This window comes from Paracoccus yibinensis (assembly GCF_030846195.1).
Taxonomy (GTDB): Bacteria; Pseudomonadota; Alphaproteobacteria; order Rhodobacterales; family Rhodobacteraceae; genus Paracoccus; species Paracoccus yibinensis.
The window spans coordinates 614,779-669,303 of record NZ_JAVCWH010000002.1 but is presented as its reverse complement, the minus strand read 5'-3'; the positions used below and the strand labels follow the sequence as shown (position 1 = coordinate 669,303).

Below are 54,525 nucleotides of genomic sequence, written 5' to 3'. Positions count from 1 at the left end.
TCTTCGACCGTGGCGGCTTCATCTTCCACGGCAAGGTGAAGGCCCTGGCCGACGCCGCCCGTGAAGGTGGCCTGAAGTTCTGATGATGCGGGTGGCGTTTGCGCCACCCCGATGATCCGGGGGGCGGTCCTTGCGGGACTGCCCCACCTGGATTGAACCAACCGGCGCCAAGCGCCACCTGTTTTAAGGAATGCCATATGGCAGAACGTGAAAACCGCCGGGGTCGCCGCGAAGAGCGCGAGGAAACCCCGGAATTCCAGGATCGCCTTGTCGCGATCAACCGCGTCTCGAAAACCGTCAAGGGTGGCAAGCGCTTCGGCTTCGCAGCCCTGGTGGTTGTCGGCGACCAGCGTGGCCGCGTCGGCTTCGGCAAGGGCAAGGCCAAGGAAGTGCCGGAAGCGATCCGCAAGGCGACCGAGCAGGCCAAGCGTTCGCTGGTCCGCGTGCCGCTGCGCGATGGCCGCACCCTGCACCATGACATCGAAGGCCGTCATGGCGCCGGCAAGGTGATCATGCGCACCGCCGTTCCGGGGACCGGCATCATCGCCGGTGGTCCGATGCGCGCCGTGTTCGAGATGCTGGGCGTTCAGGACGTCGTCGCGAAGTCGCAGGGGTCGCAGAACCCCTACAACATGATCCGCGCGACGCTGGACGGCCTGAAGAAGGAAGCCAGCCCCCGTTCGGTCGCGCAGCGTCGCGGCAAGAAGGTGGCCGACATCCTGCCGCAGGACAACAAGCCGGCTGCCGAGCCGGTCGAAGCGTAAGGAGACAGGCGTATGGCAACCATCGTCGTCAAGCAGATCGGCAGCCCGATCCGCCGCCCCGCCATCCAGCGCGAAACGCTGAAAGGCCTGGGCCTGAACAAGATGAACCGCACCCGCGAGTTGCAGGATACCCCCGCGATCCGCGGCATGGTCGCCAAGATCCCGCATCTGGTGACGATCATCGAAGAAAAGGCCTGATCCGCAAGGATCGCCAAAGGAACGCCCCGGAGAAGTCTGGGGCGTTTTGCTTTGTCTAGGGGCAACCCCGTTAACCATATCCTAACCTTTTCTCCCTTACGGTCGGCTTTGGTTCCAACCGGAGGGGACGACCCCCGTGACGCGCGTTATCGCCAGCTGCATCGTCTGGCTTCTTCTGGCGGTGACAGGCCATGCCGGTCCCTGGCCGCGGGAAGCCGGCCATTTCTTCATCTCGCTGTCGGGGGAACGGGACGACGGGGGAAACTCCTACATGGGGCTTTACACCGAATATGGCCTGAGCCGCCGACGGACCGTGGGGCTGGAGGTCAGCCACACCAATGTTGGCGAAACCAGTGCGATGCTCTGGTATCAAAAGTCGCTGGACAGCGGAGAAGGGCCGAACAGGCTGTCCTATGCGATGGGCGTCGGCGCGATCCGGCGCGACGGCGAACTGCTGCCGCTGAGCCAAGCCGCGCTGATGTGGGGGCGGGGCTTCTCGGGTCCCTGGGACGGCGGCTGGCTGAGCGCCGAGGCGCGGGTGAAGGTCGCCGGCAAGACCGAAGAAGTCACCGGGCGCCAAGGCTTGTCCAGCATCCAATATGCCTATCTGACGCCCGAAATCGTCAGCAAGCTGGACCTGACCATCGGCCTGCGCCCCACACCCTTCTGGGCTGTGGTAAACCAGCTTCGGCTGGAGGCGCGCAAGGACACAGACTTTTCGGCCAAGCTGGCGACCTCGGTCGTCTATGACCTGACCGGACCCGCGCGGCTGGAGATCGGCCTTGTCGCGCCCCTCGCCGGACCCAGCGAACCTGCCGTCAGGATCGGCACCTGGCTGGAGTTCTGAACTTATTCCCGGCAGGCATAGACTGCGCCGCCAACGGCCACCACCGATACGGCAGCGCCAGCCATGATCGCCGGAGACGCCGCAACTGCCGCAGCCGCGCCGCCGATCGAGGAGAGCGCCCCCGCGACATAGCCCTGCGATCCGCTGAGGATCACCGCCCCCGACCCGTCCGGCAAGGACTGCGCGCCCTTGATTGCGCCGCGCGCCGCCGCCCCGGTGATGGCAACCGCGGCGTTCTTGGTCTGGTTCACGCGCTGGCAGACGGTCTTGGCGGGCGCCTCGCAGCGGCCATAGGCGTCGCGGCGCCCAAGGTCATAGCCGATGATCGAATCGCTGGCCTTGTCGTGGCGCAGGCAGAAGGGACCGCGTTCCTGATCCGTCAGGTCCGGCGTCAGGCTGCGCAGCACGACATAGCTGGGGCAGGTGTCGCGGCCCCAGGAGGTGAACAGGATCTCGCGCCGGCTGAAATGGTCCCGCAGGCCGGGTTCCTTGGGATCATAGGCCAGCGGAACGTCGCGGGCATTGATGCGGGCGGTGCAGAAGGTCGGCTCGGCCTGAGCGGCAAGGGGGGGCAGAAGAAGGACGGCAACAAGCGGAAGAATGCGTTTCATGGCAAATGATCCTGGCGAATGACGGGCTTCCTGATACCCGCGCCGCAGGCGACGGCAATTCACATCCGCTTGTCCCGCGCAGCGCGGCCAGGACTTGCCGCCGGGGCTTGTTGGGATTATACGCCGCGGGTGCCTGCGGGCACGACTCACGAAACACGTCACGCCGTGTCCGCCCCATCATCGCTTCGGGGGTGCGTCCGGCCTAGGAGAAGCGACATGAAACTGCATGAAATCCGCGACAACGAAGGCGCGAACCGCAAGAAAAAGCGCGTGGCGCGCGGTCCCGGCTCGGGCAAGGGCAAGACCGCCGGCCGTGGTATCAAGGGGCAAAGCTCGCGTTCGGGCGTCGCGCTGAACGGATACGAAGGCGGCCAGATGCCGCTCTATCGCCGCCTGCCGAAGCGCGGCTTCACCAAGCCGAACGCCAAGTCCTTCGCCGTCGTGAACCTGGGCCAGATCCAGAGCTTCATCGACGCGGGCAAGATCGACGCCACTGCAGAACTGAACGAAGACGCTCTGGTCGCTTCGGGCCTGGTGCGCCGCAAGCTGGACGGCGTCCGTCTGCTGGCCAAGGGCGAGCTGACCTCGGCCCTGACCATCACCGTCACCGGCGCGTCCAAATCGGCGGTCGAGGCGGTCGAAAAGGCGGGCGGCAAGGTGTCGCTGCCGGTCAAGGCCGAAGCGGCGGCGGAATAAGCTGTTGATCGGGGCGTGCGTGCCCCATAGATAGCGAACAGGTTTTCCTGGCGCCGCCGGTCCCCGGAAACGGGTCGGCGGCGCTGTCATGACACGGGACGTAAAACACATGGCGTCAGCCGCAGAACAGATGGCCGCGAACCTTTCATGGAGCGCATTCGGCAAGGCCACGGAACTTCGCCAGCGTATCTGGTTCACGATCGGCCTGCTGATCATCTATCGCCTGGGCACCTATATCCCGGTGCCTGGCATCGACGGCGCGGCGCTGCGCAACTTCATGGACCAGGCCCAGTCGGGGATCGGCGGCATCCTGTCGATGTTCACCGGCGGCGCGCTTGGCCGCATGGGTGTCTTCGCCCTGGGGATCATGCCCTATATCTCGGCCTCGATCATCGTGCAGCTTCTGACCTCGATGGTGCCTTCGCTGGAACAGCTGAAGAAGGAAGGCGAGCAGGGCCGCAAGAAGATCAACCAGTACACCCGCTATGGCACCGTGGCCCTGGCGCTGTTCCAGGCTTACGGCCTGGCGAAATCGCTGGAGGCCGGCGGGCTGGCCCATGATCCGGGCCTGTTCTTCCAGGCCTCCGTGGTCATCACGCTGGTCGGGGGCACCATGTTCCTGATGTGGCTGGGCGAACAGATCACCGCGCGCGGCATCGGCAACGGCATATCGCTGATCATCTTCGTGGGCATCGTGGCTGAAATCCCCGCCGCACTGGCCAGCTTCTTCGCGCAGGGCCGCTCGGGCGCGATCTCGACCCCGGTGATCCTGGGCGTGATCGTGATGGTCGTGGCGGTCATCGCCTTCGTGGTCTTCATGGAACGCGCGCTGCGCAAGATCCGCATCCAGTATCCCCGGCGCCAGGTCGGCATGAAGATCTATGACGGCCAGTCCTCGCACCTGCCGATCAAGGTCAACCCCGCGGGCGTGATCCCGGCAATCTTCGCGTCCTCGCTGCTCTTGCTGCCGATCACGATCTCGACCTTCTCGGGCAACCAGACGGGGCCGATCATGTCCACGATCCTGGCCTATTTCGGGCCAGGCCAGCCGCTGTACCTGATCTTCTTCGCGGCGATGATCGTCTTCTTCGCCTATTTCTATACCCAGAACGTCAGCTTCAAGTCCGACGACGTGGCCGAGAACCTGAAGAACCAGGGCGGCTTCATCCCCGGCATCCGTCCCGGCAAGCGGACCGAGGAGTACCTGGACTACGTCGTCAACCGCGTGCTGGTGATCGGCGCGGCCTATCTGGCGGCGGTCTGCCTGCTGCCCGAGATCCTGCGCCACCAGTGGTCGATCCCGTTCTATTTCGGCGGAACCTCGGTGCTGATCGTGGTGTCGGTGACGATGGACACGATCAACCAGGTGCAAAGCCATCTTCTGGCGCATCAGTACGAAGGATTGATTGAGAAATCCCAGTTGCGTGGTAAACGCAAAGAGGGAAGCGCAAAGCCGCGCCGCGCGCCGTCGCGGCGCTAACGGCCCGAAGGGCTGACGAGGGGGACGGACCTTAGATGACGATCAATATCATTCTGCTGGGACCGCCCGGTGCCGGCAAGGGAACCCAGGCGCGCAAGCTGGTCGAGGAGCGCGGCCTGGTGCAACTGTCCACCGGTGACATGCTGCGCGCAGCCCGGTCCTCGGGAACCGAGATGGGCAAGCGCGTGGCCGAGGTCATGGACCGGGGCCAGCTTGTCACCGATGAGATCGTCATCGGCCTGATCCGCGAAAGACTGTCCGAAGGCGGCAACGGCTTCATCTTTGACGGCTTTCCCCGGACGCTGGCGCAAGCCGATGCGTTGGGCCAACTGCTGGACGAGACCGGCATGATCCTGGACGCCGTGATCGAGATGCAGGTGGATGACCAGGCCTTGGTCCGCCGCATCACCGGCCGCTATACCTGCGGCAATTGCGGCGAGGTGTATCATGACGAGACCAAGCCGACCGCAAAGCAGGGGGTCTGCGACGTCTGCGGATCGACTGATCTGAAGCGGCGCGCCGACGACAACGAAGACAGTCTGAAGACGCGGCTGCTGGAATACTACAAGAAGACCTCGCCCTTGATCGGCTATTACTATGCCAAGGGCAAGCTGGCGCCGGTGGATGGTTTGGCGGCGATGGACGAGGTGGCGACCCAGATCGACCGTGTGCTGCCCGTGTCAAGCGAAATCGCCACGGGCACTTGACGCCACAGTCAACCGCCTATAAGTCACGTCATCTCGCAAGAGAATCACCCTTGCACGGGTGGACCATCAGCGGCCCGGAGGCATCGCTTTCGGGCCTTCCGTTGTGAAAAAAGGTTCCGGTGTTACGGAACCGCAACCGATAAAGGATAACGCGTGGCTCGTATTGCTGGCGTCAACATTCCGACCGGGAAGCGCGTCCCGATCGCCCTGACCTATATCCACGGCATCGGCCCGATGTATGCCGAACAGATCTGCGAAGCCGTCGGCATCGACCGCGCGCGCCGCGTCAACGACCTGTCGGATGCCGAAGTTCTGCAAATCCGCGAATACATCGACGCCAACCTGACCGTCGAAGGCGACCTGCGCCGTGAAACCCAGATGAACATCAAGCGGATGATGGACCTGGGTTCGTATCGGGGCCTGCGCCACCGCCGTGGTCTCCCGGTCCGCGGTCAGCGCACCCATACCAATGCCCGGACTCGCAAAGGCCCGGCGAAACCCATCGCTGGCAAGAAGAAATAAGGGGAACGGGATATGGCACGCGACAAGACCCGCATGAAGCGCAAGGAACGCAAGAACATCGCCACCGGCGTTGCGCATGTGAACTCCAGCTTCAACAACACGAAAATCCTGATCTCGGACGTGCAGGGCAATGCGATCTCGTGGTCGTCGGCCGGCACCATGGGCTTCAAGGGTTCGCGCAAATCGACCCCCTACGCCGCGCAGATGGCCGCCGAAGACGCGGGCCGCAAGGCGCAGGAGCACGGCGTCCGCACGCTGGAAGTCGAAGTCCAAGGCCCCGGCTCGGGCCGCGAGTCGGCTTTGCGTGCGCTGGCTTCGGTCGGCTTCAACATCACCGCGATCCGGGACGTGACGCCGATCGCGCATAACGGCTGCCGCCCGCCGAAGCGCCGCCGCGTCTGATTTTCAGATGATGCTTACCCGGACCGCGCGCCCTCGCGCGGTTCGGTCTTTACGTTTTCAACCTCGGGCGTTTCCGGCCAAGGACATGGGGCGGGGACAAGAATGGAGGCAAACGCATGATCCACAAGAATTGGGCCGAGCTGATCAAGCCGACGCAGCTGGTCGTCAAGCCGGGCGCGGATGCCACCCGCACCGCCACGCTGGTCGCCGAACCGCTGGAGCGGGGCTTTGGCCTGACCCTGGGCAACGCGCTGCGCCGCGTGCTGCTGTCGTCGCTGCAAGGCGGGGCGATCACCTCGGTCCAGATCGACAATGTCCTGCATGAATTCAGCAGCGTCGCCGGTGTCCGCGAGGACGTGACCGACATCGTGCTGAACCTCAAGGGCGTGACGCTGAAGATGGACGTGGAAGGGCCGAAACGCCTGACCCTGTCCGCGAAGGGGCCTGGCGAAGTCAAGGCCGGCGACATCCAGGAAACTGCCGGGATCACGGTGCTGAACCGCGACCATGTCATCTGCCACCTGGACGACGGCGCCGACCTGAACATGGAACTGACCGTGCAGACGGGCAAGGGCTATGTCGCGGCCGACAAGAACCGCCCCGAGGACGCGCCCATCGGCCTGATCCCGATCGACGCGATCTTCTCGCCGGTCAAGCGCGTCAGCTATGAAGTCACGCCGACCCGCGAGGGGCAGGTGCTGGACTATGACAAGCTGACGATGAAGATCGAAACGGACGGTTCGCTGACCCCGGAAGACGCCGTGGCCTATGCCGCGCGCATCGTCCAGGACCAGCTGTCGGTCTTCGTGAACTTCGACGAGCCTGAATCGGCCAACCGCCAGGATGCCGAGGATGGTCTGGAATTCGATCCGCGCCTGTTGAAGAAGGTGGACGAGCTGGAACTGTCGGTCCGTTCGGCCAACTGCCTGAAGAACGACAACATCGTCTATATCGGCGACCTGATCCAGAAGACCGAGGCCGAGATGCTGCGCACTCCGAACTTCGGCCGCAAGTCCTTGAACGAGATCAAGGAAGTGCTGTCGGGCATGGGCCTGCACCTGGGCATGGATGTGGTCGACTGGCCGCCGGAGAACATCGAGGACCTGGCCAAGCGCTTCGACGACCAGTTTTAAGATAGGGTAGGGTGGGGTTATACCCCACCACACCGCCCCCGGGCATCCCGCCCCAAGGAGAGCGGCCCGCACGCATGGGCCGCCGGACAAAGCAAAAACGCTAAAGGAGAATCATCATGCGTCACGCCCGTGGCTATCGCCGCCTCAACCGCACCCATGAACACCGCAAGGCGCTGTTCGCCAACATGGCCGGCTCGCTGATCGAGCACGAGCAGATCAAGACGACCCTGCCCAAGGCCAAGGAACTGCGCCCGATCATCGAAAAGCTGATCACGCTGGCCAAGCGCGGCGACCTGCACGCCCGTCGCCAGGCTGCTTCGCAGCTGAAGCAGGACCAGTATGTCGCCAAGCTGTTCGACGTTCTGGGCGCCCGCTACAAGGACCGCCAGGGCGGCTATGTCCGCGTCCTGAAGGCCGGCTTCCGCTATGGCGATATGGCGCCGATGGCGATCATCGAATTCGTGGATCGCGACACCTCGGCCAAGGGCGCCGCCGACCGCGCCCGCGTCGAAGCCGAGGCTGCCGACGCCGAATAAGCGTTCCCCGCAGGACGAATCAAACGCCCCGCAGCCAGTCCGGTTGCGGGGCGTTTTCTATGGCGTTGCGACAAAATGCAGCGAGTTTTCCACCTGCCGCAACGTCCAGCATTGCTTGGGCGACCTCTTGCCGTTCATTCGCGGTCAAGGGCATCGCCAGCAGTTGCTGGGAAAGGTCGACAGGCAATGCCCGAATTCCGTGGGAGGGCCGCATAGGCGGGATCTCCTGTCCCATTAAGGATATGGCAACTATTGTTTGTCACAACTACTTTGTTCGTTGACGGTTCAAATCGCAATTTGTCTAAAAAGTCATGTCATCTCGCGCCGATATCAATGCTGGTCTTAGGAAGCTGGGGAAGCTTGCCCCGGCAGGCTATTTCGTGGGCCTGCATATCCGCTTTGCCGCCCCCCTGATGCAGTTCCAGACCTATCCCGAGGAGTGGTCGGAGTTTTATTCCCAGAACGGCTATGCGCTGCGCGATCCGACGATTGCCTGGGGTTTTTCCACGACCGGCGCCTGCCGCTGGTCCAGCCTGCCCATTCCCGATCCGTTCAACATCCTCAAGGACGCAGCGGACCACGGCCTCACCTTCGGATTGACGGTGTCCTATGGTCCGATCAATTCCCGCACCATCGCCAGTTTTGCGCGTGGTGACCGTGAATTCAGTGATGACGAGATCGCCGAGATCTCGACCACGGTACGTCGGCTTCACGATTCGACGGAGCCGCCGGCGAGCCTGACCAAGGCTCAGAAAGAGGCCCTTCGTTGCGTCGCGGAGGGTGATCGTCATGCGGCAGCGGCAGCCAAACTTGGCATTACCGAAAGCGCATTCAAGGCAAGGCTGATTTCGGTCCGCGAAAGACTGAAGGCACGCACGACTGCCGAGGCGCTGCAACGGGCCAAGGAATACCGCCTGCTCTAGGCCATCGCCCAGGGGATCCGGGACACGGGGAGGGGCTGTCCTTACACCCCAGGAGTAATGATCATGCAGACGACCACGCTTTCCTTTTCGAACCTTCACAACCACGGCGAATTGTTCGCCAACCTGTTCCGCGCCCGCAAGCAAAGCTTCATCGTCCAGAAGAACTGGGATCTGCCCGAATCCGAGGACATGGAATTCGACCAGTACGACACGCCGCAAAGCCGCTGGATCGCCGTCCACGACAAGGGGCAGGTGATGGCGGGCTTTCGCCTGACGCCCACCACGGCGCGCTGCGGCATCTACAGCTACATGATCCGCGATGCGCAAAAGGGTATCCTGGGCGGGTCCATCCCGCAGGATCTTCTGGACGCCGAGGCGCCCGTGGATGAGCAGGTCTGGGAATGTTCGCGCGTGTTCGTCAGCCACGACATTCCGCAGATGTACCGCCGCAAGGTCCATTTCAAGATGGTCGAGGCGATGACCGGTTCGGCGCGCGAACTGGGCGCCACCCGCCTGATCGCCCTGACCGGAGCCAGCTGGCCGCGCTGGTACGGCCGCTGCGGTCTGGACGCCGAGGCGATCGGCCGGGTCATGTGGATCGACGACGGCCATTTCCAGTGCGTCGCGATCGACCTGGCTCCGAAGATGCATTGATGGCAGGGGCTGTTCGCAGCCCTTCTGCCGACTTACACTGACGGCATCATGCCCGATCTGTTCGACGCCAACCCCTTGCCCGGTCCGCCGCCATCCCCGTCGGTGCGGCCCTTGGCCGATCGCATCCGCCCCGTGCGCATGGGCGACGTGATCGGCCAGGACAAGGTGCTTGGGCCGGACGGACCCTTGGGGTCGATGCTTTCGTCCCGCAGCCTGTCGTCCCTGATTCTGTGGGGACCACCGGGCGTCGGCAAGACGACCATTGCCCGGCTTCTGGCAGATGAGACGGATCTGGCCTTCGTGCAGATCAGCGCCATCTTTTCGGGTGTGCCGGAACTGCGCAAGGTTTTCGACTCCGCGAAGCTGCGCCGTCAGCAAGGCCGCGGTACGCTGCTGTTCGTGGACGAGATTCACCGCTTCAACAAGGCGCAGCAGGACAGCTTCCTGCCTTATATGGAGGATGGGACGATCCTTCTGGTCGGTGCGACGACCGAGAACCCGTCCTTCGAACTGAACGCCGCCTTGATGTCGCGGGCGCAGGTGATCGTGCTGGAACGCCTGTCGCTGCGCGATCTGGAACTGCTGGCGCAGCGCGCGGAACGCGAGCTGGGTCGCAAGCTGCCCCTGACGGCCAAGGCGCGCGACGCCCTGCTGGAGATGGCGGATGGCGACGGCCGCGCCGCGCTGAACCTGATCGAGCAGGTTGCGGCCTGGAAGACCGACAAGCCCCTGGACCAGCCGGCCATGGCGCAGCGGCTGATGCGTCGGGCGGCGAAATACGACAAGTCGGGGGACGAGCATTACAACCTGATTTCCGCCCTGCACAAATCGGTGCGCGGCAGCGACCCGGATGCGGCGCTTTACTGGCTGGCGCGGATGCTGGAGGGGGGCGAGGATCCCCGCTATCTCGCCCGACGCATCACCCGCATGGCGGTCGAGGATATCGGCCTGGCCGATCCTGCGGCGCAGCGGCACTGTCTGGATGCCTGGGCGCTGTATGAACGCCTGGGCAGCCCGGAAGGCGAGCTGGCTCTGGCGCAGGCGGTGATCTATCTGGCGCTCGCGCCGAAATCGAATGCGGGCTATGTCGCCTACAAGGCCGCGCGGGCCGAGGCGCGGCGCACGGGCAGCCTGATGCCGCCTGCCCACATCCTGAACGCGCCGACGAAGATGATGAAGGACCAGGGCTATGGCGCCGGCTATGCCTATGACCACGATGCCGAGGACGGCTTTTCCGGCCAGAACTATTTTCCCGAAGGCATGAAGCGTCCGGTGCTGTATGTCCCGGTCGAGCGGGGGTTCGAGCGCGAGTTGAAGAAGCGCCTGGACTGGTTCGTGTCGCAGCGGCTGAAGCGCGGCGGTTGACTTTGCGGCCCCCGCGCCACAGTTACGCGCCATGATGAACCCATATCTTCAGGTCGCCATCGGCGGCGCCATCGGCTCGGTCGCGCGTTATGGCGTGTATCGTGCCTTGCCCGGTCACGGCTTTGCGTTGGCGACCTTTTTGGTCAATGTCTCCGGCAGTCTGGTCATGGGTCTGCTGGCTGCCATGATGGCGCAGCGCGGCGGGCAAGCCTGGACGCCCTTCGTGATGACCGGGATCCTGGGCGGCTACACCACGTTTTCCGCTTTTTCGCTGGACGCCCTGGCCCTGTGGGAACGGGGGCAGGTCGCGCAGATGGGGCTGTATGTCGCCGGATCGGTCCTGCTGTCGCTGGGGGCGGTGTTTCTGGGCATAACCATCGGACGGGGGTTCTTCGCATGAGCGGCGTTCAGACCATTCGCGTCGGCGATGACGAGGGCGAGCAGCGCCTCGACCGCTGGCTGAAAAAGAAGTTCCCGCAGCTTGGCCAGATCGCCATCGAGAAGCTGTGCCGCACCGGCCAGATCCGCGTGGACGGCGGCCGGGTGAAGCCCGCAAGCCGGGTCGAGACGGGGCAGGAGGTGCGCATTCCGCCGCTGCCCGATGCTGCTCCGGTGGCCGCGCGCACCAGCCGCCCGCTGGGTCCGCGCGTGTCGGACAGCGACCAGGCGATGATCCAGGCGGCGGTCCTTTGGAAGGATGAACACATCATCGCCCTGAACAAGCCTCCGGGTTTGCCGTCGCAGGGTGGCAGCGGGCAGGGCGACCGGCATGTGGACGGGCTGACCACTGCGCTGATGTTCGGCTTCAAGGACCGGCCCAAGCTGGTGCACCGGCTGGACAAGGACACCTCGGGGGTCCTTTTGCTGGCCCGGACCGACCGCGTGGCCCGTGCCCTGTCCGAGGCGTTCCGGTCGCGCACCACGCGCAAGATCTATTGGGCAGCGGTCGCGGGTGTGCCGAATCCGCGCATGGGGACCATCCGGTTCGGATTGGTCAAGGGCGGGGCAGGGCGCGGCGACAATGAAAAGATGATCGCCGTTCATCCCCGCGACATCGACACCACCGAAGGCGCCAAGCGCGCCACAACCGATTACGCCGTGCTAGACGCGCTGGGCACGCGGGCAAGCTGGTGCGCGCTGGTGCCGATTACCGGGCGGACGCATCAGTTGCGCGCGCATATGGCCGAACTGGGCCATCCCATCGTGGGCGACGGCAAATACGGCGGGTCAGGGCAGGAAAACCTGGGCGACGGCTGGGGCGCCCAACTGGGCGGAGAGATCAGTCGCAAGCTGCACCTGCACGCTCGCAGCATCAGCTTCGACCATCCGATCACGAAAAAGCGCATCACGCTGACCGCGCCCTTGCCGGACCATATGGCGCGGACCTGGAAGACGCTGGGCTGGCACGAGAACGACGTGCCGGACGACCCCTTTGCGGATATCGAATGAAGCTGGTCGTCTTCGATGTCGATGGCACGCTGGTCGACAGCCAGCACCATATCCACGGGGCCATGACGGCCGCATTCGAGGGTGCGGGACTGGATCCCCTGCCGCGCGAGGCGGTGTTGCAGATCGTCGGCCTGTCGCTGCCCGTCGCCGTGGCGCAACTGGCGCAGGGGCATGACGGGGCGACGCAGGCGCGGATCGTGGACGGATATCGCGCGGCCTTCATGCAGGCCCGGCTGGTGCAAGCCGCCCCCCTTTATCCCGGCGCGCTGGACTGCCTGGACGGGCTGGCCGGGCGGGACGATATCCTGCTGGCGGTGGCGACGGGCAAGTCGCGGCGCGGCCTTGCGGCGATGATCCAGGCGCACGGGCTGGAGGGTCGCTTCGTCAGCCTCCAGACGGCGGACGATCACCCGTCGAAACCCCACCCGGCGATGCTGCTGGCCGCCCTTGCCGACACGGGCGTTCCCGTCACGGATGCGGTGATGATCGGCGACACCGGTTTCGACATGGACATGGCGCGGGCGGCGGGGATGACCGGCTTTGGCGTCGGCTGGGGCTATCACAGGCCGGACTTGCTGACAGCCTCGGGGGCCGCGCTTGTCGCGGCGGATTTTGCGGATTTGGGCCAGGCACTGGCAAGGTGGGCGGCATGACAGAATGGAAAGCGCGGCGGTTCTGGAAGGCATCCTCGGTCAGGCCCGCCGGTGGCGGGTTCGAGGTGGCGCTGGACGACCGCCCCCTGCGGACGCCTGGCAAGCTGCCGCTGATCCTGCCCACCCCTGCACTGGCGGCGGCGGTCGCGGCCGAGTGGGACGCGCAGGCCGACGTGATCGACCCCCATGCCATGCCGCTGACCCGCGCCGCGAATTCAGCGATCGAAAAGGTGACGCCGCAATTCGGCGATGTTGCGGCGATGCTTGCAGAATATGGCGGCACCGACCTGTTGTCCTATCGCGCCGACCAGCCTGCCGAACTGGCCCGCCGCCAGGCAGAGGCCTGGGATCCGCTGGTCGATTGGGCCGCGACCGAGTTGCGCGCGCCCCTGCGCATCACCCATGGCGTCATCCCCATTGCCCAGGACCCTCAGGCGCTTGCGCGGCTGCGTGGTCATGTCGAAGCCCTGGACCCTTTCGGCCTCACGGCGCTGCACGATCTGGTGACGCTGCCTGGGTCGCTGGTCCTTGGACTGGCCGTCCTCCGGGGCCGGATCGATGCCTTCGAGGCCTTCCGCATCTCTCGCATCGACGAGGATTTCCAGGCCGAACAATGGGGCCAGGACGACGAGGCGCGCAGCGCCGCCGAAAGCCGCAGGGCCGCGATGGGTGATGCCGAACAGTTCTGGCATCTGTCGCGCATCAGTTGAATGTGCCTGCTTCCTGGGCGTCACGCTTGACGCATCGGGAAGGATCGGCACTATGTTGCCCATGGGACGCCCGCATGGGCGTCCAACGAAAAGTCCGGCCGTCAAGGTCCGGGCGTCGCCCGGACGAACCCGGGACGGCATCCAACAAAGGGGTAGACATGAAGACTTCGATTTTCCTGGGCACTGTTGCCGCCACGACGCTGATGGCCGGGGCTGGCATGGCCGACACGCTGGCCGATGTGAAGGCGCGCGGTGAACTGAACTGCGGCGTCAACACGGGCCTTGTCGGCTTTGCCGCGCCGGATGCGAACGGCAACTGGACGGGCTTTGACGTCGATATCTGCAAGGCCGTGGCCGCTGCGGTGCTGGGCGATCCGACCAAGGTGAAATACGTGCCCACCACCGGCCAGACCCGCTTCACGGCGCTGTCCTCGGGCGAGGTGGATCTGCTGGCCCGGAACTCGACCTGGACCTTTTCGCGCGACACCGACCTGAAGCTCGATTTCGTCGGCGTCAACTATTATGACGGCCAGGGCTTCATGGTCCGCAAGGATCTGGGCGTGACCTCGGCCAAGGAACTGGACGGCGCGACCGTCTGCATCCAGACCGGCACCACGACGGAACTGAACCTGGCCGACTATTTCAAGGCCAACAACATGTCCTACCAGCCGGTCAACATCGACAGCAACGCCGAGGGCGAGCAGCAGTACATGGCCGGCGCCTGCGACGCCTATACGACCGACGCGTCGGGCCTTGCCGCCACCCGCGCAGCCTTCGCCGATCCCGAAAACCACATCATCCTGCCCGAGATCATCTCCAAGGAGCCGCTTGGGCCTGCGGTGCGGCACGGTGACAACAACTGGGGCGACATCGTCCGCTGGACGCTTTATGCGCTGATCGCGGCCGAGGAATACGGCATCACCTCGGCCAATGTCGAGGAACTGGCCACCTCGTCCCAGAACCCCGAGGTTCAGCGCCTGCTGGGCGTCACGGACGAGCTGGGGGCGATGATCGGTCTGGACAAGGACTGGGCCAAGCGCGCCATCATGGCCAGCGGCAACTATGGCGAGATCTTCGCGGCCAATATCGGGGAACAGACCCCCATCGGGCTGGCCCGGGGCCTCAACGCCCAATGGACGCAGGGCGGCCTGATGTACGCGATGCCCTTCCGGTAAGGGATCGCCTAGGACCGAAGGGGGCGCAGAGGCGCCCCTTTCCCATAATCAAAAGACCGGTCGCGACAAACGCTGCCATATAAGGCATGACCGGCCACAGGGGTGAAATTCATGACGGACATGTCAGCGCCGGGGAATCCGACATTCCGGCCAAGCATGCTGATCTATGATCGGCGCTATCGTTCGATGACCTTCCAGGTGATCGTCTTCATTCTGGTGATGGCCCTTGCCTGGTGGCTGGTCAACAACACCGTCCGCAACCTTGCCGCGCTAGGCAAGGATTTCAATTTCAGCTTCCTGTGGAGCCGCGCGGGCTATGACATCCCGCAGACTCCGATCCCCTACACCTCGGACGACACGCATTTCCGCGCGGCCGTCGTCGGCCTGCTGAACACGCTGATCGTGTCGATCCTGGGCTGCATCGCCGCGACCTTCGTGGGCATCATCGCGGGCGTGGCGCGGCTGTCGAACAACTGGCTGATCGCGCGCCTGATGACCGTCTATGTCGAGGCGTTCCGCAACGTTCCCCTGCTTTTGTGGATCCTGATCGTCTTCGCCATCTTCACCGAGGTGATGCCGCCGCCGAACGCCTTCCGGGGCGATGACCCGACGGCAAGCATGATCCTGTTCGACCATGTGGCGCTGACCAACCGCTATACCGCGATCCCCACGCTGGCGATGACCAACGATCCCGGCAGCCTCGACCTGGGGGCGCGGATCACCTTCAACTGGGCCACCATCGCCTTTGTCGCGGTGCTGATCGGCGGCTGGTTCGTGCGCCGCATGATCGGCGCCTGGGCGCAGCGGGTGCAGGACCAGACCGGCAGCCGCCCGACGACTTGGTGGATGAGCCTGGCGGTCATGACCGTCCCGTCGCTGCTGCTGATCTGGTATTTCGGCCTGCACATGGTCCCGCCGGAACTGCGCGGCTTCAACTTCACGGGCGGGCTGAACGTGCAGAACGGCCTTGTCGCCCTGTGGCTGGCGCTGACGCTGTACACCGGGGCCTTCATCGCGGAAATCGTCCGCGCAGGCATCCTGGCCGTCAGCCGCGGGCAGTCCGAGGCCGCCTTCGCCCTGGGCCTGCGCCCCGGCCGGACCATGAACCTGGTGATCCTGCCGCAGGCATTGCGGGTGATCATTCCGCCGCTGATTTCCCAATACCTGAACCTGACCAAGAACAGCTCGTTGGCGATTGCCGTGGGCTACATGGACATCAAGGGGACACTGGGCGGCACGACGCTGAACCAGACGGGCCGCGAGCTTGAGGCGATCCTGCTGATGATGGGGGTCTATCTGACGCTCAGCCTGATCATCTCGGCGGGCATGAACATCTTCAATTCTCGCGTCAAACTGAAGGAGCGGTGAGATGAGCGATACCCATGCCCAGACTGTCCCCTTCGTCCGCGACACCATGCTGCCCCCGGCAGAGCCGCCGATAAGGGAAGCCGGGGCGGTCCGCTGGCTGCGTGAAAACCTGTTCTCGGGTCCGGTGAACACGGTCCTGACCATTCTGGGCATCCTGATCGTGTGGTTCCTGGTCAGCCATTTCTGGGACTGGTTCGCCCATTCCATCTGGAACGCGGGCAGCCTGTCCGAATGCCGGCAGATCATCGCCGAAACCTGGGGCGAGGGCGCGCGCGGCGCTTGCTGGGCAGTGATCCGTGAACGCTGGAACCAATATGTCTATGGCTTCTACCCGCCCGAGCTTTACTGGCGCCCGACCATGGCCTTCGGGTTGCTGTTCGTGGCGCTTGCCCCTGTGCTGTTTTCGGAAGCCGCCCAGATCCGGCGCATCGTGCTGGGGTTGGCGGCCCTGATGACGCTGTGGCTGATGGTGATGCTTGATGCGCCCGCCCTCTGGCTGGCTTTCGCCGCGGTCGTCTTCCTGGGCGCGCTGCTGGTGTCGGAACGCCACCCGGCCTGGCTGCTGGTCTTTTCCATCCTTTATCCTCTGATGGGGGTCTGGTTCCTGTGGGGCGGATCGGCCTGGGGACCGATCATGGTGCTGGTCGGGCCGGTGCTGGGATGGATCGCCTGGCGGGTGATGCATCCCTTCTCCAGCCTGGCGGCCATTGTCGCCGCCTTGGTCATCCCGGTGCTGTGGTGGATCGGCTATGCAGGCGAGGCCGCGCGGGATGCCGAAAGCATCGTCTCGTTCTCTATCCCGGCCGTCACATCCGACCGCTTCGGGGGATTCCTGCTGTCGGTTACCATCGGCGTTTCCGGGATCGCGCTGTCGCTGCCGCTGGGCATCGTCCTGGCGCTGGCGCGGCGGTCGGACATGTTCCTGGTGAAATCGCTGGCGGTCATCTTCATCGAGTTCATCCGGGGCGTGCCGCTGATCGCGCTTCTGTTCGTGGCATCCCTGCTGCTGAACTATTTCCTGCCCCCTGGCACCAATTTCGACATCATCCTGCGCGTGATCATCATGGTGACGCTGTTCGCCGCCGCTTACATGGCCGAGGTGATCCGGGGTGGCCTTGCCGCGCTGCCGAAAGGTCAATACGAGGCCGCGGACGCCCTGGGCCTGGACTATTGGAAGGCGCAACGATTGATCGTGCTGCCGCAGGCGCTGAAGATCTCGATCCCCGGCATCGTGTCCACCTTCATCGGCATGTTCAAGGACACCACGCTGGTGACATTCGTGGGCTTGTATGATCCGCTGAAATCCATGTCGGACGCGGTGCGGGCCAGCACCTCCTGGAAGGGCATCTACTGGGAGCCGTATATCTTCGTCGGCTTCATCTTCTTTCTGATCTGTTTCGGCATGTCGCGCTATTCGATGTATCTCGAACGCCGGCTGGCCCGCGACCACAGGTAAGGACACCGCCATGAGCGACAACACCCGCCCCATCGACCGCAGCCAAATGCAGGTCAGCGACGAGGTCGCGATCGACATCCGCAACATGAACAAGTGGTACGGTTCGTTCCATGTGCTGCGCGACATCGACCTGACCGTGCATCAGGGCGAACGCATCGTGATCGCCGGTCCTTCGGGATCGGGCAAGTCCACCCTGATCCGCTGCATCAACCGGCTTGAGGAACATCAGTCCGGCCATATCGTCGTGGACGGGATCGAACTGACCAATGACATCAAGAACATCGACAAGGTAAGATCCGAAGTCGGAATGGTGTTCCAGCACTTCAACCTGTTCCCGCATCTGACGGTGATGGAGAACTGCACCCTGGCGCCCATCTGGGTGCGCAAGGTGCCGCGCCGCCAGGCCGAGGAAACCGCGATGCGCTTTCTGGAAAAGGTCAAGATCCCCGAACAGGCGCACAAGTATCCGGGCCAGTTGTCGGGGGGCCAGCAGCAGCGCGTCGCCATTGCGCGGTCACTGTGCATGCAACCCCGGATCATGCTGTTCGACGAGCCGACATCGGCGCTGGACCCTGAAATGATCAAGGAAGTCCTCGACACCATGATCGAGCTGGCCGAGGAAGGCATGACCATGCTGTGCGTCACGCACGAGATGGGCTTCGCCCAGGCGGTCGCCAACCGGGTGATCTTCATGGATCAGGGCCAGATCGTCGAACAGAACGAACCGAAAGAGTTCTTCAACAATCCCAAGTCGGAACGGACCAAGCTGTTCCTGAGCCAGATCCTGGGGCACTAGGCCGCAAGGCCGGGGGTTTCACACCCCCGGACCCCCGTGGGATATTTCTGCACAGAAGATGAGGTGGGGTCAGCCCCGGCCGTCGAGGCGCACGAAGTCCATCACGCTGCCCTGGCCGGGTTCGACCTGGCTCCAATCATCGACCTGGAAATCCACGACCAGGGTGGCGCCGGTCGGATAGCGGCGGAAATCCGGGTCCAGCGGCAGGCGCGCGGGCAGAAGCGCCGCCAGTTCCGAGATGCCGGGATTGTGGCCAAGCATCATCACCGTCGGATGGGTGGCGGTCTTCAGGATCGACAGCATCTTTTCGGGACCGGCCTGGTAAAGCCCTGCCTCGATCCGCATCACGGGCCGAACCTCGAGCGCCGCGCTGGCGACCATTGACCAGGTTTCCTGGGTGCGGACGGCGGACGAACACAAGACCTCCTCCGGCTCGTACCCGCGCGAGGCGAGCCAGTCGCCAAGCGCCCGGGCCGATCTGCGGCCCCGGTCGTTCAGCGGGCGGTCGTGATCGGGCAATGCCGGATCATCCCAGGCCGACTTGGCATGGCGCGTCAGGATCAGCCGTCGATGTCCAAGCGGTGTCATGTGCAGGCAGCCCCCGTTTTCAGCCGATATGGGCGCAGCCTGCCATTCCCCTGCGCGTTCGGCAAGGCGTGGTCTTACAACGAGGCGTCGCCCTGCCGCAGGCCGCGCGGCCGGGTGCTGGGCGGGGTGGACCGGATCAGGCTGCCCGCCCCGTGTTCGGTGAACAGTTCCAGAAGGCTTGCATTGGGAACGCGCCCGTCCAGGATCACCACGGCGCGCACACCGTCCTCCAGCGCCTTCAGGGCGGTTTCCGTCTTGGGGATCATGCCACCCGCGATGGTGCCGTCGGCGATCATCTCGCGCACCTGGTCGGGATGAAGCTGGGTCAGGACCTCGCCGTTCTTGTCCTTGACGCCGGCCACGTCGGTCAGCAGCAGCAGGCGGTCGGCCCGCAGCGCGCCCGCGATGGCGCCCGCGGCTGTGTCGCCGTTGACGTTGAAGGTCTCGTTGTCGGCCATGCCGGTGGCAACGGGGGCGATGACCGGGATCAGGCCCGCCTTGTAAAGGTCTCGGATGATCTGGACGTTCATCTCGATCGGGCGGCCGACGAAGCCCAGCTCGGGGTCGTCCGCCTCGCAGACCATCAGGTCGTCGTCCTTGCCGCTGATGCCCACGGCGCGACCGCCCGCGTCGTTGATGGCTTGGACAATGCGCTTGTTCACCAAACCGGACAGCACCATTTCCACGACTTCCACCGTTTCCTTGGTGGTCACGCGCTTGCCGCGCACGAAGGTGCTTTCGATGCCAAGCTTGCCCAGCAGTTCGTTGATCATCGGGCCTCCGCCGTGGCAGACGACCGGGTTCATGCCCACCTGCTTCATCAGCACGATGTCGCGGGCGAATTCGGCCATGGCGTCATCGTCGCCCATGGCATTGCCGCCGAACTTCACGACGACGACCGCGCCGGAATAGCGTTGCAGATAGGGCAGGGCCTCGGACAGGGTTCTGGCGGTGGCGGTCCAGTCGCGGTTCATGTTCTGCGTTCTCATCCTTGAAGGCCCTTCTTCGACGGGGGGACCCTAGGACGCTGCGCCGGATCAGTCCAGACGGGTTCAGTCCAGACGCGCTTAGTCCAGGCCGGAGATGATCGCCCGAAGCGTGGCGATGCCCTGGCCCTTTTCGGACGAGGTCACGACAATCTGCGGAAAGGCCGCGGGATGCTTTTGCAATTCCGTTTCGACCTGCTCCAGCACCGGCTTGATCGCGTTCGGCCCAAGCTTGTCGGCCTTGGTCAGCACGACCTGGAAGGGCACGGCGGACTTGTCCAGCAGGGTCATGATCTCGTGATCGACGGGTTTCACGCCGTGGCGCGAATCGATCAGGCAAAAGGCGCGTCGCAGCGTCGGACGTCCGGCGAGATAGTTCTTCAGCAGCGCCTGCCACTTGGCGACCACGGCGACGGGCGCCTTGGCAAAGCCATAGCCTGGAAGGTCGACCAGGTAGCTGTGCTCGCCCAGGGTGAAATAGTTGATCTCTTGCGTCCGGCCCGGCGTGTTCGAGGCGCGGGCCAGCCCCTTGCGGCCGGTCAGGGCGTTGATCAGGCTGGACTTGCCCGCGTTGCTGCGTCCGGCGAAGCAGACCTCGGGGCGGTCGGCGGGGGGCAACCCGTCCATGGCGACCACGCCCTTGAGGAAATCGACGGGACCGGCGAACAGCAGGCGTGCGGCCTCGGCCACCTCGGCATCGGGTTCGGGGGCGACGGGGAAGGCGACCTTCATGCCGTCACCTCGTCGCCCAGGGCGATGTCGCCGCCGGTCACGACTTCGGCGAAGATGCCGAAGTCGGTATGGCCGTAAAGGCGTTCCAGGCTGTCCAGCATGTCGATGTCGTTTTCCCCGGTGTCGGTGTTGGCGCTTGTCGCCTCGCAGCGGCCGATATGCTGGGTGACGCGCAGCTCCACGTCACCGATGCTGATGATCTGGCCGATCAGATGGCGCTCGGCCCAGGGCTGCCAGCCGTCCACCCACAGGTTGCCGCGCCAGCGGTGCAGCCCCAGGGTCTGGCCGGTGCAGGCTTCAAGATCGGCAAGGCTTGCCAGCGACAGGATCGAGATCCAGGGCCATTTCTGGTCGGTCCAGATCGCCGCCCCGTGCACAAGGCGGGTGGGGCCGGGGGCGTTGGCGGGCCACAGGGGGCGCAGCCATTCGATCAGGCGGTCGCCCCCGGTTTCCGGGTCGATCACCAGATCCGGCTGCGTCGGCTGGCGCAGCACCAGCCGCCCGTCGGACCAGCCGCCGCTGATGGCCTGGACCTGCGGCGATTGGACGCCGCGCACGAAGCAGGACTTGGGCAGCCAGCGGTCAGGCTGCCCCGCTGTCTGGCTGGCTTGGGCGTTCCGTTCGCCCGCCTCGGTCAGCACGGCCCATTCCCGGTCGCCCGGCAGGCGGCGGGCGGCTGACAGGGTCACGCGGTCCAGCCCCTCTCCGCCGATCGACTTGATCGGGTGGCGGCGGATATGGGCCAGACGCGCCGTCACTTGCTGCCCTTCTTCGGTCGCGCCGGGATCGAGGACTTGATGTTGCCGAACAGGTCGGGCCGGTGGCCGTGCATCGACATGATCGTGTACTGCTGCGCGATCGTGATCAGGTTGTTGGTGATCCAGTAGAGCACCAGGCCCGAGGCGAAGCCGCCCAGCATGAACATGAAGATCCAGGGCATCCAGGCGAAGATCATCTTCTGTGCCGGATCGGCCGGGGTCGGGTTCAGGCGCTGTTGCAGCCACATGCTGATCCCCAGGACGATCGCCAGTGCCGGCAGCGACAGCGAATGCAGCAGCGTGCCTTGCGCCGGGGGCGCGAAGGGCAGCAGCCCGAACAGGTTCAGCAGCGACGAGGGATCGGGCGCGGCAAGGTCGTGGATCCAGCCGATCCAGGGCGCGTGGCGCAGTTCGATGGTGACGAAGATCACCTTGTAGAGCGCGAAGAAGATCGGGATCTGCAGCAGCACCGGAAGGCAGCCCGCGGCGGGGTTCACCTTCTCGCGCTTGTAAAGCTCCATCATCTCTTTCTGGAACTTCATGCGGTCGTCGCCGGTGCGTTCCTTCAGCGCCTCCATCTGAGGCTGCAGTTCCTTCATCTTCGCCATCGAGATGTAGGACTTGCGCGCCAGCGGGAAGACCAGCGTCTTGAGGATGAAGGTCAGCGCGATGATCGACCAGCCCATGTTGCCGATCATGCCATGCAGCCAGTGCAGCAGGCGGAAGATGGGCTTGGTCAGGAAGTAGAACCAGCCCCAGTCGATGGAATCGACAAAGCCCTGGATGCCGGGATTTTCCTCATAGGCGTTGATCACCTCCCAGACCTTCGCGCCGGCGAACAGATAGCTTTCGGCGCTGACCTGGGTGCCCGGCTGCACCGTCTGCATCGGATAGCGGGCTTCGGTCTGGAAGATGTCCGCGCCTTCGACGTATTTCACGACCGAGGTGAAGGCCTGGCCCGGGGCGGGCGCCAGCGTGGTCATCCAGTACTTGTCGGTGAATCCGATCCAACCGTTGCTGTTGACCTCGTTCTTTACCGCGATGCCTTCACGCTCGAGGGGGTCCAGTTCGGCGATATTGTCGTATTTCAGTTCGGTCAGCGTGCCGTCGTGCATCCCGACAGCGCCTTCGTGCAGCACGAAGAAGTTCTGGGTGTCGGGGCGGCCGTGGCGCGCGATGATGCCATAGGGCGCGGCAGTGAAGGCCGTGTCGCCATTGTTCTGCAGGCTGTGGCCGACGGTGAACAGATAGTTCTCGTCCACCGAGAAGGTGCGGCGGAAGATCTGGCCCGCGCCGTTGTCCCAGGCCAGCGTGACCGGCTGGCCGGGTGCCAGCGTGTCGCCCGATTCTACCGTCCAGACGGTCGAGGGGCCGGGAACCAGCGAGGGATCGACGCCCGGTCCAGGGGTCCAGCCATAGACTGCGTAATAGGGCTTGGACGCGCCGGTCTGGATGGCATCGGTGGCGGTGGCCGACGACGGCGACAGCAGGCGGACATTGGGCGAGTCCTCGTCCAGCGTCTCGCGGTATTTCGTCAGCAGCAGGTCGTCGATCCGGCCACCGGCCAGAGAGATCGAGCCCGAAAGCGACGGCGTCTGGATCTCGACCCGTCCGGCTTGCGGGGTGGCGTCGGCGGGCGTGCCCAGGTCAGCGGGCAGGGTGCTGCTTTCGGTATTGGCCAGCGGCACATCCTGGGTCTGGGTTTCCACCGCGACCGGCTGCTCCGTGGGCACGGGCGGCTCGGGCGCAAAGACCGTGTACCAAACCAGGATCACCAGGAACGACAGGACCGTCGCCAGGATCAGATTGCGGTTGTTGTCTTCCATGTGCCTACCAGCCTTGTCGCGTCCGTCGCGCCGCTTCAACAGAAGGGGCGCTTAAAGGTCAAGCGGATTTGGCCGGCGGGCCAGTATCCGCACGGTATTCGCAGGCGCCTACCTGAGGCGCGGGATGTCGTCCGCGGGTTCCGCGGCGTCCCCGGGGAACAGCGCGGCAAAGTCAAACAGCTTCGGGTCCAGCAGATGCGAGGGACGCACGTTCATCAGCGCCCGGAACATCACCTGGCGCCGGCCCGGCGTGCGCGATTCCCATTCGTCCAGCAGCCGCTTGACCTGAACGCGCTGCAAGCCTTCCTGGCTGCCGCACAGGTCGCAGGGGATGATGGGATAGTTCATCGCGCGGGAAAACCGTTCGCAATCGGCCTCGGCCACATAGGCCAGGGGACGCAGCACGGTCAGATCGCCGTCCTCATTCAGCAGCTTCGGCGGCATGGTCGCCAGCCTGCCGCCGTGGAACAGGTTCATGAAGAAGGTTTCCAGGATGTCGTCGCGGTGATGGCCCAGGACCACCGCCGAACAGCCTTCCTCGCGTGCGATGCGATAAAGGTTTCCCCGGCGCAGACGCGAGCATAGCGAACACATGGTGCCGCCCGGCGCGATCTTGTCCGTGACGATGGAATAGGTGTCCTGGTATTCGATCCGGTGCGCCACGCCGCGTTCCGTCAGGAACTTCGGCAGCACTGTCGCCGGAAAGTTCGGCTGGCCCTGATCCAGGTTGCAGGCCAGCAGATCCACCGGCAGCAGCCCGCGCCATTTCAGCTCGTGCAGAACCGCCAGCAGGGTATAGCTGTCCTTGCCGCCCGAGAGGCACACCAGCCAGCGGTCGCCGGGCCGGATCATGCCGTAATCCTCGATCGCGGCGCGGGTTTCGCGAACCAGCCGCTTGCGCAGCTTGCGGAACTCGGTCGAGGAGGGGGCGCCCGCGAACAACGGGTGAATCTCGGCCAGGTCGTCAGTGTCGTCCAGCATGGGACTGCCTTTCGTGGTCTGGATCGGCCCCCGGCACCGGGTCATAGCCTGCGCCGCCCCAGGGATGACAGCGCCCGATGCGCCGGGCAGCCAGCCATGTGCCGCGGATGGCGCCATGGCGCGACAGCGCATCCAGGGCATAGGCCGAACAGGTCGGCTGGAAGCGGCAGCCATGGCCGACCCAGGGGGATGCGACCAGCCGATAAGCGCGCACCGGCAGCGCAACAAGGTGGGCAAGCGGCGTCATGGGTGGATCTTCCGCAGCGCGGTGGTCAGGTCGCGGCACAGATCCGCGAAGTCGCGGTCGATCGTCGCCTGGGGGCGGCCCACCAGCACATAATCCCACCCCCTTTGCGCGCCCTGCGGCAGATGCAGCCGCGCGACTTCGCGCAACCGCCGCTTGGCGCGGTTGCGCATCACCGCATTGCCGATCTTCTTGGAGCAGGTGAAGCCCACCCGGAACGGCAAGCCATCGCCCCGGTCGCGTGCTTGCAGCAGAAAGCCGGGCGTGCCCTGCCGCAGCGCACGCGAGGCCGCCAGGAAATGGGCGCGCTTGGCGATGACCGGGGGCATCGACATGCGAAATGCCGCCGTGCCGTCATCCGTGGGTCGCGCGGGGGCAACGGGATGGGGCAGGGGCGGCATGGGCAAAGCCTTGGGTCCGGCGGGATGGTCCCGCCGCAAGGGATCAAGCCGACAGGCGCTTGCGGCCCTTGGCGCGGCGGGCGTTCAGCACGCGACGGCCACCGCTGGTGGCCATGCGGGCGCGAAAGCCGTGGCGACGCGCACGAACGAGGTTCGAGGGTTGATAAGTGCGCTTCATGGTCAGTCTCCGGGGTCGTGTTTGCGGGTGGCGGGCGGCAGCGCGGAATGGCAAGATGCCACCCTGCGCGCGGACGCGCCGGTTGTTCGAAGCCCGCTGGATAGATCAGACGGTTCCCGCCGTCAACCGATAAGGCGGATAATGGTGCAAACCGCTTTATTCCTTGGCAGGAACCTGCGAGAGATCACATTCGTTTGATGTGCAAACCACGCCGGTCAGGCTGAAACACGCGCCATCCCGGGCGCTGACGATCAAAATTACATGAAGCTGAATACGATCTCTGGCCGATTCGCCGCATTGACGATCATCTTCGTCATGCTTGCCGAAGTGCTGATCCTTCTTCCGGCCCTGGCCAGCTTCCGGCTGGACTATCTCGAATCGCGGCTGGAACGCGGCCAGATCGCCAGCCTTGCGGTGCTGGCATCGGACGAATCGCTGGCCGACGATCTGGAATCGGAACTGTTGCAGAATGCCGGGGTCTTCAACGTCGTGCTGCGCCGCAACGACATCCGGCAACTTGTCCTGCAGTCAAAGCTTCCCGGACCGGTGGCAGAGACCTATGACTTGCGAGAGCAGGGGGTGGTCCAGTCCATCGACGACGCCTTGCGCGCCCTTCTCAATCGCAGGAACGAAGTGATCCGCGTCATCGGCGCTCCCGTCAATCAGGCGGGCCAGCTGATCGAGATCACGATGGAAACCCAGTCCCTGCGGGACAGCATGATCGACTTCGGAGTTCGCTTGCTGGTGCTGTCTGCCGCCTTCTCGATCCTGACGGCGATTCTGCTGAACCTCGCCGTGCAGCGGCTGGTCCTGGTGCCGATCCGCCGCGTCATCAGCCACATGGTGTCCTATGCCCAGGCGCCCGAGGATCCGCGCCACATCATCACCCCTGACGCCAGGCTGGCCGAGTTGCGCGATGCCGAGGCCGCGCTGGAGGCGATGCAGAAGACCGTGACCTCGTCGTTGAAGCAGCGCGAACGCATGGCTCAGTTGGGCGAGGCGGTGGCCAAGATCAGCCATGACCTGCGCAATATCCTGACCACTGCGCAGATCTTTGCCGACCGGCTGGAAGACAGCGGCGATCCCAAGGTCAGGCGCGCCGCGCCCAAGCTGGTCAACTCGATCAGCCGTGCCGTGAACCTGTGCGAGACCACCCTGGCCTTCGGCCGGGCCGAGGAGCCTGCGCCCACCTTGTCCCGGTTCAACCTGGCGCAATTGGCCGCCGAGGTGGTCGAAGCCGAAACGCTGGCGGGCACCGGCGACGTCAGGGTCGAATTCCTGACCGACATTCCCCCCAGCATGACGATCCGCGCCGACCGCGACCAGTTGTATCGCGTGCTGGCGAACCTGACCCGCAATGCCCGCCAGGCCATCGAGGGCACGGGTCAGCCCGGCACCGTGGAAATCGGCGCGGGCGAGAGCGACAGCGACTGGTGGATCCGCGTGGGCGATACCGGGCCGGGCCTGCCGGAAAAAGCCCGCGAATACCTGTTCAAGCCCTTCGCGGGCAGCGCGCGCAAGGGCGGCACCGGCCTGGGCCTGACCATCGCGGCAGATCTGGTGCGCGGTCACGGAGGTCGTCTGGATCTGGTTCGCAGCGACAGCGAGGGCAGCGAATTCATGATCCATATCCCCCGCGACATGGCGATCCTGCCCATGCGCCGCATGGCCGGAGGGCGATAAAATCGAGGGGACGGCGTTTTTTGCGCCGCCCCCTCTTGCATCCCCCGGATCAGGGGGCTACATGACCGCCCTACGACGGACCCGTAGCTCAGCTGGATAGAGCACCAGACTACGAATCTGGGGGTCGGGCGTTCGAATCGCTCCGGGTCCGCCATTTGAAACAAGGGCTTAGGCATCGCTGCCTTGGCCCTTTTTTCTTGCGAACTTCTACCAGACAGGTTTTTGAACGAAGCCCCGCTTTGACGGGCATGCAGGGCATCTGCGTGCCGCGACTATGACGCCGGAAGGTGATTCTGGCGACCGGCTTGCAGCGCATTGCAGGGGGGCGGGTATGGCGGGACAGGATGCCGAAGTGATCCCGAAATTGCGGGATTTCCATCGAGATGTGCTTTGCTGACACTCCGCACCGGTGCCGCGGGCGGGATCGGGACGCTGTTCGCAACCACCTCTGTCTGCCCGATCGTCGATAATGGAGGCTCCTGCGCCAGCGGGGCTGACCCGCACCCAAACCTGGTCAATCGGGATTTCGGGAAGCATGGCGGGCGGGCGCCCGGGACGCGGCGGTTCGAATCGCCGGGGGTCCGCAAGTCCCCTGTATCTTCAGAAAATCCCGGTCAGATACAGGATAACGATGACGATGACCGGAACGCCCAGCCACCAGGCAAAAAGTCCTTTCATGGAAACCTCCTTACAGTATGTAGTTGCAAGGCCAACGTCACCCGGATGGCCGGGTTCCGAAGGTCTGGTCGGTCTTCAGGATCTGTGGCCGATCCGCTATAGCCGCCCAAGGTCGCCTGCGGTTTTTCATGATCTATCGTGCCACTGCCCACATGCTTGAAGCGGCGCTTCGCCTGCGGGCCAAGGCCGGCGGGTCGGATACGTTGCGGCAACGGCTGGCGCTGGAGGCGCTGGGACCGGCGGATATCTGGTTTCACGGGGCCTCGGTCGGCGAACTGACCTCGGCTCGGCCGGTCGTTGAGGCCCTGGCGCAGACGCACCGGGTTCTGGTGACGGCGAACAGCGTCACCGGGCGCGACATGGCTGCGGGCTGGGGGATGGAGGCGCGGCTGGCGCCCTTCGATCTGCCGGGGGCCTTGTCGAGGTTTCTGGCACAGGTCGCGCCGCGATTGCAGGTCACGGTCGAATCCGAATTCTGGCCCTTGCGGTCCCAGGCCCTGGCCGATCTGGGGATTGCCCAGGCGGTGATCGGCGCGCGCCTGTCGCAGCGCTCCGCATCCCGCTGGGCGCATCTGCCTGGTTTGATCGGGCAGGTCCTGGGACGGCTTGCGGCACTGTCCGCCCAGGATGCGGACAGCGAGGCGCGGCTGCGTTCGCTGGGCTTGCCCGATGCCGCGGTGCTGCCGCGCCTGGATTTGAAGCTGCTGACGCCTGCCGGGATCGCGCCGTCCGAACCTTCGGCGGCGCGCGACCGGATCTTGCTGGCCGCCTCGACCCACGAGGGAGAGGAGGCGGATGTCCTGGATGCCTGGCAGCAGGCGCGCCAAGGCGTCCCCGGTCTGCAACTGATCCTGGCTATCCGCCATCCGCAGCGCGGAGACGAGGTGGCCGGTTTGCTGCGGCACCGTGGGATCGCTTTCCAGCGCCGCTCGGACGGCGGGTCCGGGGGCGATGTCCTGCTGGCCGATACCTTGGGGGAAATGGACCGCTGGTACGCGGCGGCAGGGCTGTGCTTCGTGGGCGGGTCGTTGACCGACCGGGGCGGCCATACCCCGTGGGAGCCTGCGGCCCACGGCTGCGCGATCCTGCATGGCCCGCATGTCGGCAATTTCCGCGATGCCTATGCCGTCCTGGACCAGGCAGGCGCGGCAGTGGGGGTCGATGCTGCCAGCCTGTCCGATCAGGTGATCCGGCTGGCGGCCGATCCGGCGCAGGCCCGGCGGATGGGCGGGGCGGCGCGGCAGGTGCTGGACGACCGGGCGGGCGATCCGGCAGCCTTGATCGCACGTCTGCGGGAACTTGCAGGCACGCCTCGCTGACCCGATATAGACAGGGGAAGGGAAAAAGGTCCGAACGATGATCCGCTATGCTTTGCGCTGTGACCAGGGCCATGATTTCGATGGCTGGTTCCGCTCGTCCGAGGCGTTTGACACGACTCGGGCGGCCGGTCACGTCGCCTGCACGCAATGCGGGTCGGCCAAGGTCGAAAAGTCGCTGATGGCCCCGGCGGTGCCTGCCGCCCGGAAAGGCGATACGGCCATGACCCCGGCCGAGGCGGCGCTGCACGCCCTGCGCCAGCAGGTCGAGGCGAACAGCGATTATGTGGGCCTGAAATTCGTCGATGAAGCGCGCGCCATGCACGAGGGCCGCACCCCCGCCCGCGCGATTCATGGCGAGGCGAAGATCGAGGAAGCCCGCAAGCTGATCGAGGAAGGCGTGCCGGTCGCGCCCTTGCCCTTCGTCCCGCGCCAGAAGACGAACTGATCGCCGAACGGGCGGCCGCCCCCTTTCCGCCCTTGCCCTTTCGTTACCCCGCCCCTAAAAGCCGCGCCGACAGAAACCCTTGGCTGGAGGCCCGCGATGCCGCTTCTGGTGATGAAATTCGGCGGCACCTCGGTCGCGGACCTGGACCGCATCAAGAACGCCGCCCTGAAGGTGCAGCGCGAGGTCGAGCGCGGCTATGACGTGATCGTCATCGTCAGCGCCATGTCCGGCAAGACCAATGAACTGGTGGGCTGGGTCGAACAAACCTCGCCCCTGTTCGACGCGCGCGAATACGACGCGGTGGTCAGTTCGGGCGAGAACGTGACGGCGGGCCTGATGGCGCTGACCTTGCAGGAAATGGGCGTGCCCGCGCGGTCCTGGCAGGGTTGGCAGGTGCCGATCAACACCACCGCGCAGCACTCGGCGGCGCGGTTCGTGGACATCCCGCGCGCCAATATCGACCAGAAGTTCGCGGAAGGTTTCAAGGTCGCCGTGGTGGCGGGCTTCCAGGGCCTTGGCCCGGACGGGCGCATCACCACGCTGGGCCGGGGCGGGTCGGACACGACCGCCGTGGCCTTTGCCGCGGCTTTCGCGGCCGAACGCTGCGACATCTATACCGACGTGGACGGCGTCTATACGACCGACCCGCGCATCACCACCAAGGCCCGCAAGCTGGACAAGATCGCCTTCGAGGAGATGCTGGAACTGGCGTCCCTGGGTGCCAAGGTCTTGCAAACCCGCTCGGTCGAGCTGGCCATGCGCTACAAGGTGCGGCTGCGCGTGCTATCCTCGTTCGAGGATACGGACGAGAATTCTGGCACCCTCATCTGTGCCGAGGAGGAAATCATGGAATCGAAAGTCGTCAACGGCGTCGCCTCGTCGCGCGATGAAGCCAAGATCACCCTGGTCACGGTCGAGGACCGGCCCGGCATTTCCGCCGCCATCTTCGCGCCCCTGGCCGAGGCGGGCGTGAACGTGGACATGATCGTCCAGAACATCTCGGAAAAGGACTACGAGGATCATCCCGGTTCCGTCACCGACATGACCTTCTCGGTCCCGATCAACCAGGTCGAGCGTGCCAAGCGCGCGATGGAGGAAGCCAAGGCTTCGGGCCAGATCGCCTATGACGAACTGGTCGTCGATACCGAGGTCGCCAAGGTCAGCGTCGTGGGCATCGGGATGCGCAGCCATGCGGGGGTGGCTGCGAAGATGTTCAAGGCGCTTGCCGATGAAAACGTCAACATCAAGGTCATCGCCACAAGCGAGATCAAGATTTCGGTGCTGATCGACCGCAAATATATGGAACTGGCCGTGCAGGCGCTGCATGATGCCTTTGGCCTGGAAGCGGCCTGATATCTTCCTGACGGCGTGCCGGACGGCACCTGCGGGGCAAAGCAAGGCAGGGCAGGCAGGCGATGCAAGACCGCAAGGACAGCGACTCGCGCAAGCTGTTGCAACGGTTGAAGGAAATCCTGGCTGCCCCCGGCGGCGGCCAGGACCGTCTGGACCAGATCACCCATCACATCGCCGATTCGATGGGCACGCAGGTCTGTTCGATCTATCTGTTCCGCGACGCTGATACCCTGGAACTGTGCGCCACCGAAGGGCTGCGGCCCGAATCCGTCCACCGCACCCGCCTGCGCCTGGGCGAAGGGCTGGTCGGCCGCGTCGCCCGCACGGGGCGCAACGTCAACACCGCCGACGCGCCGTCCGAACCCGGCTTCCGCTTCATGCCCGAAACTGGCGAGGAGGTGTTTCCCAGCTTCCTGGGCGTGCCGATCCAGCGGGTCGGCGAACGGCTGGGCGTGCTGGTGGTGCAGTGCCGCGAGGCGCGGCTGTTTTCCGAAGACGAGATCTATGGCCTGGAAGTGGTGGCCATGGTTCTGGCCGAGATGACCGAACTGGGCGCCTTCCAGGGCAGCCAGTCCGACAGCCTTCCCCCCAAGCACCGCTTTCCGCTGATGATCCGGGGCGGAACAGGCCAGGAAGGCGCGGCCGAAGGGCGTGTCTGGCTGCACGAGGCGCGGGTGGTCGTCACCAACCCGGTGGGCGACGATCCCGACCGGGAACTCGTGCGGCTGCACGAAGGCGTGGACATGCTGCGCAGCACGGTCGACAGGATGGTCGCCGCCGCCGACATGGGCGGCGAGGGCGAACACCAGGCCGTTCTGGAAACCTATCGGATGTTCGCCCATTCGCGCAGTTGGCTGAAGCGGATGGAGGAAGACATCCTTCTGGGCCTGTCGGCCGAGGCCGCGGTGGAAAAGGAACAGTCCGCCGCCCGTGCCCGGCTGGAAATGGCCGCCGATCCTTATCTGCGCGACCGGCTGCATGATCTGGACGACCTGTCGAACCGGCTGTTGCGCATCTTGACGGGGCAGGGGGCCGATACCGGGGCGGAAATGCCCGACAACCCGATCCTGGTCGCCCGCAACATCGGCCCGGCGGAACTGCTGGAATACGGCCGCCGCCTGAAGGGCGTCGTGCTGGAGGACGGATCCGTCGGCAGCCACGCTGCCATCGTCGCCCGCGCCCTGGCAATCCCGCTGGTGATTCACGCGCCCCGTATCACGACCGAGGCGCTGAACGGCGACACGATCCTGGTCGATGGCGATCAGGGCATCGTGCACCTGCGCCCCGAAGAAAGCGTCCACAAGGCCTTCCTGGACAAGATCGCCATGCAGGCCGAGGCGCAGAACCGCTATGCCAGCCTGCGCGGCCTGCCCGCGACGGGCACCTGCGGGACGACCATCCAGCTTTACATGAACGCGGGCCTGATGGCCGACCTGCCGTCGCTGGCGGGATCGGGGGCCGAGGGCGTGGGCCTGTTCCGCACCGAATTGCAGTTCCTGATCCGCAACCATGTTCCCCGCCGGGGCGAACTGGCGGAACTTTACCGCCGCGTCATGGACAACGCCCAGGGCAAGCCGGTGATGTTCCGCACGCTGGACATCGGGTCGGACAAGGTGCTGCCCTACATGAAGCCGCAGGACGAACCGAACCCGGCGATGGGCTGGCGCGCGATCCGCGTGGGCCTGGACAAGCGCGGCGTGCTGCGGATGCAGTTGCAGGCGCTGATCCGCGCATCCGTCGGGCGGCCGCTGCACGTCATGTTTCCTTTCATCGCCGACATCGGCGAATACGAAGCCGCCTACAAGATCCTGATGCAGGAACTGTCGCGCGAACAGCGGCTGGGCCACCCCATGCCCACCGACATCCGCGTGGGCGCCATGCTGGAAACGCCGTCACTGGCCTTCGCGCCCCGGAAGTTCTTCGAGATGTGCGACTTCATCTCGATCGGCGGCAATGACCTCAAGCAGTTCTTCTTCGCCGCCGACCGGGAAAACGAACGGGTGCGGCGGCGTTACGACACGCTCAGCTCGTCCTTCCTGCTGCTGCTGCGCCAGATCGTCGCGCGCTGCGAGGAGGCGCGCGTGCCCCTGTCCTTCTGCGGCGAGGATGCGGGCCGCCCGGTCGAGGCACTGACCTTTGCCGCCCTGGGGATCCGGCGGCTGTCGATGCGCCCGGCCTCCATCGGTCCGGTCAAGCACCTGATCCGCCGCGTCTCGATCGAGGATCTGCGCCGGCTTATCGACGAGGGGCTGGATTCGGGAATGCCGAACCTGCGCCGTCCCGTCACCGAATGGCTGGCGCGTCAATAGGCGGAAAGCCGCGAAACCGGGCAGTGCCCGGCCCCCTGCGGCGATCGACCCGGTCCCGCCACCTTCGGCTTGCGCCTTGCTGCGGCAGCGCGGCATCCTTATAATGAAACGGTTTTTGGCAACCATCACCCGATATGAAACGCCGTCATTTTCTCAACGCAGCCACCGCCTTGGCCGCAGGAGGGTCGTTCTTGGCCATTCCTGCGCAGGCGCAGACAGCACCGGACGGGGCGGCACCAGCCGAGGGCGGGACGAATGCTCCTCCGCCTGCGCCCACCACGACCTTCGGGTTTGAGGAGGTCGCATCCCTGGCTGCGGAACGCGCCACGCGCGTCTACGAACAGCCGGTGGCCGAACAGGTCGGCAGCTTCGCCAACCTGACCTATGACCAGTATCGTGGCATCCGGTTCCGCCGCGACCGTGATCCCTTCGCAGGCAATCCCCTGTTCGGAATGGACCTTCTGCCGCCGGGCGCGATCTTCTATGAGCCGGTGAATATCAGCATCGTCCGTGACGGCGTGCCGCATCGCCTTGAATTCGACCCGTCGATGCTGGAATTCGACCCGTCGCAATTTCCCGATGGCGCGGACTTGGAAACCAGGGGAGAGATGGGTTGGTCGGGTTTCCGGCTGCGCACGATCCTGAACCGGCCCGGCGTGATGGACGAATTCCTGGTCTTTCAGGGCGCCACCTATTTCCGCGCCGTGGCGCGCGGCACGATCTATGGCCTGTCGGCGCGCGGGCTGGCCATCAAGACCGGCAGCCCGGATGGCGAGGAGTTTCCGCTGTTCACGGATTTCTGGATCCAGGAACCCACGGAAGGGTCGGGCTGGGTGCGCATCTATGCGCTGCTGGACAGCAAGTCGGTGGCGGGCGCCTATCAGTTTGATGTCAATCCGGGCGCCGTGACGATGGTGCGCACCCGCGTGGCGCTGTTCCCGCGTGTCGATCTGCAGAACACCGGGTTGGCGCCCTTGACCTCGATGTTCTGGTTCGGGCCGCCCAGCCGCCGCGAGGTGGACGACTATCGCCCTGCCGTCCATGACAGCGATGGCTTGCAGATGCACACGGGCGCGGGCCAGGCGCTGTGGCGCACGCTTGGCGCGCACAAGACCTTGCAGATCTCGTCCTTCGTGGACAACAATCCCCGCGGTTTCGGCCTGGTCCAGCGCAGCCGCGATTTTGACCATTATCAGGACGCCGAGGCGCTGTATCACCTGCGCCCCTCGGCCTGGATCGAACCCGAGGGCAACTGGGGCGAGGGCGAGGTGCGCCTGGTCGAAATCCCCGTCGAGAACGAGTTCAACGACAACATCGTCAGTTACTGGGTGCCCAAGGAACCGCTGGAAAAGGACAAGCGCCACGAATTCCAGTATCGGCTGATCTTCGCGCCTCTGCCTGCCAACGACCTTCCCCTGGCCAAGGTGCGCCAGGTCCGCAGCGGACAGTCGATCAATTCCCCGGCCGCGCGCAGCGTGATCGTCGATTTCGACCTATCGCTGTTTTCAGACACCATGCCGGAATCCCGGGTCACGACCTCGGCCGGGACCATTGTCCATGCCTATCTGAAGCCCCTGGAGGAACAGGGGGTGCTGCGCCTGGCCTTTGAATTCGAACCGGGTGACGCCACGCTGGCCGATCTGCAGGCCGTGTTGGTCAGCCCGGAGGGCGTGGCGCAAAGCGAAACCTGGCTTGCACGCTGGACCGCATGAGCCTGGCCGACGCGCGTTCCGCAGACCTGGTGCAGATGCCGGCGACTCCGCCTGAATCCCCGCTGGCCATGCCGGTGCAGGATTTCCAGGCCCGGCCCGGCCTGGCCTTTCCGCGCCTGCGCAACGGGTGGCGCGTCTGGATGGCGCGGCTGGTGGCGTTCGGCGGCACGGCCGCCATCGCCGTCATCGGGTTTCAGCAGATGCTGCGGACGTTCGGCGACAGCCCGACGCCGATGCAATGGGCGCTGCTGGTGCTGTTCGTGCCGACCTTTGCCTGGGTGGGGTTTTCCTTCTGCAATGTGCTGGCCGGACTGTTCGCATCCCGCCTGACGACGCCGCAGGGACCGAATGACGCGCGCCTTGCCGTCGTCATGCCCATCTATCACGAGGACGCGCAGAAAAGCATCGGCCTGCTGACCGCGCTTGCCCGGGAACTGGAACGCGAGGGCATGGCCGACCGAGCCGAGATCTTCGTGCTGTCGGACAGCCGCGACCCGGTGATCGCCGTGAACGAAACCATGGTTATCGACGCGGCGCGCAAGATGTCGCCCCTGCCCATCTGGTATCGCCGCCGCATCACGAACGAGGATCGCAAGACCGGCAACATCGGCGACTTCATCCGCCGCTGGGGCGGGCGCTATGACCAGATGGTGGTGCTGGACGCCGACAGCATCATGACCGGCGCCACGATCCGCGAACTGTCCGCCCGGATGAACGCCGATCCGCGGCTGGCGCTGATCCAGACCATGCCGATCCTGGTCGGGGGCGAGACGATCTTCGCCCGCCTGACCCAGTTCGCGGGCCGTGTCTATGGGCCCATGATCGCACGCGGGGTGTCGGCCTGGTCGGGCGACACGGGCAATTTCTGGGGCCACAACGCCATCATCCGGCTGCCTGCCTTCGCGGGGTCTTGCGGGCTTCCGCGCCTGCCGGGCAGGCCGCCCTTCGGCGGGACCATCCTGTCCCATGACTTCGTGGAGGCGGCGGCGCTGTGCCGCGCCGGCTGGAAGGTGCGGCTGGACCACGACCTGCGCGGCAGCTTTGAAGGCTGCCCGCCGACGCTTCTGGACATGGCGGTGCGCGAACGCCGCTGGGCGCAGGGCAACCTGCAGCATTCCCGCCTGTTCGGAATGCGCGGCGCGCGGGCCGTAACGCTTGCGCATTTCACCATCGGCATCCTGGGCTTTCTGATGAGCCCGCTGTGGCTGGCCCTGATCCTGGTGGGCCTGGTCCTGTCGGCCACGGTTCTGCTGTCCACGCCCGAATACTTCCCCACCGCCTATCAACTTTTCCCCGACTGGCCGGTCTTCGATGCCCGTCGGATGCTGTGGCTGTTCGTGGTGTCGATGGCGCTTCTGCTGCTGCCCAAGCTGATCGCGACCTTCCGTGCCTGGATGCGGCCCCTGGCCCGCAACTCTGGCGGACCGGTGCGCATCTTTGCCAGTTCCCTGTTCGAGATCCTGCTGTCCGCCCTGATCGCCCCCGTGCAAATGCTGATCCAGACGCGCCAGATCTACGAGATCCTGCGCGGTCGGGACAGCGGCTGGAATGCCCAGGTTCGGGCGGGGTCCATGCCCGACTGGAACGTCGTCATTGCGCGACACTGGGTCCATGTCGGCCTTGGCATCGGCACGCTGATCGTGCTGGCGCAGTTCTCGCCCGCGCAGTTGATCTGGCTGTCGCCGATCCTGGCCGGGCTGATCCTGTCGCCCGTCACCTCGCGCTATTCGGCAAGCCCGGTCTTCGGGCGCTGGGCGCGGATGCGCGGGCTGCTGGTCACCCCCGAGGAACGCGATCCGCCCGCGATCCTGTCGGATGCCAGCGCCGTGGTCCGGTCCATGCCCCGTCCTCTGAAGGGCGCGCCGGATCTGTTGCGGTTCGGCGGCCAGCCCGACCGGATCGACCGTCACATCGCGCTGTTGCCTGACAACCCCGCCTTGCCCGAGGACAAGCGCCTGCACCGCATCACCGCAGGCGCCAAGATCAGCCATGCAGGCAGCAGGACTCAGGCGCTGGATTATCTGACCCGCGACGAAACCGACGCGCTGGTTTCCGACCCCGCCCTGCTGCGGCAATGGAGCGTCCTTCCCTCATGAAGCGTCTCATCGCTCTGGACATGCTGCGCGGCTACGCGCTGGTCTGCATCATGTTGGATCACATGCCAATTTCGGCGCTGCGGTCCTTCACGCTGGCGAATTTCTCGATCTTCGACGCGGCGGAACTGTTCGTGCTGCTGTCGGGCTTCCTGGTCGGCATGGTCTGGCTGTCGGTCGAGACAAAGCAGGGCCGCCGCGCCGCGCAATGGCGCTTTGCCCGCCGCGCCTTCGAGGTCTGGCGCGCCCTGGTCTTTGGCGGGATCCTGATGGCGCTGGTGTCTGCCGGGCTGTTGGCCCTGGACATGGACCACACCGCGATCTGGCACCAATATGCCGTCTGGGTGATCGAAAACCCGATCGGCTTCTTCGGCGTGCTGGCAACGATGTGGTTGCAGCCGAACCTGCTGGACGTGCTGGCCGTCTATGTGATCCTGCTGGCCTCGGTTCCTGTCGTCGTGCCGCTGTTGCTGCGTTATCCGGTGGGTTTTGCGGCGGCTTCGTTTTCGCTGTGGTGCTTTGCCCCGGTGCTGAACGCCTTTGTCCCCAACCACCGCCTGGGCGGGCTGCTGTTCAACCCCTTCGGCTGGCAGATGCTGTTCTTCTCCGGCATCGCAATGGGCCTGTTCCGCACGCAGGCGATGCCCGTGCTGATGGAACACCGAAAATTGCTGACGGTCCTGTCCACGGGCATGTTCCTGTTCGGCACCGCCATCATCATCGGCGCCAAGATCGGGGAACCCGCGCTGCCCTTCCGCGACGCCCTGCGCCTGATCTATGGGGGCGAGATCGGCAAATGGGATCTGGACGGCACCCGTTATATGGCAATCATGGGCGCAAGCTGGCTGGTTGCCGTTCCCCTCGCCGGCATCATGGAGCGCATGGCCGCAAGCCGTCTGGGCGTCGCCCTGCAACAGATCGGCCGGGGCGGACTGTTTTCATTCCTCGCCTGCGTGCTTCTGTCGGTCCTGGGCGATGCCTTCCAGATGAATCCGGCTGATCAGGGAATCCTGCGCCGCATGGCCGTCGATGTCTGGGCCATGGTGGCGCTGTGGTGGGTTTCCGCGCTGTGGCTGACCTATGGCACGCCATGGCAGCTTTCCGTTCGGTTGCGCCGTCAGGCGAAAGGCTGACTGACGGCTTTCGGGCAAATTTGGGAAGTTCCTGGAGGCGGGTACCGGAATCGAACCGGTCTTCACGGATTTGCAATCCGCTGCGTAACCTCTCCGCCAACCCGCCGCCGTGAGGTTCGCATGCCATAAAGGATCGCCGGACCGCTTGCAAGCGGGGAACGTGCGGCGTTGCGAGAGGTCCGAAATCGTGGCAATAAGCCTGAAACGGCTCGCAGAGGTTCCCAAAGATGAGCGATTTCGCCGCGCGGCGCACCATGATGGTGGACACGCAGGTTCGCCCCAACGATGTTACCAAATTCCCCGTGATCGAGGCCATGCTGTCGGTCCCGATGGAAGATTTCGTCCCTCCATCGCGCCGGGCTGTCGCCTATTCGGGCGAGAATCTTGACCTGGGCGGCGGCCGGGTGCTGCTGGAGCCGCGAACCTTAGGCAAGATGATCGACATGCTGGATCTGCAGCCCGACGACATGGTTCTGGATCTGGGCTGCGGCTATGGCTATTCCTCGGCCGTGCTGGCCTGTCTGGTGCAGACCGTCATCGCCATCGAGGAAGACGCCGACATGGCCGCAGAGGCCGAGCGCCGCCTGAACGAGGCGGGCACCTTCAACGTGGCCGTCCTGAATGCCCCATTGGCCGAGGGTGCGCCCAAGCAGGCCCCCTATGACGCGATCCTCATCAATGGCGGCGTCGAGGAAGTGCCCGAGGCGATCCTGTCGCAACTGAAGGAAGGCGGGCGCGTTGCCGCGCTGTTCCTGGAAGGTGCGCTCGGCGTCGCTCGTATCGGACATTGCCACGGGGGACGGATCGTCTGGCGCTATGCCTTCAACGCCGGTGCGCCGCTGCTGCCGGGCTTCGAGCGCGCCCGGAGTTTCTCGTTGTGAGGGGGCGCGGCGCCCTTTCCGGGATCGCACTGGCGGCAACGATCGCCCTTGGCGGGCAGGCCGCGCAGGCCGAATCGCTGGCGGACACGATGGTCGCGGCCTATCGCCATTCCGCGCTGATCGAACAGAACCGCGCCGTTCTGCGCGCCGCGGACGAGGAGGTCGCCGCAGCCATCGCCGCGTTGCGCCCCGTGGTGCAATGGACCGCCAGCCACACCGTCCAGCGGGCCGAGGGGCTGAGCGGCTATACGACCGCGCGGACGACATCGCTGCAGATCGGCGCGCAGATGACGCTGTATGACTGGGGCCGGTCGCAGCTTGCCATCGATGCGGCCAAGGAACAGGTCCTGGCCACCCGGCAGGGGCTTGTGGCGGTCGAGCAGGACATCCTGCTGGCGGCGACGGTGGCGTTCTTCGACATCAAGCAGGCCGCAGAGCGAGTCGCCTTGCAGCAGAACTCGGTCGAGGTTCTGACCCGCGAACGCCAGGCCGCGCAGGACCGTTTCGACGTGGGCGAGATCACGGTGACCGACGTGGCCCTGGCCGATGCGCAGCTGGCGCAGACGCAGGCGGGATTGGCCTCGGCGCAAGGCGACCTGGAAATCGCCCGAGAGGGGTATCTGGCCGCGACGGGGCGGTTGCCCGGACGACTGGATGCGCCCCCGCCGCTGCCGCGCCTGCCTGCCTCTGTCGATGAGGCGCGGGCTATCGGGCAACGCAACCATCCGCTGATCGCGCAGGCGCAGCGGCAGGCGGCGGCGGCCGAACTGGGCGTCGCCATCGCGGCGGCGGAACGCAATCCCACCCTGACCGGCAATATAGGTGTCGGCGTCACGCGCAGCCCGCAGACGCAATTGGGCGGTCAATATGACACCCGCGACAGCGCCTCGGTCGGGCTGGAATTGAACCAGACCATCTATTCTGGGGGACGTTTGTCCGCCGCGCATCGCCGCGCCATGGCGTTGCGCGACGAGGCGCGGGCCGTCTTGCTGAACGTTTCCCGCCGCATCAGCCAGCAGGTCGGCGAATCATGGGCCAATATCGACGTGGCGCGCGCCCAGATCAGCGCCATCGACGAACAGATCGCCGCCGCCCAGCAGGCCTACAACGGCGTTCGCGAGGAAGCGGCGCTTGGCGCGCGGACCACGCTGGACGTGCTGGACGCGGAACAGTCGCTGCTCGAGGCGCGGGCCGACAAGATCGCGGCGGAAGCCAATCTCCAATTAGCACATTATCAACTTCTGGCTGCTATGGGTCGTCTTACGGTAGAACACCTGAACCTGGGGATTCCGACATATGACCCTTCGCAGTATTACAACGCCGTGCGCGACGCGCCTTATACCAGCAAGCAGGGCGAAAGCCTTGACCGCGTGCTGCGCGCGATCGGGCGCGACTGACGTTCTGAACGGCGGGGGGTATCATGGCTGACCCCCGCTTCTCCCAAAACGCCGCCCGACTGTCCGAAGACATCGGCGATGTCCTGACAGCCATCCGGCGCATGATCGCGGATGACGACGCGCTCAGTTCGGCACGCGACAATATCCGATCCGGGCGGGGCGATGTGGTCCGCGACGATGCGGGCGAATTCCTGGCCCGGCGGTATGGCGGCAATGCGGCGCTGGCGCGGCAGATGGTCGAATCGGTCGCCCGTCCTGCTCCGGCCGCCCGTCCTGCCCCCGCCGCCGTCGAACCGGAGCGTGTCGAAACCCCTGCCATCCCGCAGTTCATCCTGAGGGCAAGGCCCGATGTCGCGCCGGTGGCGAACACCTCGCCCCTGCGGCTGGAGGCCGAGCGGCGGGTGGAGGAACCCGAGGCACCCAGGCTGTCCGGCTGGCGATCCTGGCTGCGCCCCGAGACGCGCGATGCCACGCCGCAGGTGGAACCCGAACCCGCTTCCGTTCCTTCCGCCATGCCCGGCAGCTTTCAGCAAGCGATCGAGGAGCCGGCCGACGATAGCGACGATTTTGCCGAAGCCTTCGACTGGAAGGCGCGGATGCGTCCCGAACTGGAGGAGCCGGTTCGCTTGGCCGAGGCCAAGCCCGCGGAACAGCGACTGTCCGGCTGGGCGCTGCCCCCGCAGGCGGCGATTGATCCGGTCGCCCAGTTGGCAGCCGAGGCCGAGGCATTCGATGCCGAAATGAGGTCCGAGGCAGAGTTGAACGACGAGGAGCAGAGCATCCGCGAACTGCTGCGGGAAATGGTGCAAGAGGAATTGAACGGAGAGCTTGGGCAGCGTTTCTCGGCCAATCTGCGCGCCGTGATCCGGCGCGAAATCGCCGCTGCCATCGACGCCCATTTGGACCGTTTCTGACCGGATGCGGGCAGCATCCTGCGGATGCTGCCCGGCGCTGTCTCAGCCCCGCGCCCTTTGCAGGGTCTTGGCCCACCAGGCCAGTTCCTCCAGCATCGCCTTCAGCGAACCTTCCAGATTGCTCTCGATCTCGCTCATCGGGGCGTCCGATCCCAGAGGCGACACCTTGAAGAAATCGCCCGCGCCGATATGGACGGCGTTGCGCAGGGGCACCATCTGAAGCTCGATCCCGATCAGGCGCAGGTGTTCCAGGGCGCGGGCGCCGCCCATGCTGCCATAGGCGAGGGCTGCGAAGGGCTTGCGGTTCCATTCCCTGTAGGCCTGATCCAGGGCATTCTTCAGCGCCCCCGTGATGGACCGGTTGTATTCCGCGACAACAAAGACAAAGCCGTCAAACCCCGCCAGCTTTTCCTGCCAGGCGACCGCATTCGGGTCGCTGGAGGGCATCCACAGGTTCGACGCGGGTTCGTTGAAGAAAGGCAGGTTCTGGTCGCGCAGGTCGATCAGGTCGAAGTCCAGGTCGGGATGATCCTTGACCTTGTCCATCAGCCACTGCGCCGGCTTGTCGGCAAAGCGGCTGTCGCGGGTAGAACTGATGATGACGCCGATGCGGGGTTTGCTCATGGAAGATGTCCTTTCATGGGGAATGGCCCGGCCAGCCTAACGCCTGTTTGCAGGCGCGGTTCAGCTTTTTCGCAGGCAGCGATGCACAGCCTGTGCCGCATTCCCGCACATGCGCCCTTGCCTGGGGCGCGTGGCGGTGGTCTATAAATTCCCATGAAAAAGTCCGACAACCCCGCCGATCCCTTCAAGAAGGCCCTGACCGAGGCGACGCGCGCCCTGGCCAGCGACCGAGAGTTGAACGTGACCTTCAGCGCCGATCCGTCCGGCGTGGCGGGCGACACCATGCGCCTGCCGCAGGTCAGCCGCCGCATGGGCCGGGACGAGGTCTTGCAGGCGCGCGGCACCGCCGATGCCCTGGCGATGCGTCTGCGCCATCACGACGCAGCAACCCATGCCCGCTTCGCCCCCGCCGGCCCCATGGCGCGCGAACTTTACGAGGCCATGGAGACCGCGCGCTGCGAGGCGCTTGGCGCGCGCGACATGCCGGGAGCCTTGTCCAACATCGACGCGCGGATTGGCGCGGACGCGGACAAGAAGGGCTATGGCCAGATCAAGGCGCCTGCCGATGCGCCCCTGGCGGTGGCCGCCGGATACATCGTCCGGCAGGCGGCGACGGGCCGCGCACTGCCGTCCGGGGCGCAGCATGTGGCGGATCTGTGGCGCCCCTTCGTGGAGCAGCAGGCAGGCGCGTCCCTTTCCCATGTGAACGAGGTTCTGGCCGACCAGGCGGCGTTCTCGCGCCTGTCGCGGCAGGTGATCAGCGACCTGGGCTATGGCGACCAGCTTGGCGACGATCCCGACCAGCCGGACGAGGACGACGCCGACGAAAACGCCGAGCAGGATGAGGAAGCCGGCGACAACCAGTCGCGCGACCAGGATGACAGCGAGGACGCCGAGGCCTCGCCCGAGCGGTCGCAGGAACAGCAGCAGGACGAACGGCAGGCCCAGGTCAGCATGGACGACCAGTCCGACGAGCAACTGACCGACGAGGCCGAAATGCCTGAGTCGGAAACTCCGCCCGACCTGCCACCCCCGGTCAGCGAGGCGAGCGCGGATTACAAGGTGTTCGCCCAGCAATGGGACGAGGAAATCCGCGCCGAGGATCTGGCTGATCCCGCCGAGCTGGAGCGCCTGCGCGCCTATCTGGACAAGCAGCTTGAGCCGCTGCGCGGTGCGGTGTCACGGCTGGCCAACAAGTTGCAGCGCCGCCTGCAGGCCCAGCAGAACCGCAGTTGGGAATTCGACAAGGAGGAAGGCGTGCTGGACGCGGGCCGCCTGGCGCGTGTGGTGGCGAACCCGACCACGCCCCTGTCCTTCAAGGTGGAAAAGGACACCGAGTTCCGTGACACGGTGGTGACGCTGCTGATCGACAATTCGGGGTCCATGCGGGGCCGCCCGATTTCCATCGCGGCGATCTGCGCCGATGTCCTGGCCCGCACGCTGGAGCGGTGCAGCGTCAAGGTCGAGATCCTGGGCTTTACCACCCGCGCCTGGAAGGGGGGCCAGTCGCGCGAAGCCTGGTTGCAGGCGGGCCGTCCTGCGCAGCCGGGGCGGCTGAACGACCTGCGCCACATCATCTACAAGCCCGCCGATGCGCCCTGGCGGCGGGTGCGGCCGAACCTTGGGCTGATGATGAAGGAAGGGTTGCTGAAGGAAAACATCGACGGCGAGGCGCTGGAATGGGCACACAAGCGGCTGGTCCGTCGGACCGAGGCGCGCAAGATCCTGATGGTGATTTCCGACGGCGCGCCTGTGGATGATTCGACCTTGTCGGTCAATCCGGCGAATTACCTGGAAAAGCACCTGCGCGACGTGATCGCCATGGTGGAAAGGAAGCGGATGGTGGAACTGCTGGCGATCGGCATCGGCCATGACGTGACGCGGTATTATGAACGCGCGGTGACGATCACCGATGCCGACCAATTGGCCGGGGCGATCACCGAGCAACTGGCGGCGCTGTTCGATGCCGATCCGCGTAAGCGGGCGCGAGCCCTGGCACGTCGCGCCTGATGGCGTCCTGCGGTGGCAGGGGGCCGTCTGCCCCCTGCGGACGCCTGTGGCGTCCTACCCCCGAGGATATTTCAGCACAGAAGATGGGGCAGGGTGGCGCGGAATTTTGCGAGACCACCTGGCTGCCAGCCAAGCGCATGAAGGCGGTCGCAGGTCTGGACCCGCAAAGGCGCCGGATCCGCCCGGCCGGGCAGGGGGTGCGGGCAGCCCGTCAGCGCCTGCACCTCGGCCAGCAGATCGTGTCGGTCCAGGATCAGGTCGCTGCAATTCACCTGCGCGGGCGGGTCGTCCCGTTCCAGCAGCAGCAGGATCGCCTGCGCCAGGTCTTCGCCGTGAACCTCGGTCGCGATGCGGGGCGGGATGGGACAGCCGTTCAGAAAGTCGCCGAACAGGTCGCGCCATTTGCCGGGATGTCCATAAACGCCGGTGGCCCGGATCGCGGTTGCTGGCACGGGAAGGGTGGCCAGGTAAGCCTCGGCATCTGCCTTGACCTGGCCGTAAAGATTGGCGGGCCGGGCGGGCAGGTCGTCCGGCAGCGGGGTGCCCGGGGGATGGCCGTCATGGACCGCGCGCGAGGATAGAAAGACGATCCGCCCCACCCCGTCGCGAACAGCCGCGTCGCACAGGTGGCGGGTGCCGTCGCCGTTCAGGCGCAGGAAGCCTTCGGGATCATCGCCCTCGCCGCCGCGATAGCGGCCTGGGGCATGAGCGAAGGCGCAATGGATCAGAGCGTCATGGTCCGACAGGTCGGGGGCGTCGCCCAATTGAAAGCCGGTGCTGCGGTCCAGACGAGTCACCTGATGACCCGCAGCCAAGGCCGCGCGCAGGACAAAGCCCCCCACGATGCCGGAGGCGCCGGTCAGCGCGATGCGCATCAGGCAGCCGGGCGGACCTGGGCGGCCAGATCGGGAACGGGTTGGCCTTCCGCGATGGCGTGCCACAGGTCGATCAGGGGGCGCAGCAGATGGGTCTTGTCGTGGTCCTGCCACGGCTTTTCGTACTGGAAATGCAGGATGCGGATGTCTTCCCAGCTCCACAGCTCGGGCATGTTCATCCAGACATATTGCAGCATGTTATGGTGGATCGACAGCCCATGCCAGTCGGGGAAATAATCCTGAAGGAAGGTCTGGTCGGTGCGGCGCCAGAAGACGCCGGGCCGGTCCAGATGCGCCATCATTGCGTTGAAAGTGCGGATGTCGGGGCGCGCCGTGAACACGCCCGAGTTCATGCGGTGGAACCCGTCAAGTCCGTCATAGACATTGGGGGCCGCGCAGAATTCCGGCAGGTCGAACAGCTTTTCGACAGGGCGCAGCACCACGGCGTCGGCATCGATGAAGATGCAGCGGTCGTAATCAAGTTGCCACAGCCGCAGCTTGACGAAGTTGTCCAGCGGCGTGTGGAAATCGGGCTTGCCGCCCTGGGTGAAGGCCGCGCGCGCGTGCAGGGCGTCACGAGCATGGGCGCGGTCGAAGCTTTCCGAAGTGGGCAGCAGGTCCGCCGCAATCAGCCGGATGCCGTGCGCGCGCAGCCGGGCCAGATGCGCCGGACCAAGGCCTCGGTGCATCACCACCAGATCTGCGCGCGTTCCCGTCAGCTTCAGCGACCGCAGCAGCGCCTCGGCCCCCGGCAGGTAGTCGGGATTTGTCACCAGCGTGACATAAGCGTGGTCGGTCCGGGCGGCTGTTTCGGGCCGCAGGCCTTCGGGAAGGCTGTGATCGCTGTCGCGCAAGGCTGTCCGATACAGCGGCGAGATCCGGGTGGTGTCCATCGGCTATCCTGGGCAGTCCAAACAAGTCTGACAGCGGGTTGGTGCGACGTTATGGCAGTTTTGTAAACCGTCGATGACAGAACGCCGCGGCCTTTGCCATGGTTCAACCGCAGGCTAACCTGCGTGCATCAATCAAGGAAATGACCATGAGCCTGCCCACCCTCCTTTCAGACCGTCTGCGTGGCATCTTGGGAACACGTCTGTCCGAGACGACGGCGGACCGCGACCATCATGCGCAATCCGAGACCTTTCACCGGTCCCCGCCGCCCGATGCCGTGGCCTGGCCCGAGAACGCGGAGGAAGTGTCGGCGATCCTGTCCGCCTGCAACGAGGCGCGGGTGCCGGTGGTGGCCTGGGGAACCGGCACCTCGCTTGAAGGGCACGCCCTGCCGGTTCGGGGCGGCATCAGCCTGGATCTGTCGCGCATGGACAAGGTGGTCGAGGTCAGGGCCGAGGACATGCAGGCCAGCGTCCAGCCGGGCGTCACCCGAGAGGCGCTGAACACGGAACTGCGGGCGACGGGGTTGTTCTTTCCGGTCGATCCCGGCGCCAATGCGTCCCTGGGCGGCATGGCCGCGACGCGGGCCAGCGGGACGACGGCCGTGCGATACGGCACGATGCGCGACAACGTGCTGGCCCTGCAGGTGGTGCTGGCCGACGGGCGGATCATCCGCACAGGCACGTGGGCGGCGAAATCCAGCGCAGGTTACGATCTGACCGGGCTGTTCGTCGGGTCCGAAGGCACGCTGGGCGTCATCACCGAACTGACCCTGCGCCTGCACGGCCAGCCCGAGGAGGTGGCCGCCGCCGTCTGCGCCTTCGACAGCCTGGATCATGCGGTGGAATGCGTCAGCGCCACGATCCAGTCGGGGATCCCCATGGCGCGGATCGAATTCGTGGACGCGGCATCGGTCCGGGCCTTCAACCTTCACTCCGGCAGCGCCATGCCGGAACAGCCGCACCTGATGATCGAATTCCACGGCAGCCCCGGTGCCGTGCGCGAGGATGCTGCCCGCTTCGGCGAAATCGCGGCCGAGTTCGGCGCCGAAGGGTTCGACTGGGCCACCTCGCCCGAGGATCGCGCCCGGTTGTGGCGGATGCGGCACGGGGCCTATCACGCCTGCCTGGCCTTGCGGCCGGGGGCGTCGGGGATGGCCACCGATGTCTGCGTGCCGATGTCGCATCTGCCCGCCGCCGTCCATGCCGCAGCCCAGGACATTGCGGCCGAGGGGATGATCGGTCCCATCCTGGGCCATGTGGGCGACGGCAATTTCCATTCGCTTCTGCTGGTCGATCCCGCCAATGCCGACGAGATCGCGGCGGCCAAGCGCATCGCCACCCGCATGGCCGAACGCGCCCTTGCCGTCGGCGGCACGATCAGCGGCGAACATGGCGTCGGCCTTGGCAAGCGCGGCCTGATGCAGGCCCAGCATGGCGAGGGCTGGCACCTGATGGGCCAGATCAAGACGGCGCTGGATCCCAATGACATCCTGAACCCCGGAAAGCTGGTGCCCGACAGGAACTAGCCCGTTCGCCGGCAGTTGCCTTGTCAAGCCATCGGAGAAAACCCTATGTCCCACAACGACAATAACCCGCAACGTTCGGCCCGCCGCCATGTGCCGGCCCTGACCGCCCTTGCCATTGTCCTGATCGCCGCTTTCGTGGCCTTCATGGTGTTCAGGCCGGGCATGGACGAGCAGAACGAAGGCTTGGCAACCACGCCGCCGCCCGGCGACACGCCGATCACCAATGCCGAAGGGATCGACGGCACCGCGCCGCCGGTGGTCTCGCCCGAAGGCCTGCCCGAGCCCGAGGAAGGAGAGGTTCGCGGCACCGAAGCCGCTCCGGCGACGGAAAATGTTGCCCCTGCGACCGAGGATGCCCCTGTGGAGGCGAACTGACTGACGCACTCGTGACCGTCACGGCCCGGTGACTTTGCCTCACGATCTTGCGATAAGCACCCCAAGGGCGTGTCAAACGCCCGTCGCAAGATCGAAGGGGCAGGATGCGGTATTTTACCAAGATATTGATGGGGCTGATGCTGGTGTTGGCGGTCGCGTGTTCGCGGACGCCGGAACGCGGAGGCTATCGGCCCGCGCCGGGACCGGGGGCCAATTCGCAATTGGGCGATTCGGCCCCGCATGACTGGGGCGGTCGCCACCCCTACGGCCATGCGGTCCATGGCATCGACGTCTCGCGCTGGCAGGGCGACATTGACTGGAACCGCGTGCGCAACGCGGGCATCAGCTTTGCCTTCATCAAGGCGACCGAAGGAGGGGATCATTACGACCCGAACTTCCACCGGTATTGGAGAGAGGCGGCGGCGGCCCGCATCCCGCGCGGCGCCTATCACTACTACTACTTCTGCCGCAGCGGGGCGGAGCAGGCGGCCTGGTTCATCCGGCAGGTGCCGCGTGAAATCGGGTCGCTGCCGCCGGTCATCGACCTTGAATGGACCAATTCGCGGACCTGCCCCTATCGCCCGTCGCCGCAGGAAATCAAGCAGCAGGCGTCCATCTTCATGGACATCGTGGGCCGCCACTACGGGCAGCGCCCGATCATCTATACGACGGTCGACTTCTATCGCGACAACCGGCTGGGCGACATGCGGGCCGAGTTCTGGCTGCGGTCGGTCGCCAATCATCCCAGCGTTCCCTATCCCGGTCAGCGGTGGGCCTTCTGGCAATATACCGGCACGGGCATCGTTCCGGGCATCCGGGGCGATACCGACCTTAACGCATTCGCAGGAAGCCAGGCGGACTGGGTGCGATGGTTGCAGGCGCGCCTGACGCGGTAAGGCCCCGCGCGGGGCTGTGGGTCGAGTTCGCGGCGCTCTATCTCGGGGCGCCGCTGGCCATTGCGCTGTTCATGCCGCCCCATATGCTGTTCCGTGCGCTTGCGGTGTTCAGTCTGGCGGGGCTGGGCCTGTTGTGGCTGACCGGAGGCTTCAGCTGGCGGTCGCTGGTGCGGGGCTGGCGCCGCCTGCCCTGGGCCGAGATCGCGGGCATCGCGCTGATCACGCTGGCCGCCGGCGCGCTGATCCTGTGGCAGACCCGGCCCGGCGCGCTGTTCGCCATGGTCCGCGCGCGGCCCGAGTTCCTGGCGGTGATCTGGCTGTTCTATCCCTTCCTGTCCGCGCTGCCGCAGGAACTGATCTTCCGCCCATTGTTCTTCCATCGCTATGGGACCATCCTTCCGCAGGGGCGGGCGGCCATCGCGCTGAATGCCGCGATCTTTTCCTTTGCCCATCTGATGTACTGGTCCTGGATCGTGGCGATCCTGACCTTCCTGGGCGGCTGGTTCTTCGCCCGCGCCTATCTGCGCCACGGCTTTCCCTCGGCCTGGGTGCTGCACGCGGTGGCGGGCAACGTGCTGTTCGCGGTCGGCATGGGCGTCTATTTCTACAGCGGCAACGTGGTGCGGCCGTTCTGACAGGTTGACTTCCCGCCCCTGCCGGGCTTGATGCACGGCGGATTATTCGGGGAACGACCATGCACGCCTATCGCAGCCATACCTGCGGCGATCTGACCGCCGCTTCAGCCGGCGAAACCGTCCGCCTGTCGGGCTGGGTCCATCGGGTCCGCGACCATGGTGGCGTGCTGTTCGTCGATCTGCGCGACCATTACGGCATGACGCAGGTGCTGGCCGACAGCGACAGCCCGGCCTTTGCCGCGATGGACAAGCTGCGGGCGGAAACCGTGATCCGCATCGACGGGCGGGTAAAGCTGCGCGACGCGTCCCTGGTCAACCCCAAGCTGCCTACCGGAGAGATCGAGGTCTATGCCACGGACCTTGAGGTGCTTGGTCCGTCGGACGAACTGCCCCTGCCGGTCTTCGGCGACCAGGAATACCCCGAGGAAACGCGCCTCGCCTATCGCTTCCTGGACCTGCGCCGCGAGTCGCTGCACAACAACATCATGCTGCGGTCCAAGGTGATCCGGTCCATCCGCAACCGCATGTGGGACCAGGGCTTCACCGAGTTCCAGACCCCGATCATCACCGCGTCGTCCCCCGAGGGCGCGCGGGACTTCCTGGTCCCCTCGCGCCTGCACCCGGGCAAGTTCTATGCCCTGCCGCAGGCCCCCCAGCAGTTCAAGCAGCTGATCATGGTGGCGGGCTTCGACAAGTATTTCCAGATTGCCCCCTGCTTCCGCGACGAGGATCCGCGCGCCGACCGCAGCCCGACCGACTTCTACCAGCTGGACCTCGAGATGTCCTTCGTGGACCAGGAGGACGTGTTCAACACCGTCCAGCCGGTGATCCAGGGGTTGTTCGAGGAGTTCGGCGGCGGCCGCCCGGTCGATCCGAACTGGCCGCGCATCCCTTACGCGGAATCGATGCTGAAATACGGCAGCGACAAGCCCGACCTGCGCAACCCTATTGAGATGCAGGTGGTGTCCGACCACTTCCGCGGCTCGGGCTTCGGCATCTTCGCCAAGCTGCTGGAGCAGGAGGGGACCGAAGTCCGCGCCATCCCCGCCCCGACCGGCGGCAGCCGCAAGTTCGCCGACCGCATGAACGCCTTCGCGCAGCGCGAGGGGTTGCCGGGTATGGGCTATATCTTCTGGCGCAAGGCCGAGGATGGCTCGACCGAAGCCGCCGGTCCCATCGCCAAGGCGCTTGGCCATGAGCCGACCGAAGCCATCCGCAGCCAGCTTGGCCTGGGCGAGGGCGACGCCGTCTTCTTCCTGGGCGGCAAGCCCGAACAGTTCGAGGCCGTCGCGGGCCGCGCCCGCAACGAGATCGGGCGCGAACTTGGCCTGACCCAGGAAAACCAGTTCAAGTTCGCCTGGATCGTCGATTTCCCGATGTACGAGAAGACCGACGACGGCAAGATCGACTTCAGCCACAACCCGTTTTCCATGCCGCAGGGCGGGCTGGACGCGCTGTCCGGCGATCCGCTGGCGGTCAAGGGCTATCAGTACGATCTGGCCTGCAACGGCTATGAACTGATTTCCGGCGCGATCCGCAACCACAAGCCCGAGATCATGTTCAAGGCCTTCGAACTGGCCGGCTATCCAGCGAGCGAGGTCGAGAAGCGGTTCGGCGGCATGGTCAAGGCCTTCCGCTATGGCGCGCCGCCTCACGGCGGTTGCGCTGCCGGGATCGACCGGATCGTGATGCTGCTGGCGGACGAGCAGAACATCCGCCAGGTCATCATGTTCCCGATGAACCAGCGGGCCGAAGACCTGATGATGGGCGCGCCCTCGGAGCCCACCAACGAACAGTTGCGCGAGTTGCGCCTGCGCGTCCTGCCGAAAGAGTGATCTGACAACGTCGCCACCCGCCCCTAGGTTCGGCGCGGGGGATCGCCCCCGTTCTGCAAGGGGGCGCGAATGCCGGCATATCCCGAACTTGCCGCGATCCGGCTTGGCTATGGGCTGTCGCCCTTGACCCGTCCGCCAGCCGACCCAGCGGCCCTTGTGGAGGCCGTGGCCTCTGCCGCGCCCGACCGCGACGCCTTTTCGCTGGCGCGGGATCATCTGCCCTATCGTGTCCGCCTGGCGGACCTGAACCGATCGGGCGCCCCCGACAAGGAAGCGCAGTTGAAATCCCTGCGCGACGAGGTGCGTATCCTCGGCCTTCGCGCGCCCCGGGTCAGGATTGCCCGCGCCGTCGGCGATGCGGGGGGCTTTGGCGAAAGGCTGGTGCAGTTCTGGGCGGATCATTTCACGGTAACGAATGCAAACCTGTTCGACGCCCTGTCCGCCGCAGCCTTTGTGGACGAGGCGATCCGGCCGCATCTGACATCCAGTTTCGCGGAGATGATGTTCGCCGCCGAGACCCACCCCCGGATGATCATGTATCTGGACCAGACCCTTTCGGTCGGTCCCAATTCGCCGGCTGGCAAGCGCGGGCGCGGCGTCAACGAAAACCTTGCGCGAGAGATGATCGAGCTTCACAGCCTGGGTGCCGGGGCGGGCTATCATCAACGCGACGTGCGCCAGCTTGCGCTGCTTCTGACGGGGCTGACCTTCAGGCCCGACCTCGACCAGGCCAGCATCTTCAACGGGAACTGGGCAGAACCTGGCCCTTTTCAGGTGCTTGGAAAGACCTATCTGCGGGGCGAGGGACAGGGCGCCATCCGGCAGGTGATCGAGGATCTGGCAAGGCATGATGCCACCGCCCGGCATATCGCGCACAAGCTGGCCGTCCATTTCGTGTCCGACAATCCGCCCGACAGCCTTGTGGGGCGGCTGGCGCAGGTGTTCCGCAGCACGAAGGGCGACCTGCCCGCGCTGTACCTGACGCTGGCCGAGGCGCCGGAACTGCGCGACTGCTTTCGCCAGAAGGTTCGCCAGCCCTTCGACTATGTCGTGGCGGCGCTGCGCGGCTGCGGCTTTCGGCGCCAGGACGTCATGGCGCTGGACCAGCAGGCGCTTCAGAACCGGCTGCTGTCCGGCATGTTCATCATGGGACAGAAATGGGGCGCACCGCGCGGACCCGACGGCTGGCCCGAGGATGCGTCGGCCTGGGCCACGGCCCAGGGGCTGGCGGGGCGCATCGACTGGGCCATGCGCCTGTTGCCCAAACTGCGCCCGACCCTGCCCGATCCCCGCGACTTCCTGCAAGCGGCGCTTGGGGGCACCGCGTCGGACGCACTTCGCTGGGCGGTGCCCCGCGCGGAAAGTCCGGCCGAGGGTTTGGCCGTGATCCTCGCCTCGCCCGATTTCAACCGGAGATGACGCGATGCTGTCCCGACGCCTGTTTCTGAAATCGACCGCGCTGATCGGCTGTTCGGCCGCCGCGCATCCGATGCTGTCTTCGATGACCTTCGCCGCCGCACCGGGCGAGAACCGGCTGGTCGTCATCATCCTGCGCGGCGCGATGGACGGCCTGGACGTGTTCCAGCCCTATGGCGATCCGGCGCTGCGCCAACTGCGCAAGACGCTGTCGGCGGGGCCCGAGAAGGGCGCACAGGATCTCGACGGCTTTTTCGCGCTGCATCCATCCCTGGCGCCGCTGATGCCGCTGTGGCACGCGGGGGAGCTGGCCTTCGCGCCTGCGGTGTCCACGCCCTATCGCGACAAGCGCAGCCACTTCGACGGCCAGGACATGCTGGAGGCTGGGACCGGCACCGATGTCGAGACCAGAAGCCAGCGCGATGGCTGGCTGAACCGGCTGTTGCAGACCATGCCGGGCCTGCGGTCGGAAACTGCCTACTCCGTTGGCCTTGACGACATGCGGATCCTGGACGGCGCGGCACCGGCAAAAAGCTGGTCGCCGCAGACCCGATTCAAGCTGAGCGCCCAGGGCCAGCGGTTGCTGGCGCATGTCTGGCACGACGATCCCTTGTTCCGGCCCGCTGGCGAACAGGCGATCGAGATCATCAACGACGACCTGGCCCGGATCGAACCCGCCACGGGACCGGCCCGCGATGCCCAGGCGTTGGCGCGGTTCACGGCGGATCGCCTGAACAGGGAAACGCGGATCGCCAGCTTTTCGATTTCCGGTTGGGACAGCCATGCGCGGCAAGCGCCGGTCATCGACCGCGCCTTGCAGCGACTTGGCACCGCGATCCTGACCCTGCGTGCCGATCTTGGGGCGAACTGGTCGCGGACGACCGTGCTGGCGATGACGGAATTCGGCCGAACCGTACGGGAAAACGGCACCGGGGGGACCGATCACGGCACCGGCGGGGCGATGCTGGTGGCGGGAGGGAACATCCGTGGCGGCCGGGCGATCGGCGGCTGGCCGGGGCTGGCGGAAGGCAACCTTTATGCCGGGCGTGACCTGATGCCCTTGCGCGATATCCGCGCCCATGCCGCCTGGGCGATGCGCGATCTGTTCGACATCCCACGGGATGTGCTGGAACGCACTGTCTTTCCCGGTCTCGACCTTGAAGACAATCCCCGCATCCTGGGGTGATCGCGGCAGGGATGGCTGTCAACCCATAGCCTTGCCGCAAGGATCGGGCCTGACTGGCGCTGACTTGGCCCGACCCGAGGTGTGAGTTCCCGCCGGGAGGCCGCCTTGTCACATGCTGGCAACCTTCGCCAGGCGTTCCTGCACCAATCCGCTGATCCGCGCCAGATCGCTGGCCAATGCATGTCCCGCGTCATGGTCGCGCGCCAAGGCCGTGGCGGCAGCCTCAAGCACCGGATCGTGAGCCGACCGGGCAATCCCCGCCAGGAAATGCGCGATGTATTCGACCGCTGCCGTATCCTGCGCGGTGGCCAGGATCTCGGCAACGTGCGCCAGGTCGTCCCGCAGGCCAGAGGGGTCGGGCTGGATCACCTCGTCCGGCAGAAGGCGCAGGCCGTGGCCGCGCATTTCGGCAGGCATGGCCGCCAGGATGGTCTGCTGGAAGACGGCAAGGCTTTCGATGGGCTTGGGCAGGAAGCCGTCCGCACCCGCCGCGAGCGCCGCATCGGCCAGATCGGGGTCGCCCGAGATGCCCAGAAGCACCGGCACCCTTGGTTCGGTGCTGGCCACCTGCCGGATCAGATCCGCGCCGTCGCCATCGGGCAGGCCCAGATCGACGATCACCACCGCGGGGCGATAGGTTTGCAGATGCCGCGCCGCGGATCGCAGGCAATCGGCCCGCCGGATCCGCGCGCCCGATCGCAGGCACAGAAGGCGCACCGCCTCGCTTGCAAAGCGCGAATCTTCGACCACAAGAACGGTCAGCCCGGCCAGCGGGCGGTTTGGCATCGAAAGACGCCACATGGGCAATGCCTCGAACGAGGCGGGGGCGATGTCGTTCTGCATGCCGGTTTCCCCTGTTGTGCTTGCCCCAGTTAGCCGCCGATTCGCTAAGAAGCGGTTAACGCCGCAGGGTTTTCCTTTCACCCCGGTCGCGAAACCCCTAGAACCACCCAAAACAGGAGGAAGTCATGATCGGACGCCTGAACCACGTCGCCATCGCGGTGCCCGACCTGGCCGCGGCCTCGGCGCAGTATGCCGACACCCTGGGTGCCAAGGTGGGCGCGCCCCAGGACGAACCCGAACACGGGGTGACGGTGGTGTTCATCGAACTGCCCAACACCAAGGTCGAACTGCTGCATCCCCTGGGCGACGACAGCCCGATCAAGGGGTTCCTGGACAAGAACCCGTCCGGCGGCAT

General features: G+C 65.6%; 56 protein-coding genes and 2 tRNA genes (2 of these 58 cut by a window edge). 43 read left to right on the top strand and 15 right to left on the bottom strand.

Annotation, left to right across the window (positions count from 1 at the left end):
• The 4 genes from rplR to RAH32_RS06920 form a co-directional block, all read left to right on the top strand.
• Positions 1-83, top strand: partial view of a 50S ribosomal protein L18 gene (gene rplR, locus RAH32_RS06935; protein ID WP_103173019.1) — the end only. 277 nt of this gene lie to the left of the window's left edge; the window shows 83 of its 360 coding nt (coding positions 278-360); the start codon falls outside the window, past its left edge; it ends in the stop codon at positions 81-83.
• A gap of 114 nt (positions 84-197) precedes the next feature.
• Positions 198-764, top strand: coding sequence for a 30S ribosomal protein S5 (gene rpsE / locus RAH32_RS06930; protein ID WP_306606402.1), 567 nt, complete (start codon positions 198-200; stop codon positions 762-764).
• 12 nt (positions 765-776) lie between these two features.
• A complete protein-coding gene (gene rpmD, locus RAH32_RS06925; RefSeq protein ID WP_207101248.1) occupies positions 777-962 on the top strand; it encodes a 50S ribosomal protein L30 in 186 nt (61 codons plus the stop codon).
• Between the two features lie 136 nt (positions 963-1,098).
• A complete protein-coding gene (locus RAH32_RS06920; RefSeq protein ID WP_306606399.1) occupies positions 1,099-1,809 on the top strand; it encodes a hypothetical protein in 711 nt (236 codons plus the stop codon).
• Between the two features lie 2 nt (positions 1,810-1,811).
• Here RAH32_RS06920 and RAH32_RS06915 read toward each other — a convergent pair whose 3' ends face one another.
• Positions 1,812-2,420: a hypothetical protein gene (locus tag RAH32_RS06915; protein WP_306606397.1), complete on the bottom strand. Its 609-nt coding sequence runs from the start codon at positions 2,418-2,420 to the stop codon at positions 1,812-1,814.
• 216 nt (positions 2,421-2,636) lie between these two features.
• Between RAH32_RS06915 and rplO the strand changes: the two genes are divergently transcribed.
• The 18 genes from rplO to RAH32_RS06825 all read left to right on the top strand — a co-directional run bounded on the left by rplO (position 2,637) and on the right by RAH32_RS06825 (position 18,445).
• Complete coding sequence (gene rplO / locus RAH32_RS06910; protein ID WP_306606395.1) at positions 2,637-3,116, top strand: 50S ribosomal protein L15; 480 nt, start codon at positions 2,637-2,639, stop codon at positions 3,114-3,116.
• 109 nt (positions 3,117-3,225) lie between these two features.
• Positions 3,226-4,596 carry a preprotein translocase subunit SecY gene (secY, locus tag RAH32_RS06905; RefSeq protein ID WP_103173014.1) on the top strand — a complete coding sequence of 457 codons (1,371 nt, stop codon included), beginning with the start codon at positions 3,226-3,228 and terminating at the stop codon, positions 4,594-4,596.
• A 35-nt stretch (positions 4,597-4,631) separates the two neighbouring features.
• Entirely contained in the window at positions 4,632-5,303 is a 672-nt protein-coding gene (locus tag RAH32_RS06900) for an adenylate kinase (RefSeq protein WP_306606393.1), read from the top strand.
• Positions 5,304-5,456: 153 nt separating this feature from the next.
• Positions 5,457-5,825, top strand: a complete 369-nt coding sequence (gene rpsM, locus RAH32_RS06895) for a 30S ribosomal protein S13 (RefSeq protein ID WP_103173012.1) — start codon at positions 5,457-5,459, stop codon at positions 5,823-5,825.
• A gap of 12 nt (positions 5,826-5,837) precedes the next feature.
• Positions 5,838-6,227, top strand: a complete 390-nt coding sequence (gene rpsK / locus RAH32_RS06890; protein ID WP_089386342.1) for a 30S ribosomal protein S11 — start codon at positions 5,838-5,840, stop codon at positions 6,225-6,227.
• Positions 6,228-6,343: 116 nt separating this feature from the next.
• Positions 6,344-7,360 (top strand): DNA-directed RNA polymerase subunit alpha, encoded by a 1,017-nt coding sequence (locus RAH32_RS06885; RefSeq protein WP_103173011.1) that lies wholly within the window; start codon positions 6,344-6,346, stop codon positions 7,358-7,360.
• 116 nt (positions 7,361-7,476) lie between these two features.
• Complete coding sequence (rplQ, locus tag RAH32_RS06880) at positions 7,477-7,896, top strand: 50S ribosomal protein L17 (RefSeq protein WP_306606386.1); 420 nt, start codon at positions 7,477-7,479, stop codon at positions 7,894-7,896.
• A 311-nt stretch (positions 7,897-8,207) separates the two neighbouring features.
• Positions 8,208-8,819 carry a helix-turn-helix transcriptional regulator gene (locus RAH32_RS06875; RefSeq protein ID WP_306606384.1) on the top strand — a complete coding sequence of 204 codons (612 nt, stop codon included), beginning with the start codon at positions 8,208-8,210 and terminating at the stop codon, positions 8,817-8,819.
• Between the two features lie 63 nt (positions 8,820-8,882).
• Positions 8,883-9,473, top strand: a complete 591-nt coding sequence (locus RAH32_RS06870) for an acyl-homoserine-lactone synthase (protein ID WP_306606382.1) — start codon at positions 8,883-8,885, stop codon at positions 9,471-9,473.
• 48 nt (positions 9,474-9,521) lie between these two features.
• Positions 9,522-10,838: a replication-associated recombination protein A gene (locus RAH32_RS06865; RefSeq protein ID WP_306606380.1), complete on the top strand. Its 1,317-nt coding sequence runs from the start codon at positions 9,522-9,524 to the stop codon at positions 10,836-10,838.
• A 31-nt stretch (positions 10,839-10,869) separates the two neighbouring features.
• Complete coding sequence (locus RAH32_RS06860; RefSeq protein ID WP_306606378.1) at positions 10,870-11,238, top strand: fluoride efflux transporter FluC; 369 nt, start codon at positions 10,870-10,872, stop codon at positions 11,236-11,238.
• Complete coding sequence (locus RAH32_RS06855; RefSeq protein WP_306606376.1) at positions 11,235-12,287, top strand: RluA family pseudouridine synthase; 1,053 nt, start codon at positions 11,235-11,237, stop codon at positions 12,285-12,287. Before RAH32_RS06860 ends, RAH32_RS06855 begins: the two co-directional genes overlap by 4 nt.
• Positions 12,284-12,940 carry an HAD-IA family hydrolase gene (locus RAH32_RS06850; RefSeq protein WP_306606374.1) on the top strand — a complete coding sequence of 219 codons (657 nt, stop codon included), beginning with the start codon at positions 12,284-12,286 and terminating at the stop codon, positions 12,938-12,940. Before RAH32_RS06855 ends, RAH32_RS06850 begins: the two co-directional genes overlap by 4 nt.
• Positions 12,937-13,650 carry an ATP12 family chaperone protein gene (locus RAH32_RS06845; protein WP_306606372.1) on the top strand — a complete coding sequence of 238 codons (714 nt, stop codon included), beginning with the start codon at positions 12,937-12,939 and terminating at the stop codon, positions 13,648-13,650. The genes RAH32_RS06850 and RAH32_RS06845 overlap by 4 nt, the downstream gene beginning before the upstream one ends.
• Before the next feature lie 158 nt (positions 13,651-13,808).
• Entirely contained in the window at positions 13,809-14,825 is a 1,017-nt protein-coding gene (locus tag RAH32_RS06840; RefSeq protein WP_306606370.1) for an amino acid ABC transporter substrate-binding protein, read from the top strand.
• A gap of 111 nt (positions 14,826-14,936) precedes the next feature.
• Complete coding sequence (locus RAH32_RS06835) at positions 14,937-16,193, top strand: amino acid ABC transporter permease (RefSeq protein ID WP_306606367.1); 1,257 nt, start codon at positions 14,937-14,939, stop codon at positions 16,191-16,193.
• A 1-nt stretch (position 16,194) separates the two neighbouring features.
• The gene (locus RAH32_RS06830; RefSeq protein WP_306606365.1) at positions 16,195-17,649 is read left to right on the top strand and encodes an amino acid ABC transporter permease; all 1,455 of its coding nucleotides are present in this window, start codon (positions 16,195-16,197) and stop codon (positions 17,647-17,649) included.
• Between the two features lie 10 nt (positions 17,650-17,659).
• Positions 17,660-18,445, top strand: a complete 786-nt coding sequence (locus RAH32_RS06825; protein WP_306606363.1) for an amino acid ABC transporter ATP-binding protein — start codon at positions 17,660-17,662, stop codon at positions 18,443-18,445.
• A gap of 69 nt (positions 18,446-18,514) precedes the next feature.
• Here the strand turns inward: RAH32_RS06825 and RAH32_RS06820 are convergent, their stop codons facing one another.
• The 9 genes from RAH32_RS06820 to rpmH form a co-directional block, all read right to left on the bottom strand.
• Positions 18,515-19,033, bottom strand: coding sequence for a SixA phosphatase family protein (locus RAH32_RS06820; protein ID WP_306606361.1), 519 nt, complete (start codon positions 19,031-19,033; stop codon positions 18,515-18,517).
• A gap of 74 nt (positions 19,034-19,107) precedes the next feature.
• The gene (gene argB / locus RAH32_RS06815) at positions 19,108-20,007 is read right to left on the bottom strand and encodes an acetylglutamate kinase (protein ID WP_306606586.1); all 900 of its coding nucleotides are present in this window, start codon (positions 20,005-20,007) and stop codon (positions 19,108-19,110) included.
• A 93-nt stretch (positions 20,008-20,100) separates the two neighbouring features.
• Positions 20,101-20,751 carry a ribosome biogenesis GTP-binding protein YihA/YsxC gene (gene yihA / locus RAH32_RS06810; RefSeq protein WP_306606358.1) on the bottom strand — a complete coding sequence of 217 codons (651 nt, stop codon included), beginning with the start codon at positions 20,749-20,751 and terminating at the stop codon, positions 20,101-20,103.
• Entirely contained in the window at positions 20,748-21,509 is a 762-nt protein-coding gene (locus RAH32_RS06805) for an MOSC domain-containing protein (protein WP_306606356.1), read from the bottom strand. The genes yihA and RAH32_RS06805 overlap by 4 nt, the downstream gene beginning before the upstream one ends.
• Complete coding sequence (yidC, locus tag RAH32_RS06800; protein WP_306606354.1) at positions 21,506-23,335, bottom strand: membrane protein insertase YidC; 1,830 nt, start codon at positions 23,333-23,335, stop codon at positions 21,506-21,508. The genes RAH32_RS06805 and yidC overlap by 4 nt, the downstream gene beginning before the upstream one ends.
• Before the next feature lie 108 nt (positions 23,336-23,443).
• Positions 23,444-24,316 (bottom strand): tRNA 2-thiocytidine(32) synthetase TtcA, encoded by an 873-nt coding sequence (gene ttcA, locus RAH32_RS06795; protein ID WP_306606352.1) that lies wholly within the window; start codon positions 24,314-24,316, stop codon positions 23,444-23,446.
• Positions 24,300-24,563: a membrane protein insertion efficiency factor YidD gene (gene yidD / locus RAH32_RS06790; protein ID WP_306606350.1), complete on the bottom strand. Its 264-nt coding sequence runs from the start codon at positions 24,561-24,563 to the stop codon at positions 24,300-24,302. Before yidD ends, ttcA begins: the two co-directional genes overlap by 17 nt.
• Complete coding sequence (gene rnpA, locus RAH32_RS06785; protein WP_373429676.1) at positions 24,560-24,961, bottom strand: ribonuclease P protein component; 402 nt, start codon at positions 24,959-24,961, stop codon at positions 24,560-24,562. The genes yidD and rnpA overlap by 4 nt, the downstream gene beginning before the upstream one ends.
• A 43-nt stretch (positions 24,962-25,004) precedes the next feature.
• Complete coding sequence (gene rpmH / locus RAH32_RS06780; protein WP_103172990.1) at positions 25,005-25,139, bottom strand: 50S ribosomal protein L34; 135 nt, start codon at positions 25,137-25,139, stop codon at positions 25,005-25,007.
• Positions 25,140-25,400: 261 nt separating this feature from the next.
• On the opposite strand from rpmH, the gene RAH32_RS06775 reads away from it, so the two are divergent.
• The 9 genes from RAH32_RS06775 to opgC all read left to right on the top strand — a co-directional run bounded on the left by RAH32_RS06775 (position 25,401) and on the right by opgC (position 37,864).
• On the top strand, positions 25,401-26,822 hold the full coding sequence (locus tag RAH32_RS06775) for a sensor histidine kinase (RefSeq protein WP_306606346.1): 1,422 nt from the start codon (positions 25,401-25,403) through the stop codon (positions 26,820-26,822).
• Positions 26,823-26,899: 77 nt separating this feature from the next.
• A tRNA-Arg gene (locus RAH32_RS06770) sits at positions 26,900-26,976 on the top strand.
• Between the two features lie 652 nt (positions 26,977-27,628).
• Complete coding sequence (locus RAH32_RS06765; protein WP_306606344.1) at positions 27,629-28,819, top strand: 3-deoxy-D-manno-octulosonic acid transferase; 1,191 nt, start codon at positions 27,629-27,631, stop codon at positions 28,817-28,819.
• Positions 28,820-28,856: 37 nt separating this feature from the next.
• The gene (locus tag RAH32_RS06760) at positions 28,857-29,264 is read left to right on the top strand and encodes a DUF1178 family protein (RefSeq protein ID WP_306606342.1); all 408 of its coding nucleotides are present in this window, start codon (positions 28,857-28,859) and stop codon (positions 29,262-29,264) included.
• A gap of 96 nt (positions 29,265-29,360) precedes the next feature.
• Positions 29,361-30,617, top strand: coding sequence for an aspartate kinase (locus RAH32_RS06755; protein ID WP_306606340.1), 1,257 nt, complete (start codon positions 29,361-29,363; stop codon positions 30,615-30,617).
• 62 nt (positions 30,618-30,679) lie between these two features.
• Complete coding sequence (gene ptsP, locus RAH32_RS06750; protein ID WP_306606338.1) at positions 30,680-32,926, top strand: phosphoenolpyruvate--protein phosphotransferase; 2,247 nt, start codon at positions 30,680-30,682, stop codon at positions 32,924-32,926.
• A 191-nt stretch (positions 32,927-33,117) separates the two neighbouring features.
• A complete protein-coding gene (locus tag RAH32_RS06745; protein WP_306606336.1) occupies positions 33,118-34,638 on the top strand; it encodes an OpgD/OpgG family glucan biosynthesis protein in 1,521 nt (506 codons plus the stop codon).
• Complete coding sequence (mdoH, locus tag RAH32_RS06740) at positions 34,635-36,734, top strand: glucans biosynthesis glucosyltransferase MdoH (RefSeq protein ID WP_306606335.1); 2,100 nt, start codon at positions 34,635-34,637, stop codon at positions 36,732-36,734. Before RAH32_RS06745 ends, mdoH begins: the two co-directional genes overlap by 4 nt.
• The gene (gene opgC / locus RAH32_RS06735) at positions 36,731-37,864 is read left to right on the top strand and encodes an OpgC domain-containing protein (RefSeq protein WP_306606333.1); all 1,134 of its coding nucleotides are present in this window, start codon (positions 36,731-36,733) and stop codon (positions 37,862-37,864) included. The genes mdoH and opgC overlap by 4 nt, the downstream gene beginning before the upstream one ends.
• 32 nt (positions 37,865-37,896) lie before the next feature.
• On the opposite strand, the gene RAH32_RS06730 is transcribed toward opgC, so the two are convergent.
• Positions 37,897-37,970: transfer RNA gene (locus tag RAH32_RS06730), tRNA-Cys, on the bottom strand.
• 121 nt (positions 37,971-38,091) lie between these two features.
• On the opposite strand from RAH32_RS06730, the gene RAH32_RS06725 reads away from it, so the two are divergent.
• From RAH32_RS06725 to RAH32_RS06715, 3 genes are read left to right on the top strand one after another with little or no spacing between them, the layout of a single operon-like run.
• Positions 38,092-38,745, top strand: coding sequence for a protein-L-isoaspartate O-methyltransferase family protein (locus RAH32_RS06725; RefSeq protein WP_306606331.1), 654 nt, complete (start codon positions 38,092-38,094; stop codon positions 38,743-38,745).
• Positions 38,742-40,142, top strand: coding sequence for a TolC family outer membrane protein (locus tag RAH32_RS06720; RefSeq protein WP_306606329.1), 1,401 nt, complete (start codon positions 38,742-38,744; stop codon positions 40,140-40,142). The genes RAH32_RS06725 and RAH32_RS06720 overlap by 4 nt, the downstream gene beginning before the upstream one ends.
• 23 nt (positions 40,143-40,165) lie before the next feature.
• Complete coding sequence (locus RAH32_RS06715) at positions 40,166-41,056, top strand: hypothetical protein (RefSeq protein ID WP_306606327.1); 891 nt, start codon at positions 40,166-40,168, stop codon at positions 41,054-41,056.
• Positions 41,057-41,098: 42 nt separating this feature from the next.
• Here the strand turns inward: RAH32_RS06715 and RAH32_RS06710 are convergent, their stop codons facing one another.
• The gene (locus tag RAH32_RS06710; protein WP_306606325.1) at positions 41,099-41,680 is read right to left on the bottom strand and encodes an NADPH-dependent FMN reductase; all 582 of its coding nucleotides are present in this window, start codon (positions 41,678-41,680) and stop codon (positions 41,099-41,101) included.
• A 153-nt stretch (positions 41,681-41,833) separates the two neighbouring features.
• Between RAH32_RS06710 and cobT the strand changes: the two genes are divergently transcribed.
• Positions 41,834-43,690 carry a cobaltochelatase subunit CobT gene (gene cobT, locus RAH32_RS06705; RefSeq protein WP_306606323.1) on the top strand — a complete coding sequence of 619 codons (1,857 nt, stop codon included), beginning with the start codon at positions 41,834-41,836 and terminating at the stop codon, positions 43,688-43,690.
• Between the two features lie 71 nt (positions 43,691-43,761).
• On the opposite strand, the gene RAH32_RS06700 is transcribed toward cobT, so the two are convergent.
• Positions 43,762-44,565 carry an NAD-dependent epimerase/dehydratase family protein gene (locus RAH32_RS06700; RefSeq protein ID WP_306606321.1) on the bottom strand — a complete coding sequence of 268 codons (804 nt, stop codon included), beginning with the start codon at positions 44,563-44,565 and terminating at the stop codon, positions 43,762-43,764.
• Entirely contained in the window at positions 44,565-45,458 is an 894-nt protein-coding gene (locus RAH32_RS06695; protein ID WP_306606319.1) for a glycosyltransferase, read from the bottom strand. Before RAH32_RS06695 ends, RAH32_RS06700 begins: the two co-directional genes overlap by 1 nt.
• A 146-nt stretch (positions 45,459-45,604) precedes the next feature.
• Between RAH32_RS06695 and RAH32_RS06690 the strand changes: the two genes are divergently transcribed.
• The 7 genes from RAH32_RS06690 to RAH32_RS06660 all read left to right on the top strand — a co-directional run bounded on the left by RAH32_RS06690 (position 45,605) and on the right by RAH32_RS06660 (position 53,327).
• The gene (locus RAH32_RS06690; protein WP_306606317.1) at positions 45,605-46,984 is read left to right on the top strand and encodes an FAD-binding oxidoreductase; all 1,380 of its coding nucleotides are present in this window, start codon (positions 45,605-45,607) and stop codon (positions 46,982-46,984) included.
• 45 nt (positions 46,985-47,029) lie between these two features.
• Positions 47,030-47,359 (top strand): hypothetical protein, encoded by a 330-nt coding sequence (locus tag RAH32_RS06685; protein ID WP_306606315.1) that lies wholly within the window; start codon positions 47,030-47,032, stop codon positions 47,357-47,359.
• Between the two features lie 104 nt (positions 47,360-47,463).
• A complete protein-coding gene (locus RAH32_RS06680; RefSeq protein WP_306606313.1) occupies positions 47,464-48,255 on the top strand; it encodes a glycoside hydrolase family 25 protein in 792 nt (263 codons plus the stop codon).
• Positions 48,228-48,890 (top strand): CPBP family intramembrane glutamic endopeptidase, encoded by a 663-nt coding sequence (locus tag RAH32_RS06675; RefSeq protein ID WP_306606311.1) that lies wholly within the window; start codon positions 48,228-48,230, stop codon positions 48,888-48,890. Before RAH32_RS06680 ends, RAH32_RS06675 begins: the two co-directional genes overlap by 28 nt.
• Before the next feature lie 59 nt (positions 48,891-48,949).
• Positions 48,950-50,725, top strand: a complete 1,776-nt coding sequence (aspS, locus tag RAH32_RS06670) for an aspartate--tRNA ligase (protein WP_306606309.1) — start codon at positions 48,950-48,952, stop codon at positions 50,723-50,725.
• 69 nt (positions 50,726-50,794) lie between these two features.
• Positions 50,795-52,144, top strand: coding sequence for a DUF1800 domain-containing protein (locus tag RAH32_RS06665; protein WP_306606307.1), 1,350 nt, complete (start codon positions 50,795-50,797; stop codon positions 52,142-52,144).
• Positions 52,145-52,148: 4 nt separating this feature from the next.
• A complete protein-coding gene (locus RAH32_RS06660) occupies positions 52,149-53,327 on the top strand; it encodes a DUF1501 domain-containing protein (protein WP_306606306.1) in 1,179 nt (392 codons plus the stop codon).
• Positions 53,328-53,435: 108 nt separating this feature from the next.
• Here RAH32_RS06660 and RAH32_RS06655 read toward each other — a convergent pair whose 3' ends face one another.
• Positions 53,436-54,170 (bottom strand): response regulator, encoded by a 735-nt coding sequence (locus RAH32_RS06655; RefSeq protein WP_373429675.1) that lies wholly within the window; start codon positions 54,168-54,170, stop codon positions 53,436-53,438.
• 125 nt (positions 54,171-54,295) lie between these two features.
• Between RAH32_RS06655 and mce the strand changes: the two genes are divergently transcribed.
• Positions 54,296-54,525, top strand: partial view of a methylmalonyl-CoA epimerase gene (mce, locus tag RAH32_RS06650; protein ID WP_306606305.1) — the 5' portion only. 175 nt of this gene lie beyond the right edge of the window; 230 of the gene's 405 nt are visible here — the first part of the coding sequence; its start codon is at positions 54,296-54,298; the stop codon falls past the right edge of the window.

What these genes read in the sequence shown, in the direction of transcription:
- yihA (WP_306606358.1), bottom strand. Translation starts at nt 20,751, where the DNA reads ATGAAGGTCGCCTTCCCCGTCGCCCCCGAACCCGATGCCGAGGTGGCC.
- rpsK (WP_089386342.1), top strand. Translation starts at nt 5,838, where the DNA reads ATGGCACGCGACAAGACCCGCATGAAGCGCAAGGAACGCAAGAACATC.
- cobT (WP_306606323.1), top strand. Translation starts at nt 41,834, where the DNA reads ATGAAAAAGTCCGACAACCCCGCCGATCCCTTCAAGAAGGCCCTGACC.
- RAH32_RS06710 (WP_306606325.1), bottom strand. Translation starts at nt 41,680, where the DNA reads ATGAGCAAACCCCGCATCGGCGTCATCATCAGTTCTACCCGCGACAGC.
- rpsE (WP_306606402.1), top strand. Translation starts at nt 198, where the DNA reads ATGGCAGAACGTGAAAACCGCCGGGGTCGCCGCGAAGAGCGCGAGGAA.
- RAH32_RS06865 (WP_306606380.1), top strand. Translation starts at nt 9,522, where the DNA reads ATGCCCGATCTGTTCGACGCCAACCCCTTGCCCGGTCCGCCGCCATCC.
- RAH32_RS06845 (WP_306606372.1), top strand. Translation starts at nt 12,937, where the DNA reads ATGACAGAATGGAAAGCGCGGCGGTTCTGGAAGGCATCCTCGGTCAGG.
- rpmH (WP_103172990.1), bottom strand. Translation starts at nt 25,139, where the DNA reads ATGAAGCGCACTTATCAACCCTCGAACCTCGTTCGTGCGCGTCGCCAC.
- RAH32_RS06675 (WP_306606311.1), top strand. Translation starts at nt 48,228, where the DNA reads ATGGTTGCAGGCGCGCCTGACGCGGTAAGGCCCCGCGCGGGGCTGTGG.
- RAH32_RS06680 (WP_306606313.1), top strand. Translation starts at nt 47,464, where the DNA reads ATGCGGTATTTTACCAAGATATTGATGGGGCTGATGCTGGTGTTGGCG.
- RAH32_RS06775 (WP_306606346.1), top strand. Translation starts at nt 25,401, where the DNA reads ATGAAGCTGAATACGATCTCTGGCCGATTCGCCGCATTGACGATCATC.
- RAH32_RS06755 (WP_306606340.1), top strand. Translation starts at nt 29,361, where the DNA reads ATGCCGCTTCTGGTGATGAAATTCGGCGGCACCTCGGTCGCGGACCTG.
- ptsP (WP_306606338.1), top strand. Translation starts at nt 30,680, where the DNA reads ATGCAAGACCGCAAGGACAGCGACTCGCGCAAGCTGTTGCAACGGTTG.
- RAH32_RS06855 (WP_306606376.1), top strand. Translation starts at nt 11,235, where the DNA reads ATGAGCGGCGTTCAGACCATTCGCGTCGGCGATGACGAGGGCGAGCAG.
- RAH32_RS06900 (WP_306606393.1), top strand. Translation starts at nt 4,632, where the DNA reads ATGACGATCAATATCATTCTGCTGGGACCGCCCGGTGCCGGCAAGGGA.
- opgC (WP_306606333.1), top strand. Translation starts at nt 36,731, where the DNA reads ATGAAGCGTCTCATCGCTCTGGACATGCTGCGCGGCTACGCGCTGGTC.
- rpmD (WP_207101248.1), top strand. Translation starts at nt 777, where the DNA reads ATGGCAACCATCGTCGTCAAGCAGATCGGCAGCCCGATCCGCCGCCCC.
- argB (WP_306606586.1), bottom strand. Translation starts at nt 20,007, where the DNA reads ATGAACCGCGACTGGACCGCCACCGCCAGAACCCTGTCCGAGGCCCTG.
- ttcA (WP_306606352.1), bottom strand. Translation starts at nt 24,316, where the DNA reads ATGCTGGACGACACTGACGACCTGGCCGAGATTCACCCGTTGTTCGCG.
- RAH32_RS06700 (WP_306606321.1), bottom strand. Translation starts at nt 44,565, where the DNA reads ATGCGCATCGCGCTGACCGGCGCCTCCGGCATCGTGGGGGGCTTTGTC.
- RAH32_RS06760 (WP_306606342.1), top strand. Translation starts at nt 28,857, where the DNA reads ATGATCCGCTATGCTTTGCGCTGTGACCAGGGCCATGATTTCGATGGC.
- RAH32_RS06885 (WP_103173011.1), top strand. Translation starts at nt 6,344, where the DNA reads ATGATCCACAAGAATTGGGCCGAGCTGATCAAGCCGACGCAGCTGGTC.
- yidD (WP_306606350.1), bottom strand. Translation starts at nt 24,563, where the DNA reads ATGACGCCGCTTGCCCACCTTGTTGCGCTGCCGGTGCGCGCTTATCGG.
- aspS (WP_306606309.1), top strand. Translation starts at nt 48,950, where the DNA reads ATGCACGCCTATCGCAGCCATACCTGCGGCGATCTGACCGCCGCTTCA.
- RAH32_RS06915 (WP_306606397.1), bottom strand. Translation starts at nt 2,420, where the DNA reads ATGAAACGCATTCTTCCGCTTGTTGCCGTCCTTCTTCTGCCCCCCCTT.
- RAH32_RS06655 (WP_373429675.1), bottom strand. Translation starts at nt 54,170, where the DNA reads ATGCAGAACGACATCGCCCCCGCCTCGTTCGAGGCATTGCCCATGTGG.
- RAH32_RS06820 (WP_306606361.1), bottom strand. Translation starts at nt 19,033, where the DNA reads ATGACACCGCTTGGACATCGACGGCTGATCCTGACGCGCCATGCCAAG.
- secY (WP_103173014.1), top strand. Translation starts at nt 3,226, where the DNA reads ATGGCGTCAGCCGCAGAACAGATGGCCGCGAACCTTTCATGGAGCGCA.
- rplO (WP_306606395.1), top strand. Translation starts at nt 2,637, where the DNA reads ATGAAACTGCATGAAATCCGCGACAACGAAGGCGCGAACCGCAAGAAA.
- RAH32_RS06725 (WP_306606331.1), top strand. Translation starts at nt 38,092, where the DNA reads ATGAGCGATTTCGCCGCGCGGCGCACCATGATGGTGGACACGCAGGTT.
- RAH32_RS06765 (WP_306606344.1), top strand. Translation starts at nt 27,629, where the DNA reads ATGATCTATCGTGCCACTGCCCACATGCTTGAAGCGGCGCTTCGCCTG.
- RAH32_RS06690 (WP_306606317.1), top strand. Translation starts at nt 45,605, where the DNA reads ATGAGCCTGCCCACCCTCCTTTCAGACCGTCTGCGTGGCATCTTGGGA.
- RAH32_RS06685 (WP_306606315.1), top strand. Translation starts at nt 47,030, where the DNA reads ATGTCCCACAACGACAATAACCCGCAACGTTCGGCCCGCCGCCATGTG.
- RAH32_RS06835 (WP_306606367.1), top strand. Translation starts at nt 14,937, where the DNA reads ATGACGGACATGTCAGCGCCGGGGAATCCGACATTCCGGCCAAGCATG.
- RAH32_RS06825 (WP_306606363.1), top strand. Translation starts at nt 17,660, where the DNA reads ATGAGCGACAACACCCGCCCCATCGACCGCAGCCAAATGCAGGTCAGC.
- RAH32_RS06715 (WP_306606327.1), top strand. Translation starts at nt 40,166, where the DNA reads ATGGCTGACCCCCGCTTCTCCCAAAACGCCGCCCGACTGTCCGAAGAC.
- rnpA (WP_373429676.1), bottom strand. Translation starts at nt 24,961, where the DNA reads ATGCCGCCCCTGCCCCATCCCGTTGCCCCCGCGCGACCCACGGATGAC.
- RAH32_RS06860 (WP_306606378.1), top strand. Translation starts at nt 10,870, where the DNA reads ATGATGAACCCATATCTTCAGGTCGCCATCGGCGGCGCCATCGGCTCG.
- RAH32_RS06830 (WP_306606365.1), top strand. Translation starts at nt 16,195, where the DNA reads ATGAGCGATACCCATGCCCAGACTGTCCCCTTCGTCCGCGACACCATG.
- RAH32_RS06660 (WP_306606306.1), top strand. Translation starts at nt 52,149, where the DNA reads ATGCTGTCCCGACGCCTGTTTCTGAAATCGACCGCGCTGATCGGCTGT.
- RAH32_RS06695 (WP_306606319.1), bottom strand. Translation starts at nt 45,458, where the DNA reads ATGGACACCACCCGGATCTCGCCGCTGTATCGGACAGCCTTGCGCGAC.
- RAH32_RS06840 (WP_306606370.1), top strand. Translation starts at nt 13,809, where the DNA reads ATGAAGACTTCGATTTTCCTGGGCACTGTTGCCGCCACGACGCTGATG.
- rplQ (WP_306606386.1), top strand. Translation starts at nt 7,477, where the DNA reads ATGCGTCACGCCCGTGGCTATCGCCGCCTCAACCGCACCCATGAACAC.
- RAH32_RS06850 (WP_306606374.1), top strand. Translation starts at nt 12,284, where the DNA reads ATGAAGCTGGTCGTCTTCGATGTCGATGGCACGCTGGTCGACAGCCAG.
- RAH32_RS06870 (WP_306606382.1), top strand. Translation starts at nt 8,883, where the DNA reads ATGCAGACGACCACGCTTTCCTTTTCGAACCTTCACAACCACGGCGAA.
- RAH32_RS06875 (WP_306606384.1), top strand. Translation starts at nt 8,208, where the DNA reads ATGTCATCTCGCGCCGATATCAATGCTGGTCTTAGGAAGCTGGGGAAG.
- RAH32_RS06665 (WP_306606307.1), top strand. Translation starts at nt 50,795, where the DNA reads ATGCCGGCATATCCCGAACTTGCCGCGATCCGGCTTGGCTATGGGCTG.
- mdoH (WP_306606335.1), top strand. Translation starts at nt 34,635, where the DNA reads ATGAGCCTGGCCGACGCGCGTTCCGCAGACCTGGTGCAGATGCCGGCG.
- yidC (WP_306606354.1), bottom strand. Translation starts at nt 23,335, where the DNA reads ATGGAAGACAACAACCGCAATCTGATCCTGGCGACGGTCCTGTCGTTC.